The sequence below is a fragment of the Bacillus sp. AFS012607 genome (genome assembly GCF_002558005.1).
Taxonomy (GTDB): domain Bacteria; phylum Bacillota; class Bacilli; order Bacillales; family Bacillaceae_G; genus Bacillus_A; species Bacillus_A thuringiensis_S.
The window spans coordinates 57672-105959 of record NZ_NTVM01000017.1 but is presented as its reverse complement, the minus strand read 5'-3'; the positions used below and the strand labels follow the sequence as shown (position 1 = coordinate 105959).

The window sequence follows — 48288 nt, the reverse complement described above, 5'->3', positions numbered from 1 at the left end:
CTTCTTCACTTGCGGCGATACTATATTGTTTTTTTTCGTTTGCGGAGAAATGATATTGTTAGGTTTCATTTTACTAATTTGAGGAGCAATTAACTCGCTTCCTTTTTTTATTACATCTGAAATTTTATATTCTTTTTTTGGTTTTATTGGTGGTTGTGGCGGCTGCGGTAATACATTTACCGAAAACTTCGTGTTTTCTTTTTCCGCCGGTTTTGGTTTTTCTATCACAGGTGGTTTTTGAATAACAGACGGTTTTTCAACTGGTTTTTCTTTTTGAATTGGCTGTTCTTTTTGCACCTCTTTTTGCGGCTTTACCTGCATCTCCTTCTGTGGTTTCACCTGTACTTCTTTTTGCGGCTTTACTTGCATCTCCTTCTGCGGTTTTACTTGCACTTCTTTTTGTGTTTGTTGCATAGCTGGCTGCTGTGTAATTGGTGCTGATTGATACGTAACTTCTTCTTCATCCTCTATTCCAAGCGGAGTTGGTGTTGCTGCAAATTCTTTTTGCTGCACTTCTTTTACGTATTGCTTTGGAGGCGCTGAGCCTGCTCCAGCCTGTTGTTTCATATGAACACTCTTTGATGGCACTTTAATTTTCATACCTGGCATGATTAGATCAGGATTACTAAGTTGTGTATTTGTTTGTTTCAGCGTATCAAAATCCACTCCGTACTTTTTCGCAATTTTCCAAAGGGTATCCCCTTTTTGCACGATATGAATTTTCAAATTTTCCCCCTCCTGTATAACTTATCTATAAGTAACAAATCTCATGAAGTAACTCTTTCTAAATAACGTTAACTTCTTTTCACTTTCATCACTTCTTCGATTTTCAATATCATTTGAAGTGGAATAAGCATAAAAAAATCGCAATGATTTCTTCACAACAATGTATGCCCATTTCGTTCTCGTTATGATTATGTGCATGAAAAAAAGCAACGGGAATACCGTTGCTTTACACACGCTCTAACATACGATTTAATGCAAGAACCGCTTCTGCCGTTACTTGTTTATCTACACTAATAACATTAATTTCTTCTCCTCTTTCTATCGTTTCAAGTGCCCATAATAAGTGAGGCAGATCAATTCGGTTCATCGTTAAACATGGACACATAAATGGATTAAGCGAAACAATTTCTTTATCTGGATGTTGCTGAATAATTCGATTCACTAAATTCATTTCTGTACCAATCGCCCATTTGCTACCAGATGGCGCTGATTCAATCATATCAATAATATATTTCGTTGACCCTGCATAATCTGAAGCAGCTACAACTTCATAGCAACATTCTGGATGTACAATAATATTCATATCCGGATGATTTTTTCGTACATTCTCTATGTTTTTCACTGTAAAGTTTTGATGAACTGAACAATGACCTTTCCATAAAATCACTTGAATTTCTTCTATATCTCCATCGTACTCTAAAGAATCAGTATGCGGATCCCATACTGCCATTTTATCTAACGGGATACCTAAGTCGTACGCTGTATTTCTTCCTAAATGTTGATCCGGTAAAAAGACGAGACGTTCTTTTTGAGTAAACGCCCAAGATACCATTTGCTTTGCATTAGAAGAAGTTACTGTTGCTCCTCCGTTACGACCACAAAACGCTTTAATTGCAGCTGTAGAGTTCACATACGTTAACGGAATCATCGTATCTCCAAATAATTTCGTGAGCTCTTTCCACGCTCTTTCTGTTTGTTCAATATCTGCCATATCTGCCATCGAACATCCTGCACGCATATCTGGCAAAATAACGATTTGATCATCTGTCGTTAACATATCTGCTGTTTCCGCCATAAAGTGCACCCCGCAAAACACAATATACTTTGCGTCTTTATTGCTCGCTGCAACTTGCGCAAGCTGAAGTGAATCCCCTGCTGCATCTGAAAATTGTACCACTTCATCTTTTTGGTAATGATGTCCTGGAATGAATAACATTTTTCCCATTTTTTCTTTAATTTCATGAACACGCTTTTCCATATCTTCTTTTGACATCTTGTGATAACGCTCCGGTAACATCGTTTCAATTGGTTGCACTTTTTCTAAAATACTCATATTCCTTTCTCCCCCCTCTAAGCCACTTTCCTTATCCTTCAATATTGAAACTAATATCAAGTGCTTTCACTGAATGTGTTAACGCTCCAAGTGAAATATAATCTACCCCTGTTTTTCCGTATTTCGATAAATCTTCAATTGTAATGCCTCCTGATGCTTCCGTAACGATGGCACTTGGTACAATCTTTGAAAACTCTCTAATCTCATCTGGCGTACGGTTATCAAACATAATAATATCCGCACCAGCCGCTACAGCCTCTCTCACTTGCTCCTCCGTTTCTGTTTCCACTTCTACTTTCACCATATGTCCTAATTTTTCTTTCAGCGATGTAACAGCTTTCGTAATAGAACCCGCAAAGGCAATATGATTGTCTTTGATCATGACACCATCATATAAACCGAAACGGTGATTAAATCCTCCTCCGCACACGACTGCATACTTATCAAACATACGTAGCCCCGGCATTGTTTTTCGCGTATCACAAATACGTGTATGGCTGCTATCTAAAGCAAGAACCGCTTTACGCGTCATCGTCGCTATTCCGCTCATACGCTGGATAACATTTAATATAACGCGCTCTGCTGTTAATAACGATGCAATTGGACCTTGCACAGTTGCAATGATTTCGCCTTTTTCTACAAGATCCCCATCTTTTTTATGAAGCTCTACTTCAATTCTCTCATCAATTAATTTAAATCCCGATTCAATTACTAAACGTCCTGCAAAGACCCCTGTATCCTTCGAAAGAAACGTTCCTTTTGAAAGCAAGTTATCTGGAAAAATAAGCTGAGATGTTACATCTCTTTCTCCTATATCTTCTAAAAAAAATCGATTTAATGCTTCTTTCACTTTTATCGTGTTCATAAAACCCCTCTTCCCCTCATCACACAAGTTGTAGTTTTCTCTTTACTCGAACAATCTCTTTCTTTCCTACATTTCTATCTGGATAATCACTCCGGTAATGCCCACCAATACTTTCTTCTCTTTGCAGAGCTGACACAACTATAAGCTCACAAACCGTTAACATATTAATAAGTGTTATCTCTTCATTCGTAAGAACATCATGTTGTAATATCATATTTCGAACACCGTACTTACTAAGCCATCTCTTCGCATAAGATAAACTTTGCTCTGTTCGCACAATCCCAACATATTTCATCATGCATTTTTGTATTTCTTCTTTCGTCGGTAAATGATTCAGAACGATAAACTTCGCTTCCTTTTCGGCTAGCATGCTCACCTTTTCTTTTGTCTCTCTAGATAAAATGTGTCGTCCGATTCTTTTTCCAAACACAAGACCTTCTAATAATGAATTACTCGCTAATCTATTTGCACCATGAACCCCATTACAAGCTACTTCACCGACTGCGTATAGGTTCGGAATAGACGTCTCTCCATCACAGTTCGTTTTCACGCCGCCCATGTGAAAATGAGTACCGGGCACGACTGGAATAAGTTTTTTATTTATATCGACTCCATTTGTTTTACATATCGATGACACGGTCGGAAAGCGTTGTTCAAAGTTTTGAATCATTTCGATGTTTAAGTACACTTTTTCACCCGCAAGTAGCTGTTCATGAATAGCCCTTGCGACTACATCACGAGGCGCTAGATCCTGTTCGGAATGTATATCCATCATAAAACGCTGCCCTTTTCCATTTATAAGAACAGCTCCTTCTCCGCGAACAGCTTCGGACACGAGGCCGGAACAACGCCCACCCGCGTATAACATCGTCGGATGAAATTGTATAAACTCTAAATCTACAAGCTCTCCGCCTGCACGGTACACCATTGCAAGTCCATCGCCTGTAATTGTCTCATCATTAGAAGTAAAGGCGTATAAACCGCCAATACCGCCTGAAGCTAACACCGTATAATCTGCATTGTAACGTTTCAGTTCTCCTTTATTGTTACGAGTTAAAGCCCCAACACATTTATCTTTTTCTATAATAAAATCGAGCACCATTTCCTGTTCCACTACCGTAACGTATGGAGCTACTTCTTGAATAAGATGCTCTAATAAATTCTTTCCTGTTGCATCGCCACCTGCATGTAAAATACGACGTTTTCGATGCGCTCCTTCTTTTCCAAGATGAGGACCTGTTTCATCTCCATCAAATTTCATTCCTCTTTCAATAAGATTATTAATTTCTTTCGGCCCTTCCTCGACTAAATAACGGACCACTTCTTCATTATTATAATGACACCCTGCTACTAACGTATCTTCAAAATGATCATTAGGATTGTCATATGTAGCTACCGCTGCGGCAATTCCACCTTGAGCTAAATGTGTATTATTATTACGTTTCGTCTCCTTTGTGATAATAATCACATTCTTTTCGTGACAAATCTCTTTTGCAACACGAAGTGCCGCAACGCCACTTCCAATAATTAAGACATCTGCACTTGGCATAATTGTTGCCTCCTACTTTACACTTTTCAACTGTCTTGACACCTATATTTACATAGTTTTAAAATAATGACAAGAGTTTTTTTATAATTCTTATTTTCACTACCATTTAAAAAGTAAAAGAAATGTAACTCTTACTAGAGAGAGGAACTTACATGATGATATATCTTGACTATGCAGCTACTACACCTATGAGCGAGGAAGCGTTACAAACATATATGAAAGCAGCTTCTCAATACTTCGGAAATGAACAAAGTTTACATGACATTGGAGGAACGGCTTCTTCTTTATTACAAGTTTGCCGAAAAACATTCGCGGAAATGATTGGTGGAAAAGAACAAGGAGTATTCTTCACAAGCGGTGGCTCAGAATCAAACTATCTTGCGATCCAATCACTTCTAAATGCCCGAAATAAGAAGCATATTATTACGACACCTATGGAACATGCATCCATTCGAAGTTATTTTCAATCTCTAAAATCAAAAGGCTATACGATCACTGAAATTCCTGTTGATAAAAGCGGACTCATTTGTTTAGTAGATTTAGAGGCATCTATTACAGAAGATACTGTGCTAGCAAGTATACAGCATGGAAACTCTGAAATCGGAACCGTTCAAAACATTACAGAAATCGGGGCAATTTTGAAAAAATATAATGTTTTATTTCATACGGATTGTGTGCAAACGTTTGGTAAACTGCCTATCCATGTTTTTGAGATGGGGATTGATAGTCTTTCTGTTTCAGCACATAAAATATACGGACCAAAAGGTGTCGGCGCTTGCTACATAAATCCGCAATCTCGCTGGGAACAAGTATTTCCAGGAACTTCTCACGAAAAAGGATTTCGCCCAGGTACAGTTAACGTTCCCGGCATCGCATCTTTTTTAACAGCTGCTGAAAATATATTAAAAACTCAATGGGAAGAAAGTTTACGTTTTAAAGAGTTACGATCCTACTTTTTAGAGCAAATACAAACACTTCCGCTAGAAATTGAAGTAGAAGGTCATTCTACTTCTTGTTTACCACATATTGTTGGGGTTACAATAAAAGGAATAGAAGGTCAATATACTATGCTAGAATGTAATCGTCATGGTATTGCCATTTCCACCGGAAGTGCTTGCCAAGTCGGTAAACAAGAACCTTCGAAAACCATGCTTGCAATTGGAAAAACGTATGAAGAGGCCAAACAATATGTCCGCTTCTCTTTCGGACAACAAACAACGAAAGATCAAATTGATACTACTATTCATGCACTACACACAATTGGAAATCAATTTTATAGAGGTGTTAAATCATAATGAAACAAAATGAACAAAAAAAGATTTTAGGTGAAGAAAGACGACAGCTTATCCTCCAGTGGCTTCTCGCTGCAAATGAGCCGTTATCTGGAAATGAACTATCGAAGAAGACAAACGTAAGTAGGCAAGTTATCGTGCAAGATATTTCCTTACTTAAAGCACGAAACGAACCAATTATTGCGACTGCTCAAGGCTATTTATATTTAAAGCCACAAGAGAAACAACAAGCTTTTGAACGCGTAATCGTATGCCAGCACAAACCAGCAGAAGTACGTCAAGAACTTACAATGCTTGTTGATCACGGTGTTACGATTAAAGACGTAAAAGTTGAGCATCCTGTATACGGCGATTTAACAGCATCTATTATGGTAAGTAATCGCTTTGATGTAGAACAATATTTACAAAAAATAGAAAACACAAATGCTTCTTACCTTTCGCAACTAACAGATGGTATTCACTTACATACAATTGAGGCCGATTCTAAAGAAAAGTTAGATGCTGCTTGCAAGGCACTGGATAAAGCAGGATTTCTCGTTTATTAATGTAAAGCACAGAGTTTTTATAATTCTCTGTGCTTTTTTAATGCTATAATATTGTAATCAATCGTAAAGGAGATCACTTATGGGAATTAAACTCGTTCACTTTAGCATTGGCAAACCGAAACAAATGAAATATAGCGAAGATAAAGAAATGATTACTGGTATATGTAAGGAACTTACAGAAGAAGCTTTCCTCTCAAAAGATGGATTCCTCGGCGATGACGTAGCAGATTTAAAACATCATGGCGGTCCTGATCGAGCTGTTTGTGTATACCCACACGAGCATTACGCACTATGGGAAGAGGAATTTCAAACTAAGCTTCCAGCTTCCACATTTGGCGAAAACATTACCGTAACAAATATGTTAGAGCGTGATGTTTGCATCGGAGATACATATCAACTAGGTGAAGCAATCATTCAAGTGACACAAGCAAGAGTACCTTGTAGCACTATTTCAAAACGCCTCGGTATTCCTGGCATTTTGCCGCGCATTGTAGCAACTGGATTTACTGGCTACCTATGCCGTGTTCTTCAAGAAGGTACTGTACGTAAAGATTCTAAAATTACATTACTAGAACGTCAACCGAGCAATATTTCTGTGTTGTTCTCTAACGAAATCTATTTTCATAATAGAAAAGATAAAGATGGCATAGAAAAAATTCTTGCTGTTCCAGAACTAGCTGATATTTGGCGTGGTCAGTTAGAAGAGCGTCTTGTGAAGTTAAAATAAAGAATCCCACCAGGTAAAACAGTATTAAGTTCTGATATGCTCCCCATTAGGTAGACAGATAAAAAATAAAAATCTGTTTATCTAATGGGAGTATTTTTATTTTCTCTTCCTTCACGTCCAAACATATAAAAATATATTTCATATTATATATGGACAACCTTTAACCCTTATATATGAAGGGAGTGATTAGTTATGGCAGATTACTTCGTAAAAAATGGAAAAAAATATTATAAGAAAAATGATCATCCATGTAATTCTTCAAATTCAGATTCAACTAACTGTTTTATACAGAACTATACTATTTTCGGTACGGAAGATACCCCTCAAGATCTTGATATAACAACTGGAATTCCTCGAACTGTATTTGAAAACTTCACTAAAAATCATAATAAGACACTTATTAAATTTAGTTTCAGTCCTGCATTTGCAACAACGATTAGATTAACAATTGCAAGATTAAACCATCGCTCTCCACTTACATTTACCTTAACACCAGGAGATATTAAAACATTTTTAGTAGAAGATGTTTTGAGTATTACTTTCTCAGATACTGTAGCTCCATCTACACTTAATCTATTAATACAACAAACGAATTGTATTTGCTGCGGTAATTCGAACAATGATGAATCCTATTATTATAATAGTTGTAATGATGCGTACTAAAAACACGACAAAAGAGTGACCTATTCCTAACAGAAAGCCGTCCTAAAATATCTTTTAGGACGGCTTCTTTATTTTGCTAGCTTAATTACATCACTTACTCTAATAGAATCGATAGCTTACTCTGCCTCAAACCGATAAACAACTTTTCATTTCAAACAAGTTTAACAACAGCTCCCTTTACAACCAATAAGAAGAATAACTCCCCAGCACAGTAACAGAAAAACCGAGTGCTTCAAGTTCCATCGTTACGCCTGGCAATAATACGTCATCATACGCTTTATCGACATCGATTAAGAAAAAGTAATTTCCAAGACCTGTTTTCATCGGACGCGATTCGATTTTTGATAAGTTTAATTTTCTCCATGCGAAAGCTGATAACACTTGATATAGGGCACCTGCATAATCTGCAGGTAACGTTATCATAAGCGTCGTTTTCTCTCCGCGGTTCTCTCCGTTATTCGGGAGTACTGCTTTCTTTTTCTTATGGAGTACTAGGAAACGTGTGTGATTATTTTTATGCGTATGAATGCTACGCCTCACAATTGTTAATCCATATTTTTCTGCAGCTGCTTCATTTGCAATAGCGGCAATTTTCTCTTCAGGATGTTCTTTCACATATTGCGCAGCGGCACTTGTGGATGTCATATCTCGAACAGTTACTCCTTTTAATTCTTCATTTAAAAATTTATGGCACTGTGCAATGGCATGCGGATGAGAATGCACCGCATATACTTCATCCCACACTTCTGCATACTGCGGATGTACAAGTAAATGCTGCTGAATTGGTACTGTAATTTCTCCTACAATGGAAAGCGGCTGCTCATGTACAAGGTAATCAACCGTTATATTCACTGAACCTTCTATTGCATTTTCTAACGGTACAACTGCGAAGTCTACATTTTCATTTGCAGCTGCATCTATACAATCTGGAATCGTTCGATACGGTACATGCTCTGCTTCCGGAAAAAAACGACTCACCGCCATATTTGTAAATGTTGCTTCTGGTCCTAAATATCCTACTCGAATCATCGTCTTTTCCCCTCTTTTTCGTTTTCTTACTGTTATACCATACTTTTTTATATTCTTCTATGCAAATTTCGAATATTAAAAAAAGACTAGCTTTCGCTAGTCTAAATGTTTCTTATATTCTCTTTGAGCGAAGAAGAAATAAATGATACATGCTGCGATATAAAACAGAATGAACAAACCTACTTTTCTTAATGATCCATCCATAAAAAGCGTATTATGAAACGTATATAACGCAACTGCACTATGCATACTCCCTACTATAATTGGCGCAAAAAATAGCATACATAATTGCCAACGAGAAATTTTCCATACTTCTTCCTTCGTCATTCCAAGTTTAGAGAGTGCACCATACTGCTTTCGGTCCGATGCAATATTATGGAACCATTTAAAATACACGATACTACATGAAGTAAGAAAAAATAATATACTAATAAATGAGCCTACAAATAGAGTAATATCGCCGCCTTCTTTCATATTTACATATAACTCCATATTGCTTCGAAATGCATTATTATCTTGTTTCATATGTTTCCGTAAATCTTCATTTAATTTCTTCGTCTTTTCGATATTTGGTAATGTGTAGCCTCTATATATCATTTTTTCAGAATCAGGAACCTGATTTGCTATACTGTCAAAATCTTCATCATTCATAACGAAGAACAGACCATTAATGTACGAGGGATGATGGTTAAATTGAACACCTTCTTTCTGACCGTTAAATACGAATTGATATGGTTGATTCATTACTCGCAATTGAATCTCTTTTTGATTATATACATTCGAATTATTGTATTTATTATAATAAACGAGTGTCACTGTACCTTTTTTAGGACGATACGTTTTCTGTTTTTGTTTCCTCGCTTCTTGGTTATATTCACTTTCTTTTATAAGCGGTGCTATTGTTGTTTCTCCCTTATTAGACTGAAAGGATGCATACACTCCAATAAAACTCATATATTGAAAATCATCATACTCATATTGATGCAGTAATTTTTCAACCGCACCTTCTTCAAAGACTTCATGAGTAGAAATACCTTTTTCTATGTACGAAAACGAGTGTATCCCTCCAGTTCGCCACATATCTTGCATGCTAGAAAAATATAAGAACACCGTACCTGTTGCTGTAACTACAAACGTCGTTGCCATAGACATCAGAAAGAAAAAGCGACCATTTTCCTTCATTCGATGTGACAATTGATTCACTATAAATAAATACGGATATGTATACATAATCTTTTTATTTCGCTTTATCATTTCTAACACTTGGGTAGCACCATGCGCGAAAGAAAAGTACGTTCCAAAAAAGACAAGTATAGACACAGGGAAAAAGTATATCGCTATCGTAGCCATCGTCACTTGTAGCGCCAACGCATACCCGCCCACTAAACAAGCAAAACCGAATAAACAGAGCCACTTTGATGTTTTCTTCTCTTTTTTATCTGTTCGAAATTCTTTCAATAACCGAATGATTTTTATATTCCATATACGTAAAGCACTTATAAAAGATAATAGAATAAAAACGACTATATATGTAATAAATGTTACACCAATCGCCCTTACGTCAAATATGACAGGCAGTTCTTTCGGAAGCCCCAGTAACATACTAAATACCATAAAAAAGAGTTTTAAAAATATCATACCAAGCCCAATACCGAAAATATTCGCGAAGACCCCAATTAAAATTTGCTCGGTCATAATCACTCCTATTACGTTAGACTTCGTTGCTCCCATTAACATATATAACCCTAATTCTTTCTTACGTGCTTCTATGAAAATAGAAGTAGAGTACAAAATAAATATGACGAAAAAAGAAATGATTATAACATTACATATGATAAGTCCCCAGCGTACGTTTTGATACCACATCGTCTCTTGCATATATGGATGCACAATGACAGACATATATGCGTAAGAAGCAAATATTGCAAAACAACTACTTAAGAAAAACACTTTATAATTACGCCAATTTCCTTTTATATTTTGCAGCGCTAGTTGCCGAATGTTCATCTATCGTCCTCCTGTAACTTACTACATAGGCAAAAAGCTAGAGATTCCCCTAGCTTTTTACGTGTTTTAAATATCCTCTTTGCGCGATCATAAAGTAAATGGCAGAAGCTAAAATGTATGTTCCAATTACAAGCGCACCTGATTTCCACAAATCAATATAAAGCATTTTCCCTAACGTATGAAGAGCAACTCCACTATGAATGGAACCGATTAAAATTGGGATAAAGAAGATAACTCCCATTTGTCGAATCGCAATTTTGCGAATTTCTTTATCTGTCATACCGATTCTCTTTAACGATTTAAATTGAATACGATCTTGTTCTTTATCGTTAAACCATTTAAAGTATGTCATACTACAAGCGAAGAAGAAGAACAGTACTGCTACGAAGAAACCGATGAACATTGTAATTGCTCCACCTTCTCTTATATCCTTATAAGCAAACACTGAATTTCTCAATTCTCCTTGCTTTTCTGGTGCAATTTCATTTTTCAAATCTAATACAAGATCTTCTGTACTTTTCCAATCCTCAATATAATAACCGTAATATTTCCTCTTTTCTTCATCTGGTACGAGTTTTGCATATTTCTCAAAATCTTGATCATTTACAACGAGATATTCACTATCATTAAAAACAGAATACTGCGTTGGGGCATTTAATTGAACAGACTGCTTTTGTCCGTTAATTGTAAATTCATACGGTTTCGTACGATCTATCTTCATCAGTTCATTTGACATATCAACCATAACCATCGTTGCACTACCCATTGCATTATGAATTTCTGAAGGTTGCTCTCTCTTTTGTTTACGCACTTCCGCATTATATTCTTTTTCTGAAATAATCGTCATCGGTACTTCATGTTCACTATTAAACAACGTTATTTTCTGTGTTGCTGGTAGTTTTATGTATGTTACTTTTCGCGCATCTTCAAACCCGTGTCTCTTCACAAGCTCCTGTACCTTTTCTTCATTAATAAGGCTATATGTATTTAACCCCTTTTCCTCATATGAGATAGCATGTGGTGTAAGTTCTACCGTTTTCGCACTCAAATTTTCAAAATATACGTAAAGCGTGCCAACTGCCGAGGATACAATCGCCGTAATAATAGAAATTACAAATAGAAAACGAGCATTATCTTTCATTTTATAAATAAGGTTGCTAAGAACAAACATATTTGGATACGTATAGAAAGATTGCTTTCTTTTTTGTAATGCTTTTAATACAACTGTACTACCTTGTGTAAATAGTAAATACGTTCCGCCAATTGTCAGTCCTACCACCGGTAAAAAGAGGATGATGAAATTCAGAAACGTTACTTGGAAGCTAAGTACATATGCAGCAATAATACATCCTATACCAACTACACTTAACCATGTAAATGCAAACGGCTCTACTTTTTGCTTTCTTGCTTCTCTTAATAAATCAATAATTTGCAAGCGTCCTACTGTCCAAACACTAAATAATGATAGGATTAAAAATAGAATAAAGTATACACCAGCTGTAATAAGAACTGCTTTACTATTCCAAACGAGTGGAAGTGTCTTATCTATTTTCAATAATACGCTTAACGCTTGGAAAAATAATTTTGAACAAAGCATTCCAACCCCAATACCAACTACAATTGCAATACTACCTAACATCAGTTGTTCTAATATAATCATTCGGCCGAGCTGCGATTTCGTTCCGCCTATTAATGTTAGTAGACCAAACTCTTTTTTTCTTGCTCGTAAAAACGTTGAATTTGCATATAAAATAAAGAGTGCCGAGAAGATGACCACAATATAATTCATCGATTCTAATCCTTTTGTAATCATCTTTCTCATACTAATATTACCGCTTACGACATCTGGATGATAAATAAAAGAAGCATACATGAAAAATACGACAATCGATAAACAACTACTTATAAGAAACGCTTTATAGTTACGCCAATTCCCTTTTACGTTATTAAGCGCGAGCTGGCGAAAGTTCATGATATTCTCCTCCTAGCATCGCAAGTACGTCCAGAATTTCTTGGAAAAAGGCTTGTTTCGTTCTTCCTTTATGTATTTCTGAGAAAATTTCTCCGTCGCGAATGAATAGAATACGTTCGCAATAACTCGCTGCTACTGGATCATGCGTTACCATTGCAATTGTCACTTTCTTTTGTTCATGTAAGTCTTGCAACGCGCTCATTAATGATTTTGCTGACTTCGAATCTAAGTTTCCAGTCGGCTCATCTGCTAAAATTAACGTAGGCTCATGAATAATCGCTCTCGCAGCTGCTGCACGTTGCTGTTGTCCGCCTGATACTTCGTATACTTTTTTATTTAAAATTTCTTCGATGTTTAAAAACTTCGCAATTTCCAGTACTTTCGCATCGATTTCATTTACAGATTTCTTCGCCATTACAAGTGGTAAAATAATGTTTTCTTTAATAGATAACGTATCAAGTAAGTTAAAATCTTGGAAGATGAACCCTAAATGTGTACGGCGAAACTCCGCTAATTTTGCAGCACGCATTTGATTAATTTCTTCCCCATTTACAAGCACATGACCTGAAGTTTGCTTATCAATTGTCGCCAATAAATTTAAAAGCGTTGTTTTCCCGCTTCCCGAAGGACCCATAATCCCTACAAATTCGCCTTCTTCTATTTTAAAATTTATATCGTTTAAAGCAGTCGTCGCTACTGAACCTTTTGATTGGTACACCTTCGTTAATCCTTTTACTTCAAGAACACTCATTTCTAATCCCCCTATGTGTTTTCTTCTTACATTTACTATAAGAAAAATAAGAAAAAGAAACGAGTGATTTCCCTTACAAAACGTTTTGTTATCTTACAGTTTTGTCATTTTTCTCATCAATGTATGATATTCTTCATCTTTTGCAAATTGGAACGTGAATGTTGTCCCTTCTCCTTCAGCCGATTGAACATACATTCCATGATGTAAATTATCGCAAATTTCCTTCGTAATATATAAGCCCATCCCAGTCGCTTCTCTCGTTTTACGTCCATTTATTCCCGTAAAGAATGGGTCAAATATGCGCTTTACGTCTTGCTCTGGAATACCAATTCCATTGTCCTTAATATGTAATAACACCTTTTGATTTTTCTCTTCAATTTGAAATTGAATTTCTTTTTTCTCTACCGCTGAAATTTTGGTATACTTGATTGCGTTTACAACAATTTGACCTATAGCAATGCTCAGCCATTTTCTATCAGATGCAACCATACAAGTATCTTCTTCAAACATCACTTTCGGGAATACAGACGATTGAATGAAGGATTTTCGGTTTTCATTAATAATACCTCGCACGATATCTATAACATTTACTACTTCTACCTTATAATCTTTCGCAAACTGCTCTAGTCTTGCCATATGTAACGCTAAATCTAACCCATTTAGTATACGGTTATTTTCTTCACGGATACTTTCAACTGTTACTCTTGCCTCACGATGCTCTTTACCAAACTTCTGCAACAATAATTCAATAACAGATACTGGTGTTTTCATTTGGTGAATCCATTGGTTCATAAATATCATTTGCTGTTGCTCTTTCGCATGCTGTTTATGAATTTCATTCATATATTGCTGTCTTAATAACGTAAAAGATTCAACGACCATTTCTTGCTCTGATGTATAAGATTCATCAATAAGTAAAGAGTCATGTAATGTATTTCCGCCAGTAACGTACTTTTCGATCCTCTTTAAAAACACACTCCGTTTTCGATAATCGTAAATGAGGTATACAGTAAACACAACTGTTCCTAATAAAAGTCCATATAACCACGTACTCCAATCAATGGATTTCTTTTCTAAAAGACTTTGCAACTGCAAAACGAGCCCAAATAAACAAAGGCTAACAATATAAGAAAGAATTAAAGGAAAGCGATCCACGAGGTAATTTTTAACCTTCATGCCCTTCGCCCCACTCCGTAAGAAGCGCATAACCATATCCACGTTTCGTTACAATTGCATTTTTAATGCCTAGCTCTTCTAGTTTCTTCCTTACACGTTTTACATTTACGGTTAATGTATTATCATCCACAAATGCTACTTCATCCCATAGAACTTCTAACAGTTCTTCACGCGTTACATATTGATTCACCTGTTTCATTAAACACTCTAATAAGTAAAACTCATTTTTTGTCAGTTCAGTTTGTTGTCCCTGCCACTCAACGATATGCTGGGACGGGAATAACAACAGTCCATTTACACCTAAACAATCACTCTCAGCAGCAGAGGCATACTCTCCATAGCCACGGCGAAGCGCACTCTTCACCTTTGCCATTACGATATCTAAATGGAATGGCTTCGTAATATAATCATCGCCGCCATTTTCAATCGCCATCACTTGATCCATTTCCCCTGTTCTTGCAGAAACAAAAATAATCGGCGCATTCGATACAGTACGAATTTGACGACACCAATAAAAACCGTCAAAGTACGGTAAGTTAATATCAAGTAACACAAGATGAGGATTTATTTTTACAAACTCATCTTTTATATGACGTAAATCACTTGCTCTAAATGATTGATAGCCATACCTTTCTAAATGCTCCTCTAATATTCCCGCAATTTTCTCATCATCTTCTACAATTAATATTTTATACATGTTCTTTTTCTCCCCATAAAAGAATTCTTCTACATTTACTCCTTTTTCCATTATAAATTGAAAATTTAATTAGTGGGGATTTTTCCCTATAATAATCTAACTATTGCAATATAAAGTGATACTTTAATCAGTGGAGGTTCTACGGGCAAATAGTGGGATAAAAAAAAGACTGCCATATTTCGGCAGTCTTAATCGATAAATTCAAATTCATATTCAAGAATTTTTACAATATCTCCGTCTTTTGCACCACGTGCACGAAGCGCTTCATCAATACCCATTCCGCGCATTTGGCGAGCGAAACGACGTATAGATTCATCACGTGAGAAGTCTGTCATTTTGAATGTCTTCTCGATATCGTAACCAGAAATAACAAATGTGCCGTCACTTTCACGTGTAATTTCAAATTTAAGACTTTCAGCATCAAATTTATACATTACACTTGCTTCAGACTCTTCGACAACATCGTACATTGGGAATTCTGGTGTTGTTTCTAATAAGTTCGCTACTTCAAATAGTAAATCACGAACACCTTGTTTCGTTACAGCTGAAATTGGGAAGATTTTTACTTCGTCTCCCACTTTCTCTTTAAATGCTTGTAAGTTCTCTTCTGCATCTGGCATATCCATTTTGTTTGCTACAACAACTTGCGGACGCTCTGTTAAACGCATATTGTATTCTTTTAATTCATTATTAATTGTAACATAATCTTCATATGGCTCACGGCCTTCTAAACCAGACATATCAATAACATGTACAATTACACGTGTACGCTCGATATGACGTAAGAATTGGTGTCCAAGTCCAACGCCAGCATGTGCGCCTTCAATTAGTCCAGGGAGGTCAGCCATCACGAAGCTGCGGTTATCACCAGTTTCAACAACACCAAGATTCGGAACGATTGTTGTAAAGTGATACTCTGCAATTTTTGGACGTGCTGATGATACAACAGATAATAATGTAGATTTACCTACACTTGGGAATCCAACAAGTCCAACATCTGCTAGTACTTTAAGTTCTAGAATGACATCACGTTCTTGACCTGGTTCTCCGTTCTCAGCGATTTCTGGTGCTGGGTTCGTAGCTGTTGCGAAACGTGAGTTACCACGGCCACCACGGCCACCTCTTGCGATTACAGCAGTTTGTTCATGCGTTACTAAATCGGCAAGAATTTGACCAGTTTTTTCATCTTTTACTATTGTTCCTGGTGGAACCTTTACGATTAAATCTTCAGATTTACGTCCGTGCTGACCTTTACTCATTCCGTGCTGACCGCGATCAGCTTTGAAATGACGTTGGTAGCGGAAGTCCATTAATGTACGTAAGCCTTCCTCAACTACGAAAACAACATCTGCACCTTTACCGCCGTCGCCACCTGCTGGGCCACCTTTAGGAACATACTTCTCACGACGATACGCAACCATACCGTTACCACCGTCGCCGCCTTTTACATATATCTTGACCTGATCTACAAACATTATTTCACCACACTTTTTCAATTGGTTGTAATATAACTGAGACTTCTTCGTCTCGCACTGTATAAGAAATGGAATACCATTTATTGTTTTGGGTCGCAAGCCAATTCTGTAGTTCTTCTACACTCGTTAGCTTACCACGAAAATCAAAAAAGAAACGAGCATTATCCGCGTCACATTCAATTGTGATACAAACATAATTTTCAACATATACGTCTAAACTATGCTGAAGCATCGAGAAAAATTGATTCGTCCATGTACATACAGTCTCATCTAAGTGAGATAAGTTATGTAATTTCCCTAATACTTCGTACTCCAATAAGCACGGCTGCTGTTTCCAATTATATGTTAAAATCCACTCTGAAAATAAAGGCATTGATAGCCCCATCAGATTGGATTCTTGTCTCGCTTCTTGGACAAAACGATCGATGAGACTATGAATTTCTTCCACTTTTCCAAGGGAAAGGTTTCCTTTCACCATCTGCATACGATTGAGCCAATCATGTCTTGAATGGCGCAATGCATCTATAATTGTCCATTTTTCATTCATTTAGATACCCCTTAATATAGAAAAACTCTAACCTGCACTCAGGTTAGAGTTTTCCGTGAGTTCTTATGCTTCTTGAGCAACAGGATATACGCTCACTTGTTTGCGGTCACGGCCAAGACGCTCAAAGCGTACTACGCCGTCAACTTTCGCGTATAAAGTGTCATCGCCACCACGACCAACGTTAACACCTGGATAAATTTTTGTACCGCGTTGACGGTAAAGAATTGAACCACCTGAAACCGTTTGACCATCTGCGCGTTTAGCACCAAGACGTTTTGACTGAGAGTCACGACCGTTCTTTGTACTACCTACACCTTTCTTAGATGCGAAAAACTGAAGATCTAATCTTAACATACGTTACACCTCCTGCACTTTTTCTATTAAACGGATATACTTTCCGTAATCAAGTTCGATCGTCTTAAGCGAAACAACCAATCCTTCCAAAAGTATCTGTGCTTTTTCTACTGTATGAACGTCTAAATCATTAGGCAATTCATACGTTAAGAATCCGCCATCACTTCCGAGTTCAATAGTTGCCTGCACATTACAAAGTTCTTCCACTGCATTTATAGAACCAAACACAACCGCTGTAGTTCCAGCACAGACAAGGTCTTGTCCATGTGGCGCATAATCGGCATGTCCAGTCATTTTAAATGATTGGATACTTCCTAATTTCGTGCGACTTATCGTAATTTTAATCATGTTAACCTGGATTAAGCGTTGATAGCTTCAACAACTAGCTTAGTGTAAGGTTGACGATGACCTTGTTTCTTACGATTGTTCTTTTTCGCTTTGTATTTGAAAACGATAATTTTCTTAGCGCGACCTTGTTTTTCAACTTTCGCAGTAACTGTTGCACCTTCTACAACTGGGCTACCAACTTTAACGTTTTCGCCACCAACGAAAAGAACTTTGTCAAAAGTAACAGTTTCACCAGCTTCAACATCTAATTTTTCAATGTAGATTGCTTGACCAGCTTCAACTTTAATTTGTTTTCCACCTGTTTCGATAATTGCGTACATACTTGCACCTCCTCTTAATTACTAAGACTCGCCAAAAACGAGGTAGACATATATGCCTTTAGGGAACCTGTCTTGTGCGGTTGTAGCATATAGCCGTTTAGGTGCTATAAACTATAACATAAAGATGTTATCATGAATCATAGACGGTTGTCAATAAATGTTCTGCTAACTATTTTTCCGCTCTACAATTTCTGTTTTACTTCCAAAACGGACAATTGCATACTTTTCGATCATATCATCTTTGAAATAAATTTCAAATGGAATATTTTTTTGTAATTCTTTTTGCAAAAATTGTTTTTGTAAGTCTTTAGGTGCAGCGATTAATACTGCCTCATCCTCTATATTGCCATATGTAATTAGCTCTCTCTCTAACTCATACGCAATTGTCTCATATGACATCATATACCCCGTCGCTTTGCACGGTACACATTCTTCTAGTAATACGTCGCGTAAAGAATGTTTCTTACGTTTACGTGTCATCTCTAAAATCCCTAACTCTGTAAACCCAAGCACTCTTGTATATGTGCGATCATTTTGCATAGCAGCCATGAGACATTCTCTTACCATTTCTTTATCTTCTCTTCTTTTCATATTAATAAAATCAATTAATATCATACCACCGATATCACGCAGTCTTAATTGACGTGCAATCTCTTCAGCTGCCACTTCATTTGTACGAAGGACTGTATCTTGTAAATTCTGTTTTCCAGTAAACTTGCCCGTATTCACATCAATTACAGTCATCGTCTCCATTTGTTCCACAATTAAATAAGCACCATTCGGGAGCCATACAATTTTTTGAAGTGCTTTCTCGATTTCACGCTCTATTCCAAAATGGTTAAACATTGAAGATTTTTCATTATAAAAAGATACTTTTTCTTTTCCAATCTTTTCCTCTAATTCTTTTACTATACTTCTTGTATCTACAACTACTTTTTCAATTGTTTCAATCGGATTCTCTTGGAATACACGATCTAAAAAGGTGGCCGGTCGATGAAGTAATAACGGCGCCTTTCCTTGGCCCTCTTTTCTTTTTAGCTCTTCATATAACTGCTGTAACATTTGCATTTCAGCTTGTATTTCTTCAATCGCTCCTTTTTCAGAAGCAGAGCGGAAAATGTAACCCCCTGTTCCTTCTACCTCAATTTGGAGTAACTGTTGTCTTTTTTTATTATTTTTTATTTTCCGAGAAACAGCGCGCATCTCATCAAACGGCATATAAACGACATATTTCCCGGTAAATTCTATATTCGCTGTCAATTTAGGCCCTTTCGTATCAATTGCCTCTTTTACAACTTGTACGAGAATCGCTTGCCCTTCATGTATACGATAACAAGATGGTACATCATCGTATGAAAGATACGCATGTTTTTCTAAACCGATGTTTACAAATGCTGCGTTCATTCCAGCGATTGTTCTTACGATACGTCCGGCATAAATATGCCCAACAATCTCTTGCTCTTCATTACGTTTCCATAAAAACTCAACAATTTTTTTCTTCTCTTCAATTGCAACGCGCTTTTCCGATCCAGCGTAATTCACATATAACGTTTTCAAAATTATTTCCTCACTTTATAATCTTCTTTGCTTTTACAATAATAAAAGGTTAGTGCTATCGTCAACACTAACCGATTAATTCTTCAACTGATGAAGTTGTTCGTTTTTCAGTAAAATATGCATAGAGCAGTTCATTTTCATCTAATGTGTAATGTTCTTTATATTTTCCATGGACGATAATAGAGTGCTTATATCCTCTACGAAATTTTGTGAATATCTTATATAAATGATCTTCTGATTGCACTTCAATAGGTGCAATCTTTTCAATTCCTCTTTTGTTCCCATAATAACGTTCTAATAAAAAACGCATAAAGGCATACCGTCTTTGTTTCCACTCTTGATATAACGACACTGCCAAAAACATGAGTAGTACCCACATCATAATATTATTGCTATTCCAGAGTAACTGCCATCCTAATATTACACCAAAAAAAACACATGACAATTTCATCATCTTTTCATGTGCTTGTAAATAAGGAAAACGATATGATAGTATATTAAACAATACTTTCCCGCCATCTAACGGCCAAATAGGGAGTAAATTAAACGCTAAAATAATTATATTATTCCACATAAAGAAATAATATAAATCCACGTTCAGCCAACCGGCTTCAAATAATATATAACCTACTAGCATCATCCAAACATGTTGAATCGGTCCTGCAATTACGACAACAAGTTCCTCTTTCAACGACTTATTACCATGTTCCTCAAGCTCAGCCACGCCACCAAACGGCAAAAGCTGAATTTTTTTTATACGCCAATTATAGTGCGCTGCTGCAAGAGCATGCCCAAGTTCATGAATAAGAACAATACAAAATAACAGTATTAATTCTTTAAAACGTGCAGTAAAAATACCAATGACAATGATAACCCAAAATAATGGATGCACGGAAATTTTCGTTAAAACGTCCCTATATTTAATCAAATGATATCACCTGGATCGGATCAATAAATTTTTCATTCTTTTTTATCGCGAAATAAAACTTTCCATTTTTATCATTTGTATCATTACTCACCGTTCCAATTTTTTGTTTCTTTGAAACGTAATCATATAATTTCACTGACATATCGTTTAAATTTGCATACCATGACTCCGTACCATCTGCATGTTGAATTTGAACTGTATTTCCAAGTTCCTCTTTCTTACCCGCAAAAACAACTAATCCTTCATTCACTGACTCAACTGTTGCATTTGTAGCTGTTTGGACAAATACACCTTGGCCATTTTTTTGAAACCCTTGCATTACTTTTCCAGAAGCAGGAATTGCATAATTTTTTTGCTGAATACTTCCTTCTTTTTTCTCATTCGGTGAATAAAATACAAGCGGTTTTCCAAATTGCTTTTCATACCATTTCGCTACAGTAGCAAACTGAAATTCCTCTTTCATCACTTTTTCTGTAACAGTTTTAGCACCATCGAACGAAGACGGGGCATTCTTATATAAAATAGCAACCGAAAGAACTAATATTGCTGATAATAAAACTTTGAAGAAAAAGACTTCCTTTCGAAATAAAGGGTGAATTTCCTTTTCTCCTTCTTCAATAAATACTGTTTCGCTACCAAAATTCCCTCCGGTAAAATACTGCTCTTCCTCCATCCTTTCTTGCTCGGCCTTCCTTTTCGCAATCCGCTTTTTAATTTCTTCTACGCGTCTATTCTTCATACTGTCTCCTTTCTTTCCGTAAGCTAATTTCAATAGAAACAGTTGTATACAGTTTGTACATGTGTATGAGCTAAGAAAGAAAGATATTCGTGTGAAGAAAAAAGAAAGCACTTCGCATATGTGCGAAGTGCTTTTAACGGATTCCAAAGAAGTTTTTTACCTTTGCAAATACCGATACCTTTTCTTGTTCAAATGCTTGTAATGGTACATTCTCACCCAACAAGCGTCTTGCGATATTACGATAAGCCAACGCTGCTTTTCCGCTTGGTTGCAACGCCACAGGTTCACCTGTATTTGTAGCTCGAATAACTTCATCGTCATCTTCGACAACACCAAGAAGCTCGATTGACAATGTACGTACAATTTCATCAACATCTAACATATCCTGTTCATGAAGCATATGACTACGTACACGGTTAATAACAAGTTTTGGTGGTTCAATATCCTCTTTTTCTAAAAGCCCAATAATACGATCCGCATCGCGCATTGAGGATACTTCTGGCGTCGTAACAACGATTGCTTTATCCGCACCAGCTACCGCATTTTTAAATCCCTGCTCAATCCCCGCAGGACAATCAATTAATATGTAATCATAATCTTGACGTAATACTTGTATTAATTCATCCATTTGTTCAGGTGTTACCGCTGATTTATCACTCGTTTGTGCTGCAGGTAATAAATAAAGATCATCAAAACGTTTATCTTTAATAAGAGCCTGAGGTAAACGGCAACGCCCTTCAACGACATCAACAAGATCAAATACAATACGATTTTCCAGCCCCATTACTACGTCTAAATTTCGAAGACCGATATCTGTGTCAATTAAGCACACTTTCTTTCCAGATAACGCTAGGGCCGTACCAATGTTCGCAGACGTTGTAGTTTTACCTACTCCGCCTTTTCCAGATGTAATTACTATTGCCTCTCCCACAGCTATACAATTCCCCTTTCTAACTTTGTTAAATTAGGTCTAAGATGAGTGAGAAGTTGCAGGCGATCGACAACAATGTGATTGTTCTCATTAATATACGCACATTCTGCCGCCTCCGCTCCGTCTTCTTTCTCTTCCGGAGCCCGCATTGCCACATCACTAATTCGAAGTTGCATCGGGTTCATAACAGATGCAGCGATTACAGCATCCGAATCCCCATAATACCCAGCATGTGCAATTCCTCTTAATGATCCTACAACAAAAATATTCCCCCCAGCGATAACCGTTCCGCCTGGATTAACATCTCCAATTAACAACAAATTTCCTTTTACATGTAAAACTTGTCCAGAGCGAACAATTTTGGAAATAGGGACAATTTCTGTTTCTTCTTTCCAAGCTATTGCTTCTGCTTTAGTGATAACATCACTTTTAATTGAATCCACAACAAGATTCTTTTTATTACGAATTAACGTACGAATCTCTTCTTGTTGGACTTCTGTTAAATAACGATTTCCTACTTTCACATGCACTTCAATTAAAGAGCGTCCATCACCATCGTAGTAATGTGTAGAAAGTTTTTCGTCTAATTCTATCAACAATTCAGAGAATGAACAACAATCATCTAAATGAAGCGTTATCCCATCTTTTGTCCCTTTTATCGTTACATTTTGTTGCTTTTTTTCTTCCACTAAAGTTCACCCCACCGATTCAATTCGACATAAAATTAGAAAATCCTTTTTTCTTTTTCTTCCATCGCTTTTGAAAGACGCAATATATATCGTCTCAGTGGGAAACAAACTATCAACAAGAAAATAGCATTTAACAATAAAGTAGCAAGGAGACGATCTGTGAAAAAGACATACGCTGGCATATGAGTACGTCCCAACAAAGTTAAAAATCCATACACATAATACTCTAGTGCTACAACGCTAGCTAATATGATGGAAACAACAATAAATAAATTCAATTGCAGTACTTTCATCACACTATAAACTAAATAAGCTAAAATCGGATAAGCAAAAATATATATACCGACAAGTTCTGTGTATACGGTATCAAATAAGAAACCAAATAATAGTCCGTAATAAATCCCTTGGACCGGACTATAATACACTGTAATAAAACATAAGACGATTATAAAGAAATGCGGTGCTGCTATACTCTCTTTCCAAAACACATTTGTTGGAACAATGGTAGCAAACATATTTTCAAATAGAAACACAAAAAGGAGCAAAAGAGGAAGAGCTGCTCTTTTTAAAATCTTCATCATCTCTTCTCTCCCTCCTATTCTAATGGCGCTGAAGGCTTTTTACGTTTAGCAACCATAATATGCTCTACGTCATTTAAATCAGCGGCAGGTTTTACATAAGCTGTTTTTGTTAAGCCGTATGCATCTGGTTGTACATCAACGATTTTCCCAATTACAAGACCTTTCGGGAAAATATCACCTAGTCCAGATGTTACAACCATTTGATCTTTTTCTACTTTTGCATCAGAACCAATCTTTGTGAAAAGAAGTAAGTGTTTTTCTTTGTCGTAACCTTCAATTAAACCAAAGATATTTTCTTGCCCTTGTACAATAGCAGATACACGATTTGTTCGGCTCATAGAGCTTAATAACTCTACTGATGATGTAAACTGAGATACACTTTTCACACGTCCAACTAAACCTTGTGAAGTCATAACAGCCATATCTTTTTTAATTCCTTGCTGTGCCCCTTTATCAATTCCAATTAAATCGTACCATTTATCTGAACTACGAGAAACAACAGTAGCTGGAATCTCAGTATAATCGCTCAGCAACTCCTTTTTTCCAGTTAACTCTTGTAACTTCTTGTTATCATCTTCTAATTGTTTTACTTTCCCTGATAGACCTGCATAATTATCTAATTTTGCTTTTAATTCTTTATTCTCTTCATACGTGCGCTTTACATCCTCTACATTTTCGAAGAATCCAGCTACGTATTTCGCTGGCTTTTGGAATACACGTTCTACAACACCGACAGTGTCTTTAACAAACTGCTCTGGCCATGTTAAACTGTTCCGTTCTTTCAATGAGATTCCAATCAATGCCACGAGAAGAATAATACTAACTAACAAAACAATTAATCTTTTGTTTAAGAAAAACTGTGGCACGTTCACACCCTCTTAATTTCACTGATTTTTATTTTGCAATATTATCGAGCAGCAGTTTTGAAAAGATCGATATTGTCTAATGCTTTACCTGTTCCAATTGCTACGCAATCTAATGGGTCTTCTGCAACAAGAACTGGCATTTTTGTTTCTTCACTAATTACTTTATCTAAATTACGTAGTAATGCCCCGCCACCTGTTAATACAATACCGCGGTCCATAATATCAGCTGCTAATTCAGGTGGAGTTTTTTCTAGTGTATTTTTAACTGATTCTACAATCGCATCTACTGTATCTTTTAATGCATCTGCAATTTCTTCTGGCTGAATTAGTACTGTTTTTGGTAAACCACTTACTAAATCACGACCGCGAATTTCCATAGGCTCGATACCTTCTGGCTCGCCTGCAGAACCGATTTCTAATTTTAATGCTTCAGCTGTTCTTTCACCGATCATTAAGTTATAGCTTTTCTTAATGTACTGAATGATTGAATCGTCCATATCATCACCAGCAACACGAACTGACTGACTTGTTACAATACCTCCTAAAGAAATAATTGCAACTTCTGTTGTACCACCACCGATATCAACTACCATACTACCAGTTGGTTCCCAAACAGGTAAGTTTGCACCAATTGCTGCTGCAAATGGCTCTTCGATAGGATAAGCATCACGAGCACCCGCTTGACGAGTCGCATCGATTACTGCACGTCTTTCTACAGCTGTAATACCAGATGGTACACATACCATTACATACGGCTTACGTGAGAAGAAACCGTTTGATTTTTGAGCTTGTTGAATGTAATATTTCATCATTGTTGCAGTTGTTTCATAATCAGCAATTACACCGTCTTTCATCGGGCGAAGTGCCACAACGTTCCCTGGTGTACGACCAATCATTTGTTTTGCGTCGCTACCTACAGCAACGATTTGTTTCGTATCAGTTTGTAACGCAACTACTGAAGGTTCACGTAAAACTACACCTTTTCCTTTTACATATACAAGCGTGTTCGCAGTTCCTAAGTCTATTCCAAGATCGCGAGTAAATCCACCAAATCCAAACATATTATTTATCTTCCTTTCTTGTTTTCACGGACTCATTTTTTCTTACTTTATATTATAAAAACAGTACGTTTTTTATATCTTTATCCTTTTTGTAGATAAATTTCTACAAAAAACTCATAAATCACATTATAAAACAAAATAAGTAAAAAGCATAGTCTTAAATATGACCTTTTTCCTTTAAACTCACGAATTTATGGTCACCTATTATAATATGATCTAGCACTTCAATTCCGATAATCTGGCCGCATTCTACTAAACGTTTTGTTACTTCAATATCTTCACGGCTCGGCGTGGGATCTCCTGAGGGATGGTTATGAAGACATATAATAGAGGCTGCTGCACGACGGAAGGCTTCTTTAAAAACTTCCCTGGGGTGTACAATTGACGTGTTTAAACTTCCAATAAAAATCGTTTGCCTATGTAGAACTTGATTTTTTGTATTTAAATATAAACAAACAAAATGCTCTTGTTGTAAAAAACGCATTTCTTCCATCATGTATTTCGCACAATCTTCTGGACTTCGAATACTATATCTATTTTGATATTCTAAACGCACCATTCTTCTGCCTAGTTCAAAGGCTGCCATAAGTTGCGATGCCTTTGAAATCCCAATACCATGTATACTAATTAGCTCTTCTAATGTTGCATCTTTCAACATACGTAAGCCATCAAATTGGTGTAAAATTTTATCTGATAACTTTAACACTGTTTCTTCTTTAGAACCTGTTCTGAGTAATACTGCGAGAAGCTCTCGATTTGATAAACTTCCGGCACCTTCTAACAATAAACGCTCCCGTGGCTGTTCTTCTCTTACAACATCACGAATACCGTTCATCTCTCCACTCCTTTATTTGTTCTCTCAAAGAAAACCCCATGCAATTTTACGCATGGGTTACATCAATATCAAATTGTTTTAATTCCCTAACGAGACGTGCAATTGGTAAGCCAACTACACTATAGTAGTCCCCTTGAATATTTTGAACGAAAATAGATCCTTTACCTTGAATCCCATAACTACCGGCTTTATCAAGAGGTTCTTTCGACGTGACGTATGTATCAATTTCCTCTTCTGTTAGCTCCCAAAACGTAACTTCTGTACGCTCATAAAAAGTAACCGTTTTTTCTTTTGATATAATCGCAACACCTGTATACACTTCATGTGTTTTCCCTGATAGTAATTGTAACATCTCTTTCGCCTCATCCTCATTAGAAGGCTTACCAAGAATACGCGACTCATATGTAACAATTGTATCTGCACCTAACACAATGTGATCACTATTATTTTCTGCCACCGCTGATGCTTTTTGCAAGGCAAGCGACATTACAATATCAGAAGGCGATGAATATGCACCAATTGTTTCCTCTACTTCACTTACAACGATTTCAAATGGTATGCTAGCTAACTCAAGCAATTCCTTCCTCCGAGGTGATCCTGAAGCTAAAATTATTTTTTTCATATTTTCTCCTTCCTTTCTCACATGAAGCAGAACAATTTATATCAATCGTATCAAAGGAATAGTTTGTCCACAAATGAAAGAAATATTAATTTCTCTAACTAAAATAACAATTCTTTATTGCATACGATTATATTCCTGTCATAGAGAAAGCACTTTGCTCTAAATTCAAAAGAAAAGAAAGAAGTACATGTACTTCTTTCTTACTCATTTTATTATCCTATCATTTCACTTTCTACGAAACAATTTTTTCATACGAAAGTAGGCCATCAATAATAACTTGATTTAATTTCACCAAAGATTCCTTATCCATTTTCCCATCTTTTACTGTTTGTACAGCTACCGACGTATACATATACAGTTTCTTTGCTTCTTCTTGCTTCATACTTTTCCCCTCTTTTTCAATCGCTTTCCATTCTTTTTCAATCGCTTCTATATCTTTTGCGCTGCTTTTTCCACCAACTTGTACACTAGAAGCATATTTTGCTAAATGAGTGTATAATGGCTGCACTTTTGTTAAAAATGTTCCTACTTCTTTATCATCTTTCAGCAACGCTTTATCTGTTATATCCCAGTTCTTTTTTAAAACGGAGACACCATCATTTTTATACTGAGTCATTAATTGATTTATAGCCTGTTCATCGCTAGCAATACCAACAACTATTGCATACTTATCCCCGCTCGGTCTCAAAGCTCCAATGCCCCCATTGCCTTTCCATTCTTCAAGAGCTGCTCGTCCCTTTTCTTCAGAAGAATAAAGCCCCCCTTGAACAAAAAATAATTTCATCGGATCCAATGACGCTCCTGCCTGTGCTTTTTGTTTTTCTTCTTTTGGTTCTGATGTTTGTCCTGCCGTTCCACCCACCTTTGATTCTCCATTCCCAGTCGGCTTGGAAGCTGTTACTTCACTTCCTCCTGTCGTTCCTTGTCCGGTGAGTAAATGAAGCATCCCCATTCCAAACGCCGTACCGATAATAATTGCGGTTGCAACGATTGCAATTAATGTATTACTCCACTTCTTTCGGTATTTTTCCACAGACATCGATTTCGCTTTTTGAAACGGAACAACATTTCTCGGTCGTTCACCTTCTACTACCATCCATTCAAATTCATCTTTCTTCTTTTCCTCATACTTCGCTTCTGTTCCATTCACTTTCACTGAGATCGTTCGTGATTGCTTGTCCATACACTCACACCTCACCTCTTATCGTTGTCCGCATCATATCATATTCCTTTCACAAAAAAACGAGATATTTGTCAGAGAAATTCGCCAAATAACCCTATATATTTATCTTATATGTATGCTTTTGACTTCATTTGTAGAACAAAAAACTAGATAGCAAAGACTATCTAGTTTTTCTCGCGAATATATTTTCGAACTTCAGAAATGAAATAAAGAGAACCTGTTATGATGAAAACATCATTTTCTCCTATCATTTCAACTTTTGTATCAATTGCCTCTTTCCAATTTTCAAAAACTAATTTTGATTCTTTTTGTGAATATGATGCAAGTTTATCAGCAGAGATAGCACGATCAAAGGCGAATGTTGTAAAAATAATTTCATCTGCAATGGTTTCTAATTGGCCTACCATGTTATGCAATTGTTTATCACCAAGGGCAGTAAATAAAACTATTACATTTTTATCTTTGTAATGCGCTTCTACTGTTTTCACAAGGCTTTCAATACCTTCTGGATTATGGGCACCATCTATAATAATATCCGGGTTACTTTGCAGCTTTTCAAAGCGCCCAATCCAATACGCTTCCCGTAATCCCGTTCTTATTTCCTCTTCCTCAATTAAAAATGATAGATATGTTTTTACATACATGACTGCCATAAGTGCTAGCGCTGCATTTCCTACTTGATGAATGCCTTTCATTGAGATTTGCAAATCTTCAAATGCGGCAAAAGGACAAGTAAAATCAAACTCTTCCCCATCTTCTTTAGACTGCTTATGTAACGCTGTAAAATGCTTGTCAAGTTCGTATAGGTTTGCATGGTTTTCCTTTGCAACATTTTGAATGACTTCCAAAGCTTCTTCGTCCTGCACACCAGTAATTACCGGCACACCAGATTTAATAATCCCCGCCTTTTCATATGCAATTTCTCCTAGTGTATTCCCTAAAATATGCATATGATCGTGACCGATATTCGTAATAATCGTGAGAACAGGGTGTATAACATTAGTAGAATCAAAACGTCCACCAAGCCCTGTTTCAAATAAAACAACATCACAGAAATTGACTTTACCGAAATAACAAATTGCCATAACAGTAATAATTTCAAACTCCGTCGCTTCCCCTAAATCCGTCTCATCTAGTTTTTCCACGACTTGTTTTACCATCTTTACAAGTTCAGTAATCTCTTCATCTGCAATTGGTGTCCCATTCACACTAATGCGTTCATTAAATGTTTCGATATAAGGAGAGGTGAACGTTCCTACCTTATATTTCGCGCCTTCTAACATGTAGCGCATATATGTTAACGTTGAACCTTTTCCATTTGTACCAGCAAGATGAACACATTTTATATGACGCTCTGGATTTCCGAGTTCTTCTAGCATCCATCTCATTCTTTCTAATCCTGGCTTAATTCCAAATTTCAATCGGCTATGAATCCACCCTATCGCTTCTTCGTATGTATGTATCACGTATGCTTTTCCCCTTTCAAAAGACAACTTTCATAGTTCTATTATACGCAAAGAAAAGAGACTCACCAATATAGTGAGTCTCTAAAAACATTTTTACTTTTCAAGATCTACTAGACGTTGACGAACTGCTTCGCGTTTTTCTAGGTAATCTTGCTCTTTCGCACGCTCTCCTTCAATAACTGCCGCAGGAGCTTTCGCTACGAAACCTTGGTTAGAAAGTTTCTTCTGTACACGTTCTACTTCTTTATCGAACTTCTCAAGTTCTTTCTCAAGACGAGCTCTCTCTTCATCAAGATTGATAAGATCAGCTAATGGTAAGAATAACTCTGCACCTGATACGATTGCAGTCATTGCTTTTTCTGGCGCTTGTAAATCCGTTTGAATTGTTAATTCGCTTGGATTACAGAAACGCTCAATGTAAGAGCTGTTTTTCGTAAGTTGAGCAAGTACAGCCTCATCTTTTGCTTTAATTTGCATTTGAACTTTTTTGCTCATTGGCGTATTTACTTCTGCACGGATGTTACGAACAGAGCGAATGATATCAACTAGAAGGTGCATTTCTGCCGCAGCTTCCGTATCTTGTAAATCCTCGCGAACTGTTGGCCACGCAGCTACTGTAATAGATTCGCCTTCATGTGGTAAATGTTGCCAAATTCTTTCTGTTACGAATGGCATGAATGGATGTAATAGACGCATTGTTTGGTCTAATACGTAAGCTAAAATAGAACGAGTTGTTTTCTTAGCTGCTTCATCTTCACCGTATAGTGGAAGCTTCGCCATTTCAATGTACCAGTCACAGAAATCGTCCCAAATGAAGTTGTATAATGAACGTCCAGCTTCACCGAACTCATATTTATCCATGTTACGTGTTACACTTTCGATTGTTTCGTTTAAGCGAGTTAAGATCCACTTATCTGCAACTGATTTTTCACCAGTTAAATCGATTTCTTCATACTTCATATCATCCATGTTCATTAATACGAAGCGTGATGCATTCCAAATTTTATTAATGAAGTTCCAAGTAGATTCTACTTTCTCCATGCTGAAGCGTAAATCTTGACCTGGTGCACTTCCTGTTGATAAGAAATAGCGCATTGCATCTGCACCGTACTTCTCGATAACATCCATTGGGTCAATACCGTTACCAAGAGATTTACTCATCTTACGACCTTGCTCATCACGAACTAAACCGTGAATTAATACATCTTTAAATGGACGCTCGCCTGTAAACTCTAAACCTTGGAAAATCATACGAGATACCCAGAAGAAGATGATGTCATAACCAGTTACTAATGCATCTGTTGAATAGTAGCGCTTAAAGTCTGCTGAATCTTCATCCGGCCAACCAAGTGTTGAGAACGGCCATAGCGCTGAACTGAACCATGTATCCAGTACGTCATTATCTTGATTCCAGTTTTCAATATCTGCTGGTGCTTCTGTACCTACGTATACCTCACCAGTTTCTTTATGATACCAAGCTGGAATACGGTGTCCCCACCATAATTGACGAGAAATACACCAGTCATGAATGTTTTCCATCCAGCGTAAGTATGTGTTTTCAAAACGCTCTGGTACGAACGTTACTTTTTCTTCTTCTTTTTGTTGAAGTGCTACTGCTTTTTCTGCAAGTGGAGCCATTTTTACGAACCATTGTGTTGATAAGTAAGGCTCAACTACTGCACCGCTACGCTCACTATGACCTACTGAATGCATATGAGGCTCGATTTCTACTAATACGCCAGCCTCTTGTAAGTCTTTCACTAATGCTTTACGGCATTCGAAACGATCCATACCGTTATACTTACCAGCTTTTTCGTTCATCGATCCATCTTCATTCATTACTAAGATGCGTGGTAAGTCATGACGGTTACCTACTTCAAAATCATTCGGGTCATGAGCTGGTGTAATTTTTACAACACCTGTTCCGAAGTCTTTTTCTACGTACTCATCAGCAATAATCGGAATCTCACGGCCTACAATTGGAAGTGTAACTGTTTTTCCGATTAAATGTTTGTAACGATCGTCTTCTGGATGAACTGCTACTGCTGTATCACCAAGCATCGTTTCTGGACGAGTTGTCGCAAGACGAATGTGGCCAGAACCATCTGTTAACGGATAGTTCATATGGTAGAATGCACCTTGAACTTCTTTATGAATTACTTCAATATCAGAAAGAGCTGTGCGTGTTGCTGGATCCCAGTTGATGATATATTCACCACGGTAAATTAAGCCTTTTTCGTATAATTGAACGAATACTTTATTAACCGCATCTGATAAACCTTTGTCTAATGTGAAGCGTTCACGAGAATAGTCTAGTCCTAAACCAACTTTCCCCCATTGTTGACGAATGTGAGAAGCGTACTCTTCTTTCCACTCCCAAGCTTTTTCAAGGAATTTTTCACGGCCAAGATCGTAACGTGAAATACCTTCTTCACGAAGTTTTCCTTCTACTTTCGCTTGTGTTGCGATACCAGCATGGTCCATTCCTGGAAGCCATAGTACATCGTATCCTTGCATACGCTTCGTACGAGTTAAAATATCTTGAAGAGTTGTATCCCAAGCATGACCTAAGTGTAACTTACCAGTTACGTTCGGAGGTGGAATTACAATTGTATACGGTTGTTTCTTCTCGTCTCCTGTTGCTTCAAAATATTTGCCTTCAAGCCACCATTGATAAAGGCCTTCTTCAACGGACATATGATCATATTTAGTTGGTAAATTCTTTTCCGTGTTTGACATTATTTTCCCTCCTTAAAATAAAAAATGTCCCTCATCCAAAAAGGACGAGGGACATCGCGGTACCACCTTTATTTACAAACAAATTCATAATTTGCTTATACTCTTAATTTGATAACGGACAAATCCGTCTTTTCCTAATAAGAACTATTCCGTTCAGAAAAGATGCTCCAGGGCTACCTTCTAACATAACTATCTAGAGAATCTCCCAGCTAATGATTCTCCTCTCTGAAGACGTTTCATGTTATACTCTTCCCCTTCAAGGCATTTATATGATTGTTAATTATTATATACAATAGTGTAAAAAACGAAACCTTATTCGTCAAGATAAATTTAAGTCTATGAATTTTCAGGCGCACAAAAAAGATAAGTAGCATTCTCTACTTATCTTCTTTATCTCGCTATTTGCGGGCAGTAAGATCCCTACATCAAAATTCAGCTGAAGCAAAGAAGTTAGGCGGGAGCCCCGCTGATTAAAGTTTTACTTTACCCGTTCCCTTGCTGGGCAGCTTGTAATTGTGATAGGAAATATTCTATATTGCTAACGAGCCAATGCGATTGTTGCAAACTCTTTACTTCCAGCAATTCATTTTCCTCGTTGCGATTATCTTTTCTTTTTCTATACGAACCGATTTGTCGAATAAATTGTGATGGGTACGTCATATAAGCAAACATGAGAAGTTGCTCTTCTTTCGTAAACGGAAAATTTTTTTGATACATTTGAAACCATTCAAACCGATCACTTCTTGCGATCGGATATGTGTTTAAAGACCGTGAATAAAAACCTACTATATCTTGCACAGGCGTTGCAAACTTCGATTTTTCCAAACTAATAAAATAGCCATTCCGCTCATAGTCAAATAAAAAATGATTAAGTGACACGTTACCATGTACAAAAGTAATACGCGTTTTATCTTTTTCTTTCATCGCATCGTTCCACTCATTTAATTGCTTCGTTGCAAATTCACGCGCTCTCATTACATGATGATAGTACGTACAATATTGCAATTCAAGCGGGGACATATACCATTTTGATTCAGATTCTACGAGAAACTCTTCTAACATCTCACCATCATTTTCCCAGCGATTGGATATAGTTGTATAATGTTTTTCTAAATCTTCTTCCGTATACGTTTCTTCCTTCACAGTTTTTTGATGCAACGTTCCGAGTGTCTGAAACATTTTATGGTATTGATCATTGTCCTCACCATTTCCTTCTGCACGTTCTAACCAAGGCATTAAATAATAATTATACGTCCCGTCACTTAAAATATAATTTCCATCCGTCGCATGGTATATAGGTACATAATTTGAAAAACCTTTCTCCTTCAAATATTGAATATGATGCAGAAAGTTATTCCGCTCTAACTTTCTGCCTTCTATTTTCTTAAGTGCATATGGACCTTGATTCGTATAAATTTTCATTACATTTCCGTGCTCTTCCATATGCTGCGTATCCAATCTATATTGCCTCACGATAGGTTCATAGTGATTTCGCAATTCAATATCCATACGAATAACCCTTTCTATTCAAAACATAACTTCTAAGAAAAGAAGTGAGTGAAAACACTCACTTCTTTATTTCGCCTTTACTCTTGAAACGGGAATATAAATAATTTGCCCCGTATTTAAAAATATATCTTCTGTTTGATTGACACGGTACAAATTTTGTACCGATGTTTCATAACGGTCTGCAATAGATTCAATTGTATCCCCTTCTTGTACGAAATACATTCTTAACTTTGTAAATTCCTCTTCCGGTTCTTTCGTAAATAGTTTTGTTAAATAAAGCGCATTTTCATCTCGCTGTGAGTACTCTTCTTCTTGTTCTTCCTGCTTTTTCGCTTTTTCTTTCTTGAAATCTTTTCGTCCGAACAATTCAAATTGCGGCGTTGTTTCTTGCTCCTCTTCACGTTCCACAAATTCATGTTCTTCTATTTTCTCTTCTTCTAATTCCTGCTCTTTTCTTTCCTCTAATTGGAACGGTTCAAATGCGTAATCTTCCCACTCATCTGATTCCTTGTATGTTGGTTCTTCTACATGGGGCGCCGGTCTATTCTCATCCTCTTGCGCTGAATCTTCTTCTAAATCAGCATACACCGTTTCTTCTTCATCCTCGCTTCTCTCTTCATCACATAAACCAGTAATAGATATATCCGCTAATAATTGTAAGCAACCATTTTCCTTTAATTCATAATCAAATTCCTCAATTGATACATATAGTTCTTCAATTACTTTCACGCGATTTCTCGGAATTGATATTTCAAGCGGAAAGGAATGAACAAGTTCATTAACCCCATCTTCCCTTGTTTCTACATAATCAATTGACTTTGCTGGCGATAGTTCTCTTAGTGAATACGCCGAATCATCTTGCCTTGCAACATACTCTCCCGTTAAATCTAATTGCCCTCTCACGATTACTTCATGATCAAGCTCTTCTATCTCAACGTCTGGATCTAACGAAATTGACAAAAGTTCATCGACTTCCTGTCCCTTTTGGAACCAAACAGATTCTTTTAATGAAAATCGTAACGAATGATCTGCAGCCACTTCTTTTCCCCCTCCCAAACTATATGTCATTACAGATTTATGTAGGGAAAGCTTACTTTATGAATAAAAAAAATCGCTCCCCTTATGGAGAGCGATTTTTCTCTAATACATTATTTTAATTTTGACATTGCAATTTCAGCCGCTGCAATTGTCGCCTCAATATCTGCGTCACTATGTGCTGTCGATAAGAATAAACCTTCGAATTGAGATGGTGGCAAGAATACACCTTGTTCTACCATTTCACGATAGTAAGCCGCAAAGAACTCTAAGTTTGAAGATTTTGCTGCATCGTAATTAATAACGGGCTCATCTGTAAAGAAAATACCAATCATAGAACCTGCACGATTAATATGATGTGGAATGCCATGTTTTTCAGCTGCTTTACGTAATCCAGCTTCTAACATTTCAGCTTTACGCTCAAATTCTACATACGATTCTGGCGTTAACTGTACTAACGTTTCATAACCTGCTGCCATTGCAAGTGGGTTACCTGATAAAGTACCAGCTTGATAAATCGGTCCGCTTGGCGCAATTTGGCGCATAATTTCTGCTTTACCACCGTACGCTCCTACTGGTAAGCCACCACCGATTACTTTACCTAAACAAGTTAAATCAGGTGTTACACCGTAGTAACCTTGTCCACAGTTATAAGCAACACGGAATCCTGTCATTACTTCATCAAAAATAAGCAGTGCACCGTTTTGTTCTGTTACTTCACGAAGTCCCTCTAAAAATCCTGGTTGCGGAGGAACAACACCCATATTCCCTGCCACTGGTTCTACAATTACACAAGCAATATCATCACCGAATTGTTCAAAAGCGTATTTCACACTTTCTAAATCATTATAAGCTACTGTAATCGTATTTTTCGCTACACCTTCTGGTACGCCAGGGCTATCTGGTAAACCTAGAGTCGCCACACCAGAACCAGCTTTAATTAATAACGAATCACCATGACCGTGGTAACAACCGATGAATTTCAAGATTTTATTACGGCCTGTATAACCACGAGCTAAACGTAGTGCACTCATTGTCGCTTCTGTTCCAGAGTTAACCATGCGGACAATTTCAATCGATGGTACACGCTCAATAACAAGTTTCGCTAATTTATTTTCGATTTCTGTCGGTGCACCGAAGCTTGTACCTCTTTCAGCAACAGATTTTAACGCTTCAACAACACGATCATTTGCATGCCCATGAATTAAAGGCCCCCATGATAATACGTAGTCGATGTATTCATTTCCATCAATATCATATACTTTAGAGCCTTTACCACGCTCCATAAACAACGGATTCATCCCAACAGACTTAAAGGCACGAACTGGGCTATTTACGCCACCAGGCATTAAATCTTGCGCCTCTTCAAACGCTGCAATTGACTTATCAAACTTTTTCATTATTTAACGCCTCCTTCTTGCAACCATTTTGCTGCATCTTTCGCATGATACGTAATAATTAAGTCTGCTCCTGCACGTTTCATGCTAATTAATTTTTCAAGCACAACTTCTTTTTCATTAATCCAACCATTTTGCGCTGCCGCTTTAATCATTGAATATTCACCACTTACGTTGTAAGCAACGATTGGTAAATTAAAGTTATTTTTCACATCACGAATGATATCTAAGTAAGAAAGAGCTGGCTTTACAATTAAGAAATCAGCCCCTTCCATTACATCTGATTCTGCTTCACGGAATGCTTCCATACGGTTCGCTGGGTCCATTTGATATGTTTTACGGTCACCAAATTGCGGCGCACCGTGCGCAGCATCACGGAAGGGCCCATAAAACGCTGATGAATATTTCACAGCGTACGACATAACTGGCACGTGTCCAAAACCATTTTCATCTAATGCATGGCGAATTGCTGTTACGAAGCCGTCCATCATGTTTGATGGCGCAATAATGTCCGCTCCTGCCTTCGCTTGACTTACAGCTGTTTTCGCAAGAACTGCAAGAGACTCGTCATTTAAAATAATACCATCTTCAATTACACCGCAATGACCATGACTTGTAAATTGACATAAACATGTATCTGCAACTACTACTAGCTCAGGGAAATCGCCTTTAATTTGTTGAATAGCACGTTGTACAATTCCATGATCACAATATGCTGATGATCCAACTTCATCTTTTTCAGCAGGTAAACCAAATACAATAACAGAACGAATACCTAAATCAACAACTTCTTGCATTTCAGCTTGCAATAAATCTAAAGACATTTGATATACGCCTGGCATAGAAGGAACTTCATTACGAACATTTTCACCTTCTAATACAAAAATAGGGTAAATAAAATCTTCCGTATGTAAAAACGTTTCACGCACAAGTGCACGCATACTACCGCTTTGTCTTAAACGACGATGACGATTAAATTGTAAAGAGTTCATAGATTTCTATCCCCATTCTTTCATTTTATAGATTCACAAACACATTGTAGTAATGCTTCTACAGTGTACTCTTTCGGCACAATAACAGACGGAAAATAACGACTTGCCTCTTTTTCCGTAATAGGTCCTATACAAGCAATTGTACATTTTTTTGTCCATTCTCTCCAGTTTGCACCCTCAAGTAAACGAACAAAACTAGTAACAGTTGAAGGGCTCGTAAATGTAATAATGTCTACTTTCCCTAACTTCAATGCCGCTATAAGCTCTTGCTTTTTTTCTATATTCACTTTCGTACCGTATACGATTAGCTCATCTAGAGAAACACCAATTTCCCGAAGTGCAACCGGAATTACCTCTCTTGCTATATTCCCTTTCGGAAATAAAATACGTTCGTTTCCACTTAATTCTTTTAGAAACTCTTCTGCAAATGCTTCTGCAACAAATGAAGTTGGAACAAAATGAACTTGATAGCCCCTTTTTTCTAACTCTAATTTTGTTTTCACACCTACCGCAGCGATTTTAATGGTTAGCGGTAGTTTCTTGTTCAAACTATCTAGAAAAAAAGCTACACCATTTCTGCTCGTAAAAATAACCCAGTCATACGAATGTAGCTGCCCTTCAATATGTTGAATTTGCCTATGAGACATACCTTCCATATGCAAAAGCGGAATTTCCAATGGAATTCCGCTCTTTTCTTTCACTGCTACACTCATTTGTTTCGCTTGATGCTGGGCACGTGTAATCAATACCGTTTTTCCAGCGAGAGCGTTCATATTTATTGTTGCTCCTTATTTGCAGCAATAATGAGTTCTTTGGCGCCTTGTTTAATTAAACGGCCCGCGGCTTCTAATCCTACTTCCTCAGGATTAGTACCTACTACTGTCTCTTTTAATAAAACAGAGCCATCCATAGAGCCAACAAGAGCTGTTAATTCGATTGTATCGTTTTCTTTAAGGGTTGCATATCCAGCGATTGGAACTTGACATCCACCTTCAAGTTTATGAAGAAATACTCGCTCCGCTGCCACTGTTCTTTCTGTTATCGCATCATTCATATGCGCTAACAACTGCAATAAATCCTTATCATCCTCACGACATTCAATCGCTAATGCACCTTGTCCTACAGCAGGTACACATAACGTTTCATCTAAATGTTCTGTAATAACTTCATCATCCCAGCCCATTCTTTGTAATCCAGCTGTCGCTAAAATAATCGCATCGTAATCCTCTTCTTTTAATTTACGTAAACGTGTATCGATATTTCCGCGAATCCACTTCACTTGTAAATCTGGTCTCGCAGCGAGTAGCTGTGCACTACGTCTTAAACTACTCGTACCTAAAATAGCACCTTCCGCTAACTCTTTAAACGATGCTCCATTTTTTGAGATAAAAGCATCACGAGGGTCAACACGCTTTGGTGTACAGCCAATCATTAACCCTTCTGGAAGTACGGCTGGCATATCTTTCATACTATGTACAGCCATATCGATTTCTTTCGTAAGTAACGCATGCTCAATTTCTTTAACGAACAAACCTTTTCCGCCTACTTTTGAAAGAGTAACATCTAAAATCACATCACCTTTGGTGACAATTTCTTTCACTTCAAATTCATATGGTAAACCAAGTGCTTTTAACTGATCAATAAACCAGTTTGTTTGTGTTAATGCTAGCTTACTCTTTCGTGACCCTACAATAATTTTGCGCATAATTCTCTCTCCTCATTATAAATACCAAAAGTGGAAATTAGATAAACTACTTAATAAAAAAATGTTAACTAGCATTACGAGAAAGGCCCCTACATTCCACAGTACAATTTTCTTCCCTTGCAATACATCTGCCGCTCTTAAATACAAGCCCGCACAGTATACAAATAGAACGACAAACGAACCAATTACTTTCGTATCATACCAATGAAAATTATCTAATTTTGTATATCCCCATATACATCCTAATAAAATTGCTAGTAAGAAAAATGGAACAGAAAATAAATTTAATCCGTAAGACGTAGATTCAAGCTTCGGTAAATTCCCTAACCTTCTTAATCTCGCATTCCACTTTTTCTTTTTTAATAGGCGATATTGCAGTAAATACATAATAGAAAAAATAAATGATACCGTAAACGTTGCATAAGAAATAATCGCCATTCCAACATGCACGTATACAAGTTCTGAAACTAATTGCTCTGCAAGTACTGGCGACATCTTTCCGAGCGGTGTAAAAATAGAAAAAGCGCTTACGCCAAATGCAACAACATTTGTAAAGAAGACTAAAAAGTCAACGCGCATAAATCGATTTATGACTAACGACATCGTAATCAATAACCAAACATAAAAATAAATCCCTGATAATAAAGTTAAAATGGGGTTCGTTTCTGAATCTGTCGCCCTAAGCAACATAAAAATAGACTGCAATACCCATACAATCGAAAGTAACCAAAAAGCAAATCGGTTCGCCTTTCGGTTACTTTGGAAATAATCTATAAAATATAAACTAATGCTACAAGCATATAAAATAATTGCAATATGATAAATAATACTGTTATTTAAAAAACTCATCCGATCATCCTTCCAAATTATAAAGATGGAACGGATGGTGTCCACACTCTTTTATGTTCTACTTCTTCCGCACGACTCTCTACTTCTTCCGTTTCTAAATCGAAAATCTTCGCAAATAACGCTAATTTTTCGCTCGCTCCCTCTTCAGCAGCTATTTCTTTCGCTACTAAAATTGGGTCTTTTAATAATTGATTAATAATACTTTTCGTATGCTTACTAATGACTTTTTTCTCACGATCACTAAGGTTTGGTATTTTTCGCTCTAGGCTTACCATCGTTTCACTTTGGATTGCAAGTGCCTTATCACGAAGAGCTGATATTAATGGAACAACACCAAGTGTACTTAACCACGTTTTAAATAGAACAATTTCCTCTTCAATCATAAATTGAATTTTCTCCGCTTCTTTCAAACGCTCAGCACGATTTGCTTCCACTACTCCTTGCAGATCATCAATGTCATATAAAAAAGAACCTTCTAACTCATCAATCGCTGGATCAATATCACGTGGTACTGCAATATCAACCATAAATAAAGGGCGACCAGAGCGCATTTTCTCCACCTTTGTCATCATCTCTTTCGTAATGACATACTCAGATGCACCAGTTGAACTAATTAAAATATCTGCTTCTAATAATGCACATTGCAATTCGCTTAACGATTTTGCATGTCCCATATATTTCTCAGCCATTACTTCTGCTTTCGAAAGTGTCCTATTCATAACTGTTACTTTACGAGCACCACTTCCATATAAGTTTTGCAGTGCAAGTTCGCCCATTTTACCAGCACCAAGAATAAGCACATGACAATCTGTTAACTCGCCAAATATTTTCTTTCCAAGCTCAACAGCAGCATAACTAACAGACATTGCACTTTCCCCGATTGTTGTTTCTGAGTGGGCACGTTTTGCTAATGTAATGACTTGCTTAAACAATTCATTAAAAATTGTGCCTGTTGCTTTAACTTGTTGCGCTTCTAAAAAGCTATCTTTTATTTGACCTAAAATCTGCGTTTCTCCGACTACCATCGAATCTAAACCGCACGTTACGCGGAATAAATGATCTATTGCACCATCTTGTTCAAAAATAGTTAAATATGGCGCGACTTCTTCTATTTCAAGCTGAAACCAATCAGCTAAAAACTTCTTAATATAATACCGTCCCGTGTGTAATTGATCGACAACAGCATAAATCTCAGTGCGATTACAAGTTGATACAATGACATTCTCTAACACGCTCTTTTGATTTTGTAATGTAGTCATCGCTCGCTCTAGCTCTGCTGCCTGAAATGTGAGTTTCTCACGAAATTCTACAGGGGCTGTTCGATAATTTACACTAACAACAAGAATATGCACGCAGCATGTCCCCCTTCACCCGTTTTATCACTTTATCTACTATCATAATACAACTTTCCTCTTATGAATCTGACAATCGTGTGAACAACCGATTATTTTTTAATTATTCTCCGTATGTAATAAAGGAGATTCAGTAAACTAATAAAAAAATCTTCTACTTTATAATGATTATAAATTAATAACTCTATTTGTACGTTACCAAAAAAAGTCCTCATAATCAAGTGATGGAAACTATTCCATATAAATTATAACATCATCTTTCCTATCTTCTTTCATCATGAAGGAAAATATGTATGATTGTTCCAAAATGTAGCAAACACTTTCTCAATACAATGTATTTGACATTTTATTTCTTTTTCGTTATATTGATTTTACAAAATTAAATTGTGCACAACTTAATTAGAAGGGAGTTATGTATGACAGAGGACTCTTTGCATCTAGATAACCAACTTTGTTTTTCTATTTATGCCTGTTCTAGAGAGGTTACTCGTTTTTATCGACCTTATTTAGAAGAGATGGGTATTACGTATCCCCAGTACATTACTTTACTCGTACTATGGGAGCAAGATGGACTAACAGTAAAAGAAATTGGAGAACGTCTATTTTTAGATTCCGGTACGTTAACACCTATGTTAAAACGAATGGAATCATTAAAACTTGTAAAACGTGTTCGTTCCAAAGAAGACGAGCGAAAAGTTTGTATTGAATTAACAGAACAAGGCAAAGATTTAAAGGAAAAGGCTTGTTCATTACCGACAACGATGGCTACAAATTTAGGAATTACAGAGCAAGAATATCGCTCTTTATTAATTGAGCTAAATAAACTAATTGAAACAATGAAAACAATTAATGATGGAAAAGGGGAATAAATATGGATAAATTATATACTGCTTCAGTAACAGCAACAGGTGGAAGAAATGGGAAAGTAGTTTCAGATGATGGCATATTAAATCTTGATGTAAAAATGCCGAAAGCACTAGGTGGTGCAGGCGGAGAAGCAACAAATCCAGAACAACTATTTGCAGCTGGTTATGCAGCTTGTTTTGATAGTGCATTACAACTTGTCATTCGTACAAAACGTATGAAAGTAGAAAGTACAGAAGTAACCGCTCACGTTTCTATCGGAAAAGATACAGATGGTGGTTTTGGCCTATCTGCCGTGCTTGATGTACATGTCGCTGGCGTTTCACATAGCGAAGCAAAAGAACTTGTAGAAGCGGCTCACGGTGTATGTCCATATTCGAAAGCAACGAGAGGAAATATCGAGGTTACATTAAACGTAAAATAAAAAATGTAGTAAATAAAAAAACGCGCGACATTCGTCACGCGTTTTTTGTTTTTGTCATTTTATGAATTGCCTTCCACGCTTCTTCTTTTCCAAGTCCTGTTTCAGAAGAGAATAGAACGATTTCATCGCCAATTTCAACAGCAAGCGTTTCTTTTACAACTTTTAAATGCTTTTGCCATTTCCCTTTCGGGATTTTATCGGCTTTCGTCGCAATAATAATTGTTGGGATTTCATAATGCTTTAAGAAATCATACATCATCACGTCATCACTTGTTGGTTGGTGACGTAAATCAACTACTAATACAGCTGCGTCTAATTGCTTACGCGTTGTAAAGTACGTTTCAATCATTTTCCCCCATGCCGCGCGCTCCGATTTAGACACTTTCGCATATCCATAACCTGGAACGTCAACAAAATGCATCATCTCATTGATTAAGAAAAAGTTCAGTGTTTGCGTTTTTCCTGGTTTAGAAGAAATACGCACTAACTTTTTACGATTTAAAATTTTATTAATAAAGGAAGACTTCCCGACATTTGAACGACCTGCTAATGCAATTTCTGGTAAATCACTGTCTGGATATTGTTCTGGTTTAACAGCACTAATTACAATATCTGCTTTTGTTACTTTCATTGTTTCACTCCTACTAATGCGTGCTCCAATACTTCATCTAAATGAGATGCAAGCACAAACGTAAGGTTTTCTTTTACGCTCTCTGGAATATCATCTAAATCTTTCTCGTTTTCTGCTGGCAAAATAATTTTTGTTAAGCCTGCGCGGTGAGCACTTAATGTTTTTTCTTTTAAGCCACCAATTGGTAATACACGACCACGAAGTGTAATTTCACCTGTCATACCTACTTCTTTACTTACAGGAATACCTGTTAGTGCAGAAATAAGTGCCGTTGCCATCGTAATACCTGCTGACGGTCCATCTTTTGGAACTGCTCCTTCTGGAACATGAATATGAATATCATTTTTCTCATGGAAATTCGGGTCAATCTGAAGCTCTTCTGCACGAGAGCGTATATAACTAAACGCAGCTTGTGCTGATTCTTTCATAACATCCCCAAGTTTCCCCGTTAAAATTAGTTTCCCTTTTCCTGGCGCTACAGAAACTTCAATTGCAAGTGTATCGCCGCCTGCTGCTGTGTAAGCTAGACCTGTTGCCATACCAACTTGGTCTGTTTTTTCAGCTTGCCCATAACGGAATATGTGTTTACCAAGTAAATCAACAATCTTTTTCTCTGTCACAACGATACGTTTACGTTCTGCTGTAACGATAATTTTCGCTACTTTACGGCAAACTTTTGCAATTTGGCGTTCTAGCGTACGAACACCAGCCTCACGTGTATAATAACGAATAATTTCAAGAAGCGCCTCATCACGCACTTGTAAATTACCTTTTCGTAAGCCATGCTCTTTTAATTGTTTCGGCAATAAATGCTCACGAGCAATGTGTACTTTTTCAAGTTCTGTATAGCCAGCAATCGAAATGATTTCCATACGGTCAAGTAATGGACCTGGAATACTTGAAAGTGTATTAGCGGTTGCTACAAACATAACTTTCGATAGATCATATGGTTCTTCAATGTAATGATCACTGAAGTTATGGTTTTGTTCTGGATCTAATACTTCAAGTAATGCCGCTGATGGATCTCCACGGAAATCGTTAGACATTTTATCAATCTCATCTAATAAGAAGACTGGATTAACTGTTTTCGCCTTTTTCATACCTTGAATAATGCGTCCTGGCATTGCTCCAACATATGTACGGCGGTGACCACGAATTTCAGATTCATCACGCACACCACCAAGAGATGCACGGACAAATTTACGATTCAATGATGTTGCAATTGAACGCGCTAACGAAGTTTTGCCGACCCCAGGAGGGCCTACTAAACAAAGGATAGGTCCTTTTAATGAATTCGTTAACTTCTGTACAGCTAAATATTCAAGTACACGCTCTTTCACTTTTTCAAGACCGTAATGATCGTTATTTAAAATCTCTTCTGAATGAGCAAGATCAATTATATCTTCTGTTGCCTCTGTCCACGGAAGCGCTAATAACCAATCAATATAATTGCGAATAACACCACTCTCCGCAGAACTTGCTGGTAACTTTTCATAACGATCTAATTCTTTCAGCGCAGCCTTCATTGTTTCTTCAGGCATTCCTGACTGTTCAATTTTTTCACGAAGTTCTTCTACTTCTCCGCCCTTACCTTCTTTGTCGCCAAGTTCAGTTTGAATCGCCTTCATTTGCTCACGTAAGAAATATTCTTTTTGCGTGCGCTCCATTGAACGTTTCACTTTTTGTCCAATCTTCTTTTCTAGGCTAAGTAACTCTTGTTCATCTTGAATAATTGAAATAAGTGTATGTAATCGTTCTTTTACAGATACAATCTCTAGAATCTCTTGTTTCTGCTTCGTTTTAATCGGCAAGTGAGAAGCAATTAGATCAGCTAATCTCCCTGGTTCTTCTACATCAGCTACCGTTGCAAATGTTTCATTTGAAACTTTTTTCGAAACTTTAATATATTGTTCGAAATGCTCCAGTAACGTACGCATAAGAGCTTTCTCTTCTAAATCATCTTCTACTTCTTCAGTTACCGTTTTAATAGACACTTGTACTATATTTTCTTCTTCGATAAACTCTATTACTTCTGCTCTATGTAAACCTTCCACAAGGACACGAAGCGTACCGTTCGGCAATTTTAACATTTGCTTGACTTTCGCCACTGTACCTACACTATATATGTCATCTTCTTTCGGATCATCGATATTCATTTCTTTTTGCATTGCTAAAAAGATGATATTTTCATCCATTGCCGCCTGCTCTAGTGCTTGTATCGATTTATCACGTCCTACATCAAGATGCAAAACCATCGTTGGATATACGAGAACGCCTCTTAATGGTAGGAGGGGCACGATTCTTTCGTTCGTATTCATACTAGACATAGCACCTCCATAATAAATTAAACTCCTGTTCAACTATTTTATATTACAATACACCTAGATGCAATTGCTGAGATTCCTCGCAATTATAAATAGCTTATTTTTCTACCTCACGAAAAGAAAAAAGACTCCGATTAAGCATACAAACTTAAACGAAGTCTGGCAAATTTTATTATTGTTTATTTTTACATAGATTGTGCATCTGTTTCGTCTACGTTAGTATGTACATCTAGCTCTCTATGCGCATTTTCTTGCATAAATGTTAACTCAAATACTTCTTTTAACTTACGGACAGGAATAATTTCGATTCCCTTTATAGTATACAAAAATGGTTGCATATTTTCAGCAGGAATAATGACTTTCTTAGCTCCCGCTTTTTTCGCAGCTTTTATTTTTGCGTACACGCCACCAATAGGCTTTACTTCTCCGTGTATACTTATTTCACCTGTCATCGCTACTTCATTATTTACATATGTGCGATGCACCGCAGAATATACACCTGTTGCCATAGCGATTCCTGCAGAAGGTCCATCAATTGGGATACCACCTGGAAAATTAATATGTATATCGTATCCTTCTGGCAACACATCTAAAGAACGAAGTACTGTTAATACATTATCAACAGAGCCTTTTGCCATACTTTTACGGCGAATCGATTTCGTTTGACTACCAATACTTTCTTCTTCTACAATTCCGGTAACATTTACCGACCCTTTATCTTTCGCCGGAATTGCTGTTACTTCAATTTCTAATAACGCACCTGTATTTGGTCCGTATACAGCAAGACCATTTACAAGACCAATCCTTGGAATCGGATAAATGTGCTTTTCGTATTTCGGTGTAAGCTGACTTGAGTGAACAACCCACTCTATATCTTCATCTTTAATGAAAGAACGTTCTTCATTTATCGCCATACCAGCAGAGATTTGCACGAGATTAATCGCTTCTCGTCCATTTCTTGCATACATCCCAATCATTTCAATACCATTTTCGCCTATTTGCATTTCTACTTTTTCCGCGGCATTTTTCGCTACTTTTTGAATTTCTTCCGTATCTAATTCACGGAAAAATACTTCTAAGCAACGTGACCGAATAGCAGGAGGAATTTCCTCTGGCGAACGTGTCGTTGCTCCAACTAAGCGAAAATCTGCCGGTAAGCCTTTTTGGAAAATATCATGTATATATGTTGGGATCATCGTATTTTCTTCACTATAGTACGCACTTTCTAAAAATACTTTTCGATCTTCTAACACCTTTAACATTTTGTTCATTTGAATCGGATGGAGTTCGCCAATCTCATCAATAAACAAAATACCACCATGCGCATCTGTTACAGCACCTTTTTTCGGTTGCGGAATACCTGCTTGTCCCATCGCCCCAGCACCTTGATAAATCGGATCATGCACCGAACCAATTAAAGGGTCTGCGATACCACGTTCATCAAACCGAGCTGTCGTCGCATCAAGTTCAATAAATGTTGCATTCGTACGAAATGGAGATTTAGGATTTCGTTTCGCTTCTTCTAATACAAGACGTGCTGCCGCTGTTTTCCCAACACCTGGCGGGCCATATATGATTACATGTTGCGGATTCGGACCACAAAGAGCCGCTTTTAACGACTTAATCCCGTCCTCTTGCCCTACAATATCTAAAAAGGTTGTAGGACGCACCTTTTCTGCTAGCGGCTCTGTTAAAGAAATCTCACGCATTTTACGAAGCTGTTCTAATTCTTTTTTCGATTCTCGATCAATTGAAACTTTTTGTGTTCGTTGATTTCGAAGTAAATGCCAGAAATATAATCCGACAATTACACCAAAAACAAGTTGAACAACTAAAAATATATTTGTCCAGCTCATTATTTATTTCCTCCCGCAATATTTTATCTCTTAGTATTTCCGCGGAGGAACGTAGCTAAACATAAAGAAAAACAGCAATTATAAAAATTGCTGTTTCCCTTTCGCATTATGCAGATGTTTTTGTATCAAGTACAGTACCGTCTTGTAACACCAATTTTGGCGGTTCATTATCAGCTACTGTTTCTTTTGTAAGAATACACTTCTCGATATCTTTACGAGATGGAAGTTCGAACATTACATCAAGCATTAAGCCTTCAATAATAGAACGAAGTCCACGAGCACCCGTTTTACGTTCAATTGCTTTTTTCGCAATTTCGATTAGTGCACCTTCTTCAAACTCTAACTCAACATCGTCAAGCTCCAATAGTTTTTGGAATTGCTTAACAAGTGCATTTTTCGGTTTCGTTAAAATATCAACAAGAGCATCTTCATCAAGTGGCTCTAGGTTCGCAATAACTGGAAGACGACCGATAAACTCTGGAATTAAACCAAATCTTAAAAGATCCTCTGGTAATACGTGAGATAAAACATGCTTCTCATTTACATCAGCATTTTTCTTCTCAGAACCAAATCCAATTACTTTCTCACCAAGGCGACGTTTAATAATCGGCTCAATGCCATCAAACGCTCCACCACAAATGAATAAGATGTTCGTTGTATCAATTTGAATGAACTCTTGGTGCGGATGCTTACGACCACCTTGAGGTGGAACGCTTGCTACAGTACCTTCTAAAATTTTCAGAAGTGCCTGCTGCACACCTTCACCAGATACATCAC

45 protein-coding genes, 1 pseudogene and 2 other annotated features (1 of these 48 cut by a window edge) are annotated in these 48288 nt (G+C 37.0%); of the genes and pseudogenes, 6 read left to right on the top strand and 40 right to left on the bottom strand.

Going from position 1 to position 48288, the window contains the following annotated elements:
- The 4 genes and pseudogenes from exsA to nadB all read right to left on the bottom strand — a co-directional run.
- Positions 1-726, bottom strand: a pseudogene (gene exsA, locus CN409_RS20915) (spore coat assembly protein ExsA); the annotation flags it as partial.
- Positions 727-952: 226 nt separating this feature from the next.
- The gene (gene nadA / locus CN409_RS20910) at positions 953-2059 is read right to left on the bottom strand and encodes a quinolinate synthase NadA (protein WP_000025283.1); all 1107 of its coding nucleotides are present in this window, start codon (positions 2057-2059) and stop codon (positions 953-955) included.
- 31 nt (positions 2060-2090) lie between these two features.
- Complete coding sequence (gene nadC, locus CN409_RS20905; protein WP_001092241.1) at positions 2091-2924, bottom strand: carboxylating nicotinate-nucleotide diphosphorylase; 834 nt, start codon at positions 2922-2924, stop codon at positions 2091-2093.
- Between the two features lie 19 nt (positions 2925-2943).
- Positions 2944-4473 (bottom strand): L-aspartate oxidase, encoded by a 1530-nt coding sequence (nadB, locus tag CN409_RS20900; RefSeq protein ID WP_001138541.1) that lies wholly within the window; start codon positions 4471-4473, stop codon positions 2944-2946.
- Positions 4474-4625: 152 nt separating this feature from the next.
- On the opposite strand from nadB, the gene CN409_RS20895 reads away from it, so the two are divergent.
- The 4 genes from CN409_RS20895 (at position 4626) to CN409_RS20880 (ending at position 7700) form a co-directional block, all read left to right on the top strand.
- Positions 4626-5768, top strand: coding sequence for an IscS subfamily cysteine desulfurase (locus tag CN409_RS20895; RefSeq protein WP_000973781.1), 1143 nt, complete (start codon positions 4626-4628; stop codon positions 5766-5768).
- Positions 5768-6310: a transcription repressor NadR gene (locus tag CN409_RS20890; protein WP_000812273.1), complete on the top strand. Its 543-nt coding sequence runs from the start codon at positions 5768-5770 to the stop codon at positions 6308-6310. Before CN409_RS20895 ends, CN409_RS20890 begins: the two co-directional genes overlap by 1 nt.
- A gap of 79 nt (positions 6311-6389) precedes the next feature.
- Positions 6390-7037, top strand: coding sequence for an MOSC domain-containing protein (locus CN409_RS20885; protein WP_016098986.1), 648 nt, complete (start codon positions 6390-6392; stop codon positions 7035-7037).
- A gap of 192 nt (positions 7038-7229) precedes the next feature.
- A complete protein-coding gene (locus CN409_RS20880) occupies positions 7230-7700 on the top strand; it encodes a hypothetical protein (protein ID WP_097981777.1) in 471 nt (156 codons plus the stop codon).
- A 177-nt stretch (positions 7701-7877) separates the two neighbouring features.
- Here CN409_RS20880 and pheA read toward each other — a convergent pair whose 3' ends face one another.
- The 32 genes from pheA to hemA form a co-directional block, all read right to left on the bottom strand.
- A complete protein-coding gene (gene pheA, locus CN409_RS20875; protein WP_000621701.1) occupies positions 7878-8729 on the bottom strand; it encodes a prephenate dehydratase in 852 nt (283 codons plus the stop codon).
- Positions 8730-8825: 96 nt separating this feature from the next.
- Positions 8826-10736: an ABC transporter permease gene (locus CN409_RS20870; RefSeq protein WP_001026364.1), complete on the bottom strand. Its 1911-nt coding sequence runs from the start codon at positions 10734-10736 to the stop codon at positions 8826-8828.
- A 49-nt stretch (positions 10737-10785) separates the two neighbouring features.
- Positions 10786-12708 carry an ABC transporter permease gene (locus tag CN409_RS20865; RefSeq protein WP_097825885.1) on the bottom strand — a complete coding sequence of 641 codons (1923 nt, stop codon included), beginning with the start codon at positions 12706-12708 and terminating at the stop codon, positions 10786-10788.
- Positions 12683-13459 carry an ABC transporter ATP-binding protein gene (locus CN409_RS20860; protein ID WP_000114530.1) on the bottom strand — a complete coding sequence of 259 codons (777 nt, stop codon included), beginning with the start codon at positions 13457-13459 and terminating at the stop codon, positions 12683-12685. Before CN409_RS20860 ends, CN409_RS20865 begins: the two co-directional genes overlap by 26 nt.
- Before the next feature lie 93 nt (positions 13460-13552).
- A complete protein-coding gene (locus CN409_RS20855) occupies positions 13553-14635 on the bottom strand; it encodes a HAMP domain-containing histidine kinase (protein ID WP_000865417.1) in 1083 nt (360 codons plus the stop codon).
- Positions 14625-15332, bottom strand: coding sequence for a response regulator transcription factor (locus tag CN409_RS20850; RefSeq protein ID WP_097981803.1), 708 nt, complete (start codon positions 15330-15332; stop codon positions 14625-14627). The genes CN409_RS20855 and CN409_RS20850 overlap by 11 nt, the downstream gene beginning before the upstream one ends.
- Positions 15333-15520: 188 nt before the next feature.
- Positions 15521-16807 carry a GTPase ObgE gene (gene obgE / locus CN409_RS20845; RefSeq protein WP_000497121.1) on the bottom strand — a complete coding sequence of 429 codons (1287 nt, stop codon included), beginning with the start codon at positions 16805-16807 and terminating at the stop codon, positions 15521-15523.
- Positions 16808-16811: 4 nt separating this feature from the next.
- Positions 16812-17354 (bottom strand): sporulation initiation phosphotransferase B, encoded by a 543-nt coding sequence (locus CN409_RS20840; RefSeq protein ID WP_001003585.1) that lies wholly within the window; start codon positions 17352-17354, stop codon positions 16812-16814.
- A 63-nt stretch (positions 17355-17417) separates the two neighbouring features.
- Positions 17418-17708, bottom strand: coding sequence for a 50S ribosomal protein L27 (gene rpmA, locus CN409_RS20835; protein WP_000944957.1), 291 nt, complete (start codon positions 17706-17708; stop codon positions 17418-17420).
- 3 nt (positions 17709-17711) lie between these two features.
- Positions 17712-18056, bottom strand: coding sequence for a ribosomal-processing cysteine protease Prp (locus CN409_RS20830; protein WP_002082112.1), 345 nt, complete (start codon positions 18054-18056; stop codon positions 17712-17714).
- An 11-nt stretch (positions 18057-18067) separates the two neighbouring features.
- Complete coding sequence (gene rplU, locus CN409_RS20825) at positions 18068-18376, bottom strand: 50S ribosomal protein L21 (RefSeq protein ID WP_000270907.1); 309 nt, start codon at positions 18374-18376, stop codon at positions 18068-18070.
- A 14-nt stretch (positions 18377-18390) separates the two neighbouring features.
- Positions 18391-18468: a sequence feature (ribosomal protein L21 leader region), on the bottom strand.
- A gap of 73 nt (positions 18469-18541) precedes the next feature.
- Positions 18542-19933, bottom strand: a complete 1392-nt coding sequence (locus tag CN409_RS20820; RefSeq protein ID WP_097825884.1) for an Rne/Rng family ribonuclease — start codon at positions 19931-19933, stop codon at positions 18542-18544.
- A 67-nt stretch (positions 19934-20000) separates the two neighbouring features.
- On the bottom strand, positions 20001-20861 hold the full coding sequence (locus CN409_RS20815; protein ID WP_016098989.1) for a M50 family metallopeptidase: 861 nt from the start codon (positions 20859-20861) through the stop codon (positions 20001-20003).
- Positions 20854-21600 (bottom strand): stage IV sporulation protein SpoIVFA, encoded by a 747-nt coding sequence (spoIVFA, locus tag CN409_RS20810; RefSeq protein ID WP_074789252.1) that lies wholly within the window; start codon positions 21598-21600, stop codon positions 20854-20856. Before spoIVFA ends, CN409_RS20815 begins: the two co-directional genes overlap by 8 nt.
- A gap of 133 nt (positions 21601-21733) precedes the next feature.
- Complete coding sequence (gene minD, locus CN409_RS20805) at positions 21734-22531, bottom strand: septum site-determining protein MinD (RefSeq protein ID WP_000503309.1); 798 nt, start codon at positions 22529-22531, stop codon at positions 21734-21736.
- Positions 22532-22533: 2 nt separating this feature from the next.
- Positions 22534-23220: a septum site-determining protein MinC gene (gene minC, locus CN409_RS20800; protein ID WP_000391514.1), complete on the bottom strand. Its 687-nt coding sequence runs from the start codon at positions 23218-23220 to the stop codon at positions 22534-22536.
- Positions 23221-23255: 35 nt separating this feature from the next.
- Positions 23256-23801, bottom strand: coding sequence for a rod shape-determining protein MreD (gene mreD / locus CN409_RS20795; protein WP_000975762.1), 546 nt, complete (start codon positions 23799-23801; stop codon positions 23256-23258).
- 14 nt (positions 23802-23815) lie between these two features.
- Positions 23816-24667, bottom strand: a complete 852-nt coding sequence (mreC, locus tag CN409_RS20790) for a rod shape-determining protein MreC (RefSeq protein WP_001135484.1) — start codon at positions 24665-24667, stop codon at positions 23816-23818.
- Positions 24668-24708: 41 nt separating this feature from the next.
- Positions 24709-25728, bottom strand: coding sequence for a cell shape-determining protein MreB (gene mreB, locus CN409_RS20785; protein ID WP_000466736.1), 1020 nt, complete (start codon positions 25726-25728; stop codon positions 24709-24711).
- Positions 25729-25885: 157 nt separating this feature from the next.
- Positions 25886-26563, bottom strand: coding sequence for a RadC family protein (radC, locus tag CN409_RS20780; protein WP_001013396.1), 678 nt, complete (start codon positions 26561-26563; stop codon positions 25886-25888).
- Between the two features lie 46 nt (positions 26564-26609).
- Positions 26610-27185 (bottom strand): Maf family protein, encoded by a 576-nt coding sequence (locus CN409_RS20775; RefSeq protein WP_000720491.1) that lies wholly within the window; start codon positions 27183-27185, stop codon positions 26610-26612.
- 232 nt (positions 27186-27417) lie between these two features.
- Entirely contained in the window at positions 27418-28368 is a 951-nt protein-coding gene (locus tag CN409_RS20770) for a hypothetical protein (protein ID WP_000360993.1), read from the bottom strand.
- Between the two features lie 164 nt (positions 28369-28532).
- Positions 28533-29834 carry a bifunctional folylpolyglutamate synthase/dihydrofolate synthase gene (locus CN409_RS20765; RefSeq protein WP_000582079.1) on the bottom strand — a complete coding sequence of 434 codons (1302 nt, stop codon included), beginning with the start codon at positions 29832-29834 and terminating at the stop codon, positions 28533-28535.
- Positions 29835-29927: 93 nt separating this feature from the next.
- Positions 29928-32573: a valine--tRNA ligase gene (locus CN409_RS20760; RefSeq protein ID WP_097981778.1), complete on the bottom strand. Its 2646-nt coding sequence runs from the start codon at positions 32571-32573 to the stop codon at positions 29928-29930.
- A 37-nt stretch (positions 32574-32610) separates the two neighbouring features.
- Positions 32611-32842, bottom strand: a binding site (T-box leader).
- A gap of 214 nt (positions 32843-33056) precedes the next feature.
- Complete coding sequence (ysxE, locus tag CN409_RS20755; RefSeq protein ID WP_000350652.1) at positions 33057-34082, bottom strand: spore coat protein YsxE; 1026 nt, start codon at positions 34080-34082, stop codon at positions 33057-33059.
- A 66-nt stretch (positions 34083-34148) separates the two neighbouring features.
- Complete coding sequence (gene spoVID, locus CN409_RS20750) at positions 34149-35120, bottom strand: stage VI sporulation protein D (protein WP_000718528.1); 972 nt, start codon at positions 35118-35120, stop codon at positions 34149-34151.
- A gap of 110 nt (positions 35121-35230) precedes the next feature.
- The gene (hemL, locus tag CN409_RS20745; RefSeq protein ID WP_000712938.1) at positions 35231-36517 is read right to left on the bottom strand and encodes a glutamate-1-semialdehyde 2,1-aminomutase; all 1287 of its coding nucleotides are present in this window, start codon (positions 36515-36517) and stop codon (positions 35231-35233) included.
- Positions 36517-37506 carry a porphobilinogen synthase gene (gene hemB, locus CN409_RS20740; RefSeq protein WP_001087080.1) on the bottom strand — a complete coding sequence of 330 codons (990 nt, stop codon included), beginning with the start codon at positions 37504-37506 and terminating at the stop codon, positions 36517-36519. Before hemB ends, hemL begins: the two co-directional genes overlap by 1 nt.
- A 20-nt stretch (positions 37507-37526) precedes the next feature.
- Positions 37527-38279 carry a uroporphyrinogen-III synthase gene (hemD, locus tag CN409_RS20735; protein WP_000992324.1) on the bottom strand — a complete coding sequence of 251 codons (753 nt, stop codon included), beginning with the start codon at positions 38277-38279 and terminating at the stop codon, positions 37527-37529.
- A gap of 2 nt (positions 38280-38281) precedes the next feature.
- Positions 38282-39211 (bottom strand): hydroxymethylbilane synthase, encoded by a 930-nt coding sequence (gene hemC, locus CN409_RS20730; protein ID WP_097825882.1) that lies wholly within the window; start codon positions 39209-39211, stop codon positions 38282-38284.
- A 15-nt stretch (positions 39212-39226) separates the two neighbouring features.
- A complete protein-coding gene (locus tag CN409_RS20725) occupies positions 39227-40060 on the bottom strand; it encodes a cytochrome c biogenesis protein (RefSeq protein WP_000009002.1) in 834 nt (277 codons plus the stop codon).
- A gap of 17 nt (positions 40061-40077) precedes the next feature.
- A complete protein-coding gene (hemA, locus tag CN409_RS20720; RefSeq protein WP_000547868.1) occupies positions 40078-41412 on the bottom strand; it encodes a glutamyl-tRNA reductase in 1335 nt (444 codons plus the stop codon).
- Positions 41413-41828: 416 nt separating this feature from the next.
- Here hemA and CN409_RS20715 point away from each other — a divergent pair, with 416 nt between their 5' ends.
- On the top strand, positions 41829-42281 hold the full coding sequence (locus CN409_RS20715; protein ID WP_000133913.1) for a MarR family winged helix-turn-helix transcriptional regulator: 453 nt from the start codon (positions 41829-41831) through the stop codon (positions 42279-42281).
- Positions 42282-42283: 2 nt separating this feature from the next.
- Positions 42284-42700, top strand: a complete 417-nt coding sequence (locus CN409_RS20710; protein WP_097825881.1) for an organic hydroperoxide resistance protein — start codon at positions 42284-42286, stop codon at positions 42698-42700.
- Positions 42701-42734: 34 nt separating this feature from the next.
- Here the strand turns inward: CN409_RS20710 and ysxC are convergent, their stop codons facing one another.
- The 4 genes from ysxC to clpX form a co-directional block, all read right to left on the bottom strand.
- Positions 42735-43331, bottom strand: coding sequence for a ribosome biogenesis GTP-binding protein YsxC (gene ysxC / locus CN409_RS20705; RefSeq protein WP_000869118.1), 597 nt, complete (start codon positions 43329-43331; stop codon positions 42735-42737).
- The gene (gene lon / locus CN409_RS20700) at positions 43328-45658 is read right to left on the bottom strand and encodes an endopeptidase La (RefSeq protein ID WP_000097281.1); all 2331 of its coding nucleotides are present in this window, start codon (positions 45656-45658) and stop codon (positions 43328-43330) included. The genes ysxC and lon overlap by 4 nt, the downstream gene beginning before the upstream one ends.
- A gap of 182 nt (positions 45659-45840) precedes the next feature.
- The gene (gene lonB, locus CN409_RS20695; protein WP_000119171.1) at positions 45841-47511 is read right to left on the bottom strand and encodes an ATP-dependent protease LonB; all 1671 of its coding nucleotides are present in this window, start codon (positions 47509-47511) and stop codon (positions 45841-45843) included.
- 106 nt (positions 47512-47617) lie between these two features.
- Positions 47618-48288: the 3' portion of an ATP-dependent protease ATP-binding subunit ClpX gene (clpX, locus tag CN409_RS20690; RefSeq protein WP_000472289.1), read on the bottom strand. Its footprint extends 589 nt past the window's final position; 671 of the gene's 1260 nt are visible here — the last part of the coding sequence; its start codon lies off the right edge, out of view — the gene reads right to left on this strand; the stop codon is at positions 47618-47620.

Bases quoted from the DNA above. Each gene is read 5' to 3' on its own strand.
- CN409_RS20710 (WP_097825881.1), top strand. From the start codon at position 42,284: ATGGATAAATTATATACTGCTTCAGTAACAGCAACAGGTGGAAGAAAT.
- spoIVFA (WP_074789252.1), bottom strand. From the start codon at position 21,600: ATGAAGAATAGACGCGTAGAAGAAATTAAAAAGCGGATTGCGAAAAGG.
- lonB (WP_000119171.1), bottom strand. From the start codon at position 47,511: ATGAGCTGGACAAATATATTTTTAGTTGTTCAACTTGTTTTTGGTGTA.
- mreB (WP_000466736.1), bottom strand. From the start codon at position 25,728: ATGTTTGGATTTGGTGGATTTACTCGCGATCTTGGAATAGACTTAGGA.
- CN409_RS20885 (WP_016098986.1), top strand. From the start codon at position 6,390: ATGGGAATTAAACTCGTTCACTTTAGCATTGGCAAACCGAAACAAATG.
- lon (WP_000097281.1), bottom strand. From the start codon at position 45,658: ATGTCTAGTATGAATACGAACGAAAGAATCGTGCCCCTCCTACCATTA.
- CN409_RS20895 (WP_000973781.1), top strand. From the start codon at position 4,626: ATGATGATATATCTTGACTATGCAGCTACTACACCTATGAGCGAGGAA.
- hemD (WP_000992324.1), bottom strand. From the start codon at position 38,279: ATGAACGCTCTCGCTGGAAAAACGGTATTGATTACACGTGCCCAGCAT.
- CN409_RS20860 (WP_000114530.1), bottom strand. From the start codon at position 13,459: ATGAGTGTTCTTGAAGTAAAAGGATTAACGAAGGTGTACCAATCAAAA.
- rpmA (WP_000944957.1), bottom strand. From the start codon at position 17,708: ATGTTAAGATTAGATCTTCAGTTTTTCGCATCTAAGAAAGGTGTAGGT.
- CN409_RS20890 (WP_000812273.1), top strand. From the start codon at position 5,768: ATGAAACAAAATGAACAAAAAAAGATTTTAGGTGAAGAAAGACGACAG.
- CN409_RS20850 (WP_097981803.1), bottom strand. From the start codon at position 15,332: ATGTATAAAATATTAATTGTAGAAGATGATGAGAAAATTGCGGGAATA.
- CN409_RS20830 (WP_002082112.1), bottom strand. From the start codon at position 18,056: ATGATTAAAATTACGATAAGTCGCACGAAATTAGGAAGTATCCAATCA.
- hemL (WP_000712938.1), bottom strand. From the start codon at position 36,517: ATGAAAAAGTTTGATAAGTCAATTGCAGCGTTTGAAGAGGCGCAAGAT.
- ysxC (WP_000869118.1), bottom strand. From the start codon at position 43,331: ATGAAAGTAACAAAAGCAGATATTGTAATTAGTGCTGTTAAACCAGAA.
- CN409_RS20725 (WP_000009002.1), bottom strand. From the start codon at position 40,060: ATGAGTTTTTTAAATAACAGTATTATTTATCATATTGCAATTATTTTA.
- CN409_RS20840 (WP_001003585.1), bottom strand. From the start codon at position 17,354: ATGAATGAAAAATGGACAATTATAGATGCATTGCGCCATTCAAGACAT.
- hemC (WP_097825882.1), bottom strand. From the start codon at position 39,211: ATGCGCAAAATTATTGTAGGGTCACGAAAGAGTAAGCTAGCATTAACA.
- ysxE (WP_000350652.1), bottom strand. From the start codon at position 34,082: ATGGATATTGAATTGCGAAATCACTATGAACCTATCGTGAGGCAATAT.
- CN409_RS20760 (WP_097981778.1), bottom strand. From the start codon at position 32,573: ATGTCAAACACGGAAAAGAATTTACCAACTAAATATGATCATATGTCC.
- obgE (WP_000497121.1), bottom strand. From the start codon at position 16,807: ATGTTTGTAGATCAGGTCAAGATATATGTAAAAGGCGGCGACGGTGGT.
- CN409_RS20865 (WP_097825885.1), bottom strand. From the start codon at position 12,708: ATGAACTTTCGCCAGCTCGCGCTTAATAACGTAAAAGGGAATTGGCGT.
- mreD (WP_000975762.1), bottom strand. From the start codon at position 23,801: ATGATGAAGATTTTAAAAAGAGCAGCTCTTCCTCTTTTGCTCCTTTTT.
- CN409_RS20775 (WP_000720491.1), bottom strand. From the start codon at position 27,185: ATGAAAAAAATAATTTTAGCTTCAGGATCACCTCGGAGGAAGGAATTG.
- rplU (WP_000270907.1), bottom strand. From the start codon at position 18,376: ATGTACGCAATTATCGAAACAGGTGGAAAACAAATTAAAGTTGAAGCT.
- nadA (WP_000025283.1), bottom strand. From the start codon at position 2,059: ATGAGTATTTTAGAAAAAGTGCAACCAATTGAAACGATGTTACCGGAG.
- radC (WP_001013396.1), bottom strand. From the start codon at position 26,563: ATGAACGGTATTCGTGATGTTGTAAGAGAAGAACAGCCACGGGAGCGT.
- nadB (WP_001138541.1), bottom strand. From the start codon at position 4,473: ATGCCAAGTGCAGATGTCTTAATTATTGGAAGTGGCGTTGCGGCACTT.
- nadC (WP_001092241.1), bottom strand. From the start codon at position 2,924: ATGAACACGATAAAAGTGAAAGAAGCATTAAATCGATTTTTTTTAGAA.
- CN409_RS20715 (WP_000133913.1), top strand. From the start codon at position 41,829: ATGACAGAGGACTCTTTGCATCTAGATAACCAACTTTGTTTTTCTATT.
- CN409_RS20855 (WP_000865417.1), bottom strand. From the start codon at position 14,635: ATGAAGGTTAAAAATTACCTCGTGGATCGCTTTCCTTTAATTCTTTCT.
- CN409_RS20770 (WP_000360993.1), bottom strand. From the start codon at position 28,368: ATGGACAAGCAATCACGAACGATCTCAGTGAAAGTGAATGGAACAGAA.
- pheA (WP_000621701.1), bottom strand. From the start codon at position 8,729: ATGATTCGAGTAGGATATTTAGGACCAGAAGCAACATTTACAAATATG.
- CN409_RS20870 (WP_001026364.1), bottom strand. From the start codon at position 10,736: ATGAACATTCGGCAACTAGCGCTGCAAAATATAAAAGGAAATTGGCGT.
- hemB (WP_001087080.1), bottom strand. From the start codon at position 37,506: ATGAACTCTTTACAATTTAATCGTCATCGTCGTTTAAGACAAAGCGGT.
- CN409_RS20880 (WP_097981777.1), top strand. From the start codon at position 7,230: ATGGCAGATTACTTCGTAAAAAATGGAAAAAAATATTATAAGAAAAAT.